The sequence below is a fragment of the Geodermatophilus sp. URMC 60 genome (assembly GCF_053502585.1).
Genome location: NZ_CP199958.1, coordinates 1,081,561 through 1,138,386 on the forward strand (window position 1 = coordinate 1,081,561; position 56,826 = coordinate 1,138,386).

Sequence of the window (56,826 nt, forward strand, 5' to 3'; positions counted from 1 at the left end):
ACCGTGGCGGCGGTCAGCGGCACCAGCCGGTGCGGGCACCGGGCCGGGAAGGCGCTCACCTGGCCGCCCGGCCGCAGCCGGACCAGCACGTAGGCCCGCCCGCCGGCGGCCACCGGCAGCGGCCTGGTCCCGACGTCGGCGGCGCGCGCCACCGGGTACCAGCCCGTCGTCGTCCCCGCGGATGTGGTCATGACCCATTGCAGCGCCGCCGGGTTCCCGCCCGGTTACGGCTGCCCGACAGTTGAGCTACCTCGGGCGTCGACGGGCGGGTTGCGCACAACGAAACGGTCACCGACGACGCATTACGGACAGACTTGTCTCTAGAGTGACCGCGGTCACCGGAACCAGGTGACCAGGACGACAGGGAGAGGCACCGTGACACCACCCGCTGAACGCAGGCTCCTGACGCCGGAGGAGTACCGCGAGGCCCAGGCCTCCCCGGAGTTCGTCGAGCTGAAGCGACGCTTCCGCCGCTTCGCCTTCCCGATGACCGTGGCCTTCCTGACCTGGTACCTGCTCTACGTCCTGCTCTCGACCTACGCGGCGGACTTCATGGCCACGCCGGTGTTCGGCAACATCAACCTCGGCATCCTGCTGGGCCTGGGCCAGTTCATCTCGACGTTCGTGATCACCCACGTCTACGTGGCGCACGCCAACAAGCGCACCGATCCGATCTCCGACGACATGCGTGAGCGGCTGGAGCACCACGAGTACGCGCGCCCCAGTGGTGTCGGTGTCACCCGAGGCGCCGACGAGACCCCCGGAGGAGGGCACTGATGTTCTTCGCTGCCCCCGCCGCTCCGGCGACGACCACCGTCGGGAACCCGGCGGTCAACATCTCGATCTTCGGGGCCTTCGTCCTCGTCACGCTGGCCATCACCTTCAAGGCCAGCCGCAACAACAAGAGCGCGGCCGACTACTACGCCGCCGGCCGCAACATCAGCGGCACCCAGAACGGGCTGGCCATCGCGGGTGACTACCTGTCGGCCGCGTCGTTCCTCGGCATCGCCGGCGCCATCGCCATCTACGGCTACGACGGCTTCCTGTACTCCATCGGCTTCCTCGTCGCCTGGCTGGTCGCCCTCCTGCTCGTCGCCGAGCTCATGCGCAACACGGCGCGGTACACGATGGCCGACGTGCTGGCCTTCCGGATGCGCCAGCGGCCCGTCCGCACCGCGGCGGCGACCTCGACCCTCGTGGTCAGCCTCTTCTACCTGCTCGCCCAGATGGCCGGCGCCGGCGCGCTGGTCACCCTGCTGCTCGGCGTCACCGGGGAGCTGGCGCAGGCGGTCGTCGTGATCCTCGTCGGTGCCCTGATGATGGTCTACGTGCTCGTCGGTGGCATGCGCGGCACGACCTACGTGCAGATCATCAAGGCGACGCTGCTCATCGCCGGCGCCGGCGTCATGACGGTCTGGGTGCTGGGCAAGTACGGCTTCAACCTCTCCGCGCTGCTCGGCGGCGCGGTCGACACCTCCGCGACCCAGGCCACACCGCGCGACGTCCTGTCCCCGGGGGGCCAGTACGGCGCGACCAACATCTCGAGGCTGGACTTCATCTCGCTGGCGCTCGCGCTGGTGTTCGGGACGGCCGGCCTGCCGCACGTGCTGATGCGCTTCTACACCGTCCCCACCGCCAAGGACGCCCGCCGCTCGGTGGTCTGGGCCATCTGGCTGATCGGCATCTTCTACCTGTTCAGCCTGGTGATCGGCTATGGCGCCGGTGCGCTGGTCGGCGCCGACACCATCCTGGCGGCGCCCGGTGCGGTCAACGCGGCAGCGCCGCTGCTGGCCTTCGAGCTCGGCGGCACGATCCTGCTCGGCGTCATCGCCGGCGTCGCGTTCGCGACGATCCTCGCGGTGGTCGCCGGCCTGACGATCACCGCGTCGGCGTCCTTCGCGCACGACATCTACGCCTCGGTCCTCAAGAAGGGTCAGGTGAACCCGAACGCCGAGGTCAAGGTGGCCCGGATCGCCGCGATCGTGATCGGCGCCGTCTCCATCGGGCTGGGGATCCTGGCGCTGCAGGCCGGGCTGAACATCGCCTTCCTGGTGGCCCTGGCGTTCGCCATCGCGGCCTCGGCGAACCTGCCGACGATCATCTACACCCTGTTCTGGCAGCGGTTCACCACGCAGGGCGCGCTCTGGTCGATCTACGGCGGGCTGATCACCTGCGTGACGCTCATCCTGTTCTCGCCAGTGGTGTCCGGTGCGCCGGTCAACCCGGCGACCGGCAAGAGCCCGTCGCTGATCCAGGACGTCGACTTCTCCTGGTTCCCGCTGAACAACCCCGGCCTCGTGTCGATCCCGCTGTCGTTCTTCCTCGGCTGGCTCGGCACGAAGCTGTCCAAGGAACAGCCCGACGAGCTCAAGAACGCCGAGCTCGAGGTTCGGGCGCTCACCGGGATCGGTGCGGAGAAGGCCGTCGCCCACTGAAGAAGGACCACCCTCCCCCACGCCTCGCTCCGCTCGGCGCGGGTCCCTGGAGGGTGGCCGGTTCCAGCACCTCGCCAGGCGCGCGTCCCCGTTCGCGGGGGCGCGCGCCTCGCGCGTTCCCGGACCGTCCCCGACGATCAGCTGAGCTGGTCGTCCCCGGTCCTGGCTCACCTCCGGTCGTGAGCCAGGACCCGCGACGATCAGCTCGGCTGATCGTCGGCAGGCAGCCCAGCAGGGTCAGGCGGCGGCCCTGGCCGGGGCGGTGTCAGGGGCGAGGACGGCGTCCGCGGGCGCGACCGGGACGGCGGCGGCGTGGGCGCGGCGGTGTCGGACGGCCCAGCGGGTGACCAGGCCGGTGAGGACGACGAGCCCGGCGACCAGGTGCTGGCCGGGCGCGGCCACGGCGACGGCGAGGGCCGCGGCGTAGACCACCGTCAGCAGGACGGCGGGGAGTGACAGGTGCACGGTGCTCTCCTCCGGCGGGGGCGGCCCGCCGGCCGGTGGCCGGGGTCTGACGTGACCCGGCCACCGGCGCGGCGACGGCGCAGGGTGGGGCGGGGGTCAGGACCTCACTTGAGCATGTCCTTGGCCTTTTGGAGCAGCGACTGCCCCGGCATCTGCGGCGTGGAGAACAGCCGCGGGTCGCCGGGCGGCAGGATCGGCGCGTCGGCGGTCGCCTCGATCGGGCGGGCGCGGAACTCCGACCGCCCGTCGACCGAGGGGCCCGACGCCCACCGGCCGGCCGAGGCCTCGGGGCCGTCGGAGGCGTCGACGAACGTGTAGCCGAGGTCCCCGACCTCCTCCTCCAGCGGGAAGGCCTCGGGCACCGGGATGCCCTCGATCCCGTCGGACTTGAGCTCCTCGGTCGCGGCCAGCCACTGCTGCTGGTGGTAGTGGTCGCGGGTGATGAGGAACCGGAGCATGTCCTTGACGCCGGGGTCGTCGGTCATGTTGTAGAGCCGGGCCACCTGCAGCCGGCCCTGCATCTCGGCGGTGGCGTTGTACATGAAGTCGGCCATGAGGTTGCCGCTCGCGGTCACGTAGGCGCCGGTCCACGGGTTGCCCATGCTGTCCATGTAGGACGCGCCCTGGCCGTTCTGGATCAGGTGCTGCGGGTTGTGCTGCCCGTAGCCGGCGGCGGCCTCCTTGGTGCGGTCGGCCGAGTCCGGCTTGAGCGGCGCGTGGTCGAGCAGCCGGTCGATCATCGTCACGATCATCTCGACGTGGGCCAGCTCCTCGGTGCCGATCGAGAGGAGGAGGTCCTTGTACTTGCCGGGCAGCCGGCAGTTCCAGCCCTGCAGCAGGTACTGCGTGGCGACGGTCATCTCCCCCCACTGACCGCCGAGGATCTCCTGCATCTTGCGGGCGAAGTCCGGGTCGGGACCGTCGGGCTTGGCCTCGTACTGCAGGGCGTGGGTGTGCGTGAACACGGGGTCTCCCTTGCGTCGTCGCGACCACCGCCGATGCGGTGACACCAGGGATCTGCCCGCGCCGGTTGGCCCACCCGTGCCGAGCGCTGGCCCGACGGTGCCAACTCTGTGATCCGTCGGCCTACCGGCCATGGTCGTGACGACTGGGGCCCGGAGGGTCTCGCGAGGAGCGGCCGAGGGGGTCCAGCGCAGCAGGGGGACGGCACGTGGCCGCGGTGTCGGGTCGAGGAGTGGGGGCCGAAGGCCTCCGCGACGAGGCCCGGGATGGGTTCAGCGCAGCAGGGGGACGGCACGTGGCCGCGGTGTCGGCCGGTAGGCCGACGGTGTCACCGGTGTCATCTGTCGGGGAGCTGCACGGTGAGGGTCAGCGACTCGCCGTCCTCCGCCCACACGATCTGGCCGCCGAGCTCGCCGGTCTGCCGCCGCACCGACCACAGCCCCAGGCCGGTGAGGTCCGGCGGCGGGGAGTCGGTGCGCAGGTGCCCGAGCAACCGCTCCGGGCGGACGACGGCCTGCGTCAGCGCCAGGTCGACCCAGTGGGCGCGACATCGGACGGTCAGCCGGACCGCGGCGCCGTTCCCGTGCCGGTGCGCGTTCTCCAGGAGGTTGGTGAGGATCCGCTGGACGCGGGCGTCGGCGACTGCGACGTCCTCCGCACCCGGGCCGAGGTGCACGGTCAGCTGGGTGCCGGGCAGCCCGGAGGCGGCCACGGACGCGCGGACGACGTCCCCCAGCCGGCGCGTTCCACGCCCCAGCGGCGCGGCTCCGCCCGTGGCCGCCGCCGTCCGCAGCATGGAGGCCAGGTGGGCCGTCTGCGCGCGGGCCAGCTCCAGGACCTCGCCGGGGTCCGGCACCGGGCCGGGGGACGGCCCGGACGGCCGGCCCAGCGTCCCGAGCAGCGCCTCCAGCGAGGCCAGCGGCGAGCGCATGTCGTGGCACAGCGCCCGCACCAGCGCCTCGCTGGGCTCGGGTGCTTCGCCGCCGCCGCCGCCGTCCGGCCGTGCCGGGGCGCGGTGCCGCAGGAAGCGGCGCAGCGCCGGCACCACCCGGCGGGACGAGGAGGACGTCGGGGGGTTGGCGGCCAGGGTCATGGGCACCTCCGGGGTGCGTCCGGTCAGCAGCGCCGACGCAGCTGTCCGTGTGGGGAGAGATGGAGCCGAGCGACGCAGGTGCTGAGCGCCGTCCGCAGGTCGACGTCGTGCTCGTCGACGACCACCCGTTGTTCAGCCGGGGCCTGGCCCTGCTGTTGCCGGGGGTGAGCCAGGGGCAGGTGCGCGTCGTGGCGACGACCGACGACGCCTCCGCGGCCGCGGCGATGGTGCGCCGCCACCACGCCGACGTCGCCGTGGTGGACCTGCACATGCCGCCGCCGGGCGGCACGCGGGCGATCGCCGCGATCCGCCGCGCGGACCCGACGGTCCGCATCGTGGCGCTGTCCGGCCAGGCCGAGGAGGACGCCGTCCTGGAGGCGCTGCGGGCCGGGGCGGCGGGCTACCTGCCCAAGACCGCCGACCCCGACGCGCTGGTGCGCCCGCTGCTGGCGGTCCTCGACGGCTGGTCGGTGATCCCCGAGGACCTCCTGCGCCGGCTGCTCGAGGACTCCGCGCCCTCCGGCGAGCAGGGCCTCGCGCAGCGGCTGACCGCCGACGAGCGCCGGCTGTGGCGGTTGGTGGCCGACGGTACGAGCACCGTGGAGATCGCCACGACGCTGCACGTCTCCGAGCGGACGGCGAAGCGCCTGGTGGCCGCGCTGCTGCGGACCCTGGGCGTCGCGACTCGGGTCGAGGCGGCGGCGCTGGCCGGGCGCGTGCACCTGGGCGGCAACGACAAGCACGGCTGAGCTCCGCACGGGCGCAGCCTCGGAGTCCATCGCCGCCCAGCTACCCGCAACGGTGATCGACACGCGCGGTCCTGGTGGGGCGTGCGGTCTGCCTAGGGGGTCAGCGTCCCCGCCCACGTGCCCGACGACGCCGCCGCGGTGAAGCCGGGCACCTCTCCGGCGGCGATGTCGACCGCGGCGTAGCCCCCGCTGCCGGCGCCCACGCAGGCGACCACGGTGGCCAGTCCGGCCCGCCGCTGCAGCACGCTCTGCCGCACCTGCCAGCCCACGACGGCGCGGCGCTGCAGCACGGCCTGCTCGCGCACCAGCCAGCCGCTGCGCACGCTGAACGACCGCGGCCCGGCGCCGTGCCCGAGCGCCCGGTACCGGCCGATGCCCATGGGCACGCCCAGGACGGTGAGGACGACGCCGATGACCGGCACCCACCACCACCCGTGGGCGACCGCCGCCCAGACCCCCACCGCGGTCACCAGCAGCCCGGTGGCCAGGGCACGCGCCAGCCGGCGGCGCAGGGCGGCGCTCGGGTGGCCGGTCAGCGGGCCGGGGTCCTCGACCAGCCGGCCGAGCAGCCGCAGTGCCTCGGCGCGCGGGCCCAGCGGCAGCAGCTGACCGCGCCGGTTGGCCTGGCCGAGTCCGGTGACCAGGGCGTTCACCCGCGCCGCGCGCACCCAGCGCATGCCGAGTCCCTCGCTGAGCGTGCCGCCCCGGATGCGGTCGACCTCCAGCTCGGTGTGCCGCCGGGTGAGCAGCCCGCGGACGGCGACCAGGGAGCCACCGCGCCGCACGAGCCGGTAGCCCCAGTTCACGACGGCCGCCCCGACCACCGCGGCCAGCGCCAGCAGCGGCACCGCGACCACCAGGCCGGCGACGACGAGGGGCGCCGAGGGATCCGGACCCGCCACGTCCGGGACGAGGGCGTCGGGCAGCTCCTGCACCAGCCGGACCAGCGTGCCGACGGCGGCCAGCGGGACGACGAGGTAGCTGCCGACCAGCGGCGCGTAGAGCAGCCAGCGGGGGTCGAAGCGGGAGAGCTCCTCCTCGGCCGGTGCCTCCGGGGCCGGCGCGCCGTCCGCTGCCGGCGCCCCGACGGGACGGCGGGCCAGCAGACGGGCGCGCAGCCGGTCGCCCTCGGCGCGCGGGACGCCGTCGACGACGAGCTCCTCCTCGTTGGTCCCGACCGAGCCGGCCGCGGCGTCGATGCGGACCCGCACCAGCCCGAGCAGCCGGTGCAGCGGCGGGGCCTCGACCTCCACGCCGCGGATGCGGTCGTTGGGCACGGTGCGCACCGACCGGGCCAGCAGCCCCCGGGTCACCACCACCGCCGTCGGCCCGTCGGCGTAGCCGAACCGCCACCAGCTCAGCGCGGCCGCGGCCAGGGACAGGGCGGTGATCGCCACGGCCATGACGACGACGGTGAGCAGCCCGTCGCCCAGGCCGACCAGTGCCGCGACCGGGATGAGCACCGGCACCAGCTGGCGGGCCTGCCGGAAGGTGGCGGTGTGCACCAGGACCACGCGGGGCGACGTCCGCCGCGGCGGCGCCTCCGTGCCGGTCACGACGTCCGCCGGTCCGTTCCCGCCCGGCGGAGCCGGAGGGAGGGCTGAGCCGCTCACGTCGCCTCGTCGCGGACCAGCTCGGCGCGCCGGGCGAGGTCGTCGGCGACCCGCTGGGCGACGTCGGCCTCGAGGTGCAGCACCCGCACCGTGCCCTGCGAGGACGCCGTCAGCACCGCCACGGTGGCCAGGCCGAACAGCTGCTGCAGCACGCCGCGGGTGACGTCGACGGTCTGGATGCGCGAGATGGGCACCAGCGTCCAGGTCCGGGTCAGCCAGCCGGTGAGGGTGTAGACCGCTTCGCCGGTGACCTCCCAGCGGTGCACCCGGTAGCGGACCCACGGCCGGATGCCGATCGTCACGACGGCGTCGACGGCCACCAGCGCCGGGAGCAGCCAGCGCAGCACCGGCATCGGTCCGCCGTCGGGGACGAAGACGAGGAGGGCCGTGACCAGGGCGGCCCAGACCAGCGTGCCGATCACGCCCTCGGTGACCCACAGCCCGATCGCCGAACGGGACAGCGTCCAGGCGGGGTCGCGGACGGGCGGGGGATCGGCGGTCATCGGCTCCATCCTGTCAGCGTCGCCGACCGTGATCATGGAGTTCGTGCCGACCTCCATGGCGAGCCCGCGCGTGTCGCCTGCGACGACCCCATGATCACCGCAGTGGTGCGCGGCCCGCAGCCGCTCGCCGCGCCGGTGGCACGATGGGGACGTGATGCCGCAGCAGGTCCCGACCGTGCCCGCCAGCGAGGTCCCCGAGGACGCCGTCGTCCTCGACGTCCGTGAGGACGACGAGTGGGTGACCGGGCACATCGACGGTGCCACCCACATCCCGATGGGTGAGGTCCCGGCGCGGCTGGAGGAGCTCCCCGAGGCCGACCCCCTCTACGTCACCTGCCGCGGCGGCGGCCGCTCCGCCCGCGTGGCCGCCTGGCTGAACGCCAACGGCTACGACGCGGTCAACGTGGGTGGCGGCATGGGCGAGTGGGAGGCCGCTGGGCGGCCGATGGTGAGCGAGACCGGCCAGCAGCCCTTCGTGCGCTGACCGCCGCGGGAGCATCGCAGCGAGGGCTGCGAGCGAGGCGCGGACCGTGGCGCGGAAGCGCACCCGAGTGGTCGTGCGCTGAAGGAGGGTCCCCTCCTCCCCGCCCCTCGCGAGCTGGGGGCGGTGCCCTGCAGGGGGCCGTGTCGCCGTGCCGCTTCGCGGGCGGTGGAACGAGGGGGTCCGCCGCTCCTGCGCACGGACCCCCTCGCCCCGCGGTCAGCCCCTGGCGGGGAACTCCGCGAACCGCGCGCGCAGGTCCTTCTTGGAGAACTTGCCGACGCTGGTCTTGGGCACCTCGTCGATGAACTCCACAGCGTCGGGCAGCCACCACTTGGCCACCTGCGGCCGGATGTGGTCGAGGATCTCCTCCTCGGTCGCCGTCTCGCCCTCCCTCAGGACGACGCAGGCCAGCGGACGCTCGTCCCACTTCGGGTGGGGGATCGCGACGACCGCCGCCTCCTTCACCTTCGGGTGGCTCATGATCGCGTTCTCCAGGTCGACCGAGCTGATCCACTCGCCGCCGGACTTGATGAGGTCCTTGGTCCGGTCGGCGATCCGGATCGACCCGAAGGCGTCCATCGCGGCGACGTCGCCGGTGCGCATCCAGCCGTCCTCGGTCGAGAGGACCACACCGGCGTCCGGGTTGTAGTAGTCCTTCGCGCACCACGGCCCGCGCACCTGCAGTTCGCCGGTCGCCTGGTCGTCCCACGGCTGCGGCTCCATCGTCTCGGCGTCGACGATGCGCGCCTCCACGCCGAGGAACGGGATGCCCGCCCGGGCCCGCTGCGCGGCCTTGCCCTCGTCGTCGAGGTCGTCGAAGCGGGGCGGCAGGATGCCGGAGGAGGCGACCGGGTGGGTCTCGGTCATGCCCCAGGCCTGCAGGATCGGCAGGCCCACCTGCTCGCGGTAGGCCTCCGACAGCGCCCTGGGCACCGCGGAGCCGCCGCAGCCGATGTCGCGCAGCCTGTGCCGGCGGCCGGCCAGGTGGGGGAGCACGCCCTGCCAGATGGTGGGTACGCCGGCGGTGAAGGTGACGCCCTCGTCGACGATCAGGTCCGCCAGGGTCTCGGGCTGCATCATCGAGCCCGGCATGACGAGTGAGGCGCCGGCGGCCGGGGCGGCCTGGGCGATGCCCCAGGCATTGGCGTGGAACATCGGCACGACCGGCATCGCGACGTCGCGGACACCCAGCCCGAAGGCGTTGGGCGCCATCACGCCCATGGTGTGCAGCCACGTGGAGCGGTGCGAGTAGACGACGCCCTTCGGGTTGCCGGTGGTGCCGCTCGTGTAGCACATCGAGGCGGCCCGGTACTCGTCGTCGACGTGGAAGTCGACGGGCGAGGCCTCGGCCAGCAGCGCCTCGTAGTCGAGCACCCGCGGGTCGTCAGGGATCTCGTTGTCGCCGCCGTCGTCCATGACCACGACGTGCCGGACGGTCTTCATCGTGTCGATCAGCGGCCACAGCAGCGGCAGCACGGTGCGGTCGGCGAAGACGACCTCGTCCTCGGCGTGGTTGGCGATGTAGGTCAGCTGCTCGGGGAACAGCCGGATGTTGAGCGTGTGCAGCACGCGGCCGGTGCTCGGTGCGGCGAAGTACAGCTCCAGGTGGCGCTGGCTGTTCCAGCCGAACGTGCCGACCCGGCCGTCGGCGCTGATGTCGAGGGTGTCGAGCACGCCGCCGAGCCGGCGGGTGCGCTGGGCCCACTCCGCGTAGGTGACCCGGGTAATCCCGCCGGGGCCGGCAGTGGCGATCGTCCCGTCGCCGTAGTGCTGCTCGACGTGCCGGAAGATCGCGTCGATGGTGAGGGGGTAGTCCTGCATGAGGCCGCGCATGAGCGGAATCGTGCCAGTGACGGCGCTCACGATCCACAGCCGCCCGACGGCGACCCGCCTCGTTGACCTCGCCGTACGGCGGCCGCGGGGGAGGGCGGCGGTCAGCCGGCGCCCACCACGACGGGCAGCGTGGCCAGGCCGCGGATTACGAACTCCGGACGGCGCACCGGCTCCCCGCCGAGCTCCAGCCGCGACGTGCGCTCCAGCAGGGCCCCGAACGACGCCTGCAGCTCCACCCGGGCCAGCGGGGCGCCGATGCAGAAGTGGACGCCGGCCCCGAAGGTGATGTGCGGGTTGTCGCCCCGGCCGACGTCGAGGACGTCCGGGTCGGCGAACACCGCAGGGTCCCGGTTGGCCGCGCCGAGCAGGGCGGCGACCCTCTGTCCCTTGCGCACGGTCACCGCGCCGAGGTCCACGTCTGCCGTCGCCGTCCGCTCGAACAGCTGCAGCGGCGAGTCGAAGCGCATGAGCTCCTCGACCGCCGTCGGCAGCAGCCCGGGGTCCGCGCGCAGGCGCTCCAGCTGGTCGGGGTGCTCGAGCAGCGCCAGCAGGCCGTTGCCGCTGACGTTGACCGTGGCCTCGTGCCCGGCGTTGAGCAGCAGGACGCAGGTGGTGACCAGCTCGTCCTCGGTGAGCCGGTCGCCGTCGGAGTCCCGGACCCCGACCAGGTGCGAGAGCAGGTCCTCGCCGGGGGCGCGGCGCCGTTCGGCGGCCAGCGCGCGCAGGTACGTGACGAACTGGTCCGCCGCACGCTCGGCGGCGTCCTCGACGGCCGCCGTCCGGCCGTACTCGTACATCTTCACGATGGCGTTGGACCAGGGCCGCAGCAGCGGCCGGTCGGCGTCCGGGACGCCGAGCAGCTCGGCGATGACGGCGACCGGCAGCTCCTCGGCCATCCCGGAGAGGACGTCGACCGGCTCGCTGCCGCCGGAGCGCTCGACCAGGCCGTCGGCCAGCTCGCCGGCCAGCCGCTGCACCCAGGGCTGCAGCCGCTCGACGTGCCCGCGGGCGAAGGCGGTGCTGACCAGGCGGCGCAGCCGGGTGTGGTCCGGCGGCTCCATCTCCAGCAGCGCGTTCCGGTGGACCAGGTTGAAGGAGCCGAAGCGCTCGGCCGGCTCGCGGTCACGCCAGATGCGGCCCAGCCGTCGGTCGCGCAGGACGGCGTTGCTCTCGGCGTGGGTGAACGCCAGCCACAGGCCCAGGCCCTCGTGCCACTGCACCGGCGCCTGTGCCCGGGCGCGGGCGAAGGCCGGGTAGGGGTCGACGACGACGGCGGGGTCGGTGAGGTCGATCGGCGGGGCCGCGGGTGTCACGCCGGGGCAGCGTAGAGAAAGGACCCCCTCGCCCCCCGCCACTCGCAGGCTCGCGGCGGGACCCTGCGAGGGGGCCGCCCCCGCCCCCCGCCACTCGCAGGCTCGCGGCGGGACCCTGCGAGGGGGCCGCCCCCGCCCCCCGCCACTTGCAGGCTCGCGGCGGGACCCTGCGAGGGGGCCGCCCCCGCCCCGCACGGCTCGTCGGAGGCCCAGCCCTCCTCACGCCTCGCACGCTCGTGGCGAGCCTCTGGACGGGGCCGGAGCCTCTGGATGGAGCCACCTACGCTCGTCCCCATGGCCCGCTCCGCGACCCGCAAGCGTCCCGCTGCCCCTGCCGCCGCCGCTGGCGTCAACCCCAAGGCGCCCTGTCCGTGCGGCTCGGGCCGCCGGTACAAGCACTGCCACGGCTCGGGCTACGCCCCGCCGGTGTCCAGGCCGTTCGAGGGACTGCCCGGCGAGGAGCACTGGGTCGCGCTGCGCGAGCTGGTCCCGGCGGCGACCGCGCCGCTGCGGACGACGGACGGTCGCGACGTCACCCTCGCCAGCGTGCTTCCCGGCGGCGCCCCGGCCCTGGTCCGCGCCAACGGCGAGATCCTGCTCGGCGTCCAGCTCCAGGGCTCCTCCGACGACGTCAGCCGCGACCTGGGGACGGCGCTGGCCGCCGCGCTGGAGGCCCCGTCGGGTGCGCCCGTCGACCCGGGTCCGCTCGGCGGCGCCGGCTCGGCCGGCCCGCGGCTGCAGGAGCTGGTCGATCCCACGGCGCCGCTCGCGGTGACCGTGCACGAGGACTTCGGCTTCTGGCTCGAGGGTGTCGAGGCCGGCGCGGCGGCCCGTGCCGGGCTCGAGCAGGCCAACGCGGCGATCCTGCCCACCGAGCTGCTGCCAGGGCTCGGCGCCGCCTACTGGGTGCGGCCCGGCGCCGAGCGGGCGCACCTGCGCTGGGTGCGGCCCGAGGCGGAGGAGCAGCTGCTCGACGCGCTGGCCCGGCTGCGCGCCTCGGGCGAGATCCTGCTGGGCGAGGGCACCCGCTACGCCGGCGCCTTCCGGGCGCACGGGCTCCTCGTCCCGGTGTGGGACCTGCCCGCCGACACCCCCGCCGCCGACTGGACCGCCACCGCCACGGCGTTCGAGGAGCGCCTCGAGGGGGCACTGGCCGCGACCGAGCCGCTGACCCCCGACGAGCGCCGCGCCCGCGCCGGCCTGCTCTCGCGCCAGATCACGCTGCGCTGAGGGAGGACCCGTCCTCCTCACCGCGAGGCCCCGTCCTCCCCACCCTTCGCGAGCTCAGGGCGGGGCCCGGGACGGGGCCTCGCGGTGAGCCTCTGGACGGGGCCGCTGGGCTGTGCGCCCCGGCCGTCGACGCGGCGTGGCCGGGGCCTCACCCTTCGGCGACGACCTCTCCCGGGAGGGGCGCTCTGCCAGACGAGCGTTACGAGACCGTGACACCTGCATGGCGAACAGGGGTTGACGGCGATGGGTTGTTAGCGCTCACACTCTTACCGCTCGCGATGGCGGGCCTGCGCCGGGTCGAAGCGCGCAGAGTTCTCGAGGAGGAGATCACGTGAGCAAGAGGCTCGGCTTCGCCGCCATCAGCGCCGGTATGGCGCTGACCCTGGCGGCCTGTGGCGGCGAGGGCGCCGGCGGCAGCGGGGGCGCCGGTGGCGGGGGCGCCGAGGCGGAGGAACTGACGATCGGCGTCTCGATGCCGACCCAGACCTCGGAGCGGTGGATCGCCGACGGCAACAACGTCAAGGAGCAGCTGGAGGGCGAGGGCTACACCGTCGACCTGCAGTACGCCAACGACGACATCCCCACGCAATCGCAGCAGATCGACCAGATGATCACCGAGGGCGCCGACATCCTCGTCGTCGCGGCGATCGACGGCACTGCCCTCTCCGGCCAGCTGGAGAACGCGGCGTCCAACAACATCCCGGTCATCGCCTACGACCGCCTCATCCGCGACAGCGAGAACGTCGACTTCTACGTCACCTTCGACAACTTCGCCGTCGGCCAGGCGCAGGGCAACGCCCTGCTGACCGGCCTGGGCCTGCGCAACGAGGACGGCTCGCCCGGCACCGCGACCGGTCCGTTCAACGTCGAGCTGTTCGCCGGCTCGCTGGACGACAACAACGCCTTCTTCTTCTTCAACGGTGCGATGGACGTCCTGCAGCCGCTGATCGACGAGGGCAAGCTGGTCGTCAAGTCCGGCCAGACCAACATCGAGCAGGCCGCGATCCTGCGCTGGCAGCAGGAGACCGCCCAGCGGCGGATGGAGGACCTGCTGACCTCCACCTACAACGACGGTTCCCGGGTCGACGGCGTCCTCTCGCCCTACGACGGCCTCTCCCGCGGCATCATCACCGCGCTGCAGAACGCCGGCTACGGCCCGACGCTCGACGCCGCCAACCCGATGGCGGTCGTCACCGGCCAGGACGCCGAGATCGCCTCGGTCAAGCTGATCCAGGACGGGGTCCAGAGCTCCACGATCTTCAAGGACACCCGTCTGCTGGCCGAGCAGGCCGTCGCCGCCGCGTCGGCCTTCGCCGAGGGCAACGAGCCCGAGGCCAACGACACCGAGACGTACGACAACGGCGTCAAGGTCGTCCCGTCCTACCTGCTCCCGGTCGAGACGGTCTTCGCGGACGACATCCAGTCCGTGCTGGTCGACTCGGGCTACTGGACGGCCGACGAGGTCGCCAGCGGCCAGGCGGACTGACCTCCTGCCCCTGAGCCCGGCCGGGCCCGGCAGCACCGCTGCCGGGCCCGGCCGGCACCACCCGGGCCCGGCATCCCGCGGCCTGGCCCACCCCGCCGGGGTGGCGCACACTTCTCCCCACCATCCGCGGCGCGCCCTCCACCAGCGACGAGGCGCCGACGACAGGACGACGAGGTCCCATGGACGACCACATCCTGGAGATGCGCGGCATCACCAAGACCTTCCCCGGCGTCAAGGCGCTGGAGGACGTCAACCTGGCGGTCCGCCGAGGCGAGATCCACGCGATCTGCGGCGAGAACGGCGCCGGGAAGTCGACCCTGATGAAGGTCCTCTCCGGCGTCTACCCCGCCGGGAGCTACGACGGCGAGATCGTCTACGACGGCCAGCCGGTCCGCTTCAACGGCATCCGCGACAGCGAGCACGTGGGCATCGTGATCATCCACCAGGAGCTCGCGCTGGTGCCCTACCTGTCCATCGCGGAGAACATGTACCTGGGCAACGAGCGGCGCGGCCGCGGCGGGCTCATCGACTGGAACAAGGCCAACGCCGACGCCGCCCGCCTGCTGGCCGAGGTCGGGCTGGACGAGAACCCGGTGACCCCGGTGGGCCAGCTCGGCGTCGGCAAGCAGCAGCTGGTCGAGATCGCCAAGGCGCTGTCGAAGGACGTGCGGCTGCTGATCCTCGACGAGCCGACGGCCGCGCTCAACGACAACGACTCCGCGCACCTGCTGGACCTGATGCGCCGGCTCCGCGAGCGCGGGATCACCTGCATCATGATCTCGCACAAGCTCGGCGAGATCACCGCGGTCTCGGACAACGTCACGGTCATCCGCGACGGCAAGACGGTGGAGACGCTCAGCCTGCACGCCGGCGAGGTCACCCAGGAGCGGATCATCCGCGGGATGGTCGGCCGCGACCTGGAGAGCTACTACCCCGAGCGTGAGTCGCACCCCGGCGAGGAGGTGCTGCGGGTCGAGGACTGGACCGTCTGGCACCCGAGCCAGGAGCGCAAGGTCGTCGACGGGGCGAGCTTCACCGTCCGGGCCGGGGAGGTCGTCGGGATCGCCGGCCTCATGGGCGCGGGGCGCACCGAGCTGGCCATGAGCGTCTTCGGGCGTGCCTACGGCCGCAACATCACCGGGCGGATGTTCGTGCACGGCAAGGAGATCCGGCCCAAGAACGTCTCCGAGGCGATCGACGCCGGGATCGCCTACGCCACCGAGGACCGCAAGCACTACGGCCTGAACCTCATCGAGGACATCCGGCGCAACGTCTCGGCCGCCGCCCTGAACAAGCTCGCCAGCAGGGGCTTCGTCAACGGCAACGAGGAGATCAAGGTCGCCGAGGGCTACCGCAAGAGCATGAACGTCCGGGCCCCGAGCGTCGCCTCGGTCGTCGGCAAGCTCTCGGGCGGCAACCAGCAGAAGGTCGTGCTGTCCAAGTGGCTGTACACCGACCCCGAGGTGCTCATCCTCGACGAGCCCACCCGTGGCATCGACGTGGGTGCGAAGTACGAGATCTACACGATCATCAACCGGCTGGTCGCGGCCGGTAAGGCGGTGCTGGTCATCTCCTCCGAGCTGCCCGAGCTGCTGGGTATCTGCGACCGCATCTACACCCTGTCCGCGGGCCGGATCACCGGTGAGGTGCCCGTCGGTCAGGCGACCCAGGAGAACCTGATGGAGCTCATGACCAAGGAGAAGGAGCTGGCGGCATGACCAGGACCGTTCCGCCGTCGTCGGAGCCGGAGGCCCAGTCCTCCACGGCACCCAAGGACGTCGCGCCCGCCGTCGCCCTGCACACCGGGACCAGCAACGTCCGTGCCCTGCTGACGAGCAACCTGCGGCAGAGCGGCATCTACGTCGCGTTCGTGGTCATCGTCGCGCTGTTCGCGGTGCTCACGGGGGGCACCTCGCTGTCCCCCGGCAACGTCACGAACATCGTCCTGCAGTACAGCTACATCCTGATCCTGGCCATCGGCATGGTCATCGTGATCATCGCCGGGCACATCGACCTCTCCGTGGGGTCGGTGGTCGCGCTCACCGGGGCCACCTCCGCCGTCCTGGTGATCCAGCAGGGCATGCCGTGGTGGGCGGGCGTGCTCGCCGCACTGGCCGTCGGGCTCGCGATCGGTGCGTGGCAGGGCTTCTGGGTCGCCTACGTCGGCATCCCCGCTTTCATCGTGACCCTCGCCGGCATGCTGCTGTTCCGCGGTCTCACCCTGCAGGTCCTGGACAACATCTCGCTCTCGCCGTTCCCGCAGGAGTACGGCCGGATCGCCAGCGGCTTCCTCAACGGTCTCCTCGGCGGCAACGGGTACGACGCGTTCACCCTGCTCATCGGGGCGATCGCGGTCGCCGGGTACGCGGTCAGCCAGTACCGCAGCCGGATCGCGCGCATCCGCTACCAGCAGCCGGTCGAGTCCTTCCCGCTGTTCGTCGCCAAGATCGTGCTCGTCGGCGCCGTCGTCATGGCCTTCGCCTGGCAGCTGGCGCACGCCCGCGGCCTGCCGATCGTGCTGATCATCCTGGCCGTGCTGATCATCACCTACGGCGTCGTCACGACCCGGACCGTCTTCGGTCGCCAGGTGTACGCGATCGGCGGCAACCTGGCCGCGGCCACGCTGTCGGGTGTGAAGGTCCGGGCGGTCAACTTCTGGATCTTCGTCAACATGGGCTTCCTGGCCGCGGTCGCGGGCGTCGTCTTCTCGTCGCGGTCCAACGGCGCCCAGCCCAGCGCGGGCAACATGTTCGAGCTCGACGCGATCGCCGCGGCGTTCATCGGCGGGGCGGCCGTCACCGGCGGTGTCGGCACCGTGGTCGGCGCCATGGTCGGCGGTCTGATCATGGCCGTCATGAGCAACGGCATGCAGCTCATGGGCGTCGACCAGTCCATCCAGTCGGTGGTCAAGGGCCTGGTGCTGCTGCTCGCCGTGGCGTTCGACGTCTACAACAAGCGGCGCGCAGGCACGTCCCGCTGATGCCCGGGGCGGTCCCGCGGAGCTCCCGCGGGACCGCCCGGCAGGGCCCGACCGAGGCGGCCACGACCGGCCGGCTCCTCGACGGAGAGGGGTGACGGTGGAGCCCGAGGGGGTGAGCCGAGCGCTGGTCATGTCGGACGTCGCGGCTCGCGCCGGCGTCTCGCACCAGACGGTGTCCAGGGTCATCAACGGCCACCGCAACGTCGCACCGCACACCCGTGAGCGGGTCGAGCGGGCCATCCGCGAGCTGGGCTACCGGCCCAACAGCGCCGCCCGGGCCCTGGTCACCGGCTCCACGCGCACCCTCGGGTTCGTCACCGTGAACATCAACCAGTACGGCCCGGCCCAGACCCTCGTCGGCCTGGAGCGGGCAGCGCGGGCGGCCGGGTACTCGCTCAGCGTCACCGTGCTCGACGAGGCCACCGCCGAGGCGATGCGCGACGCCGTCGACCGCTTCATGGCCCATTCGGTGGACGCCGTCCTGGCGCTGGCCACCTACGACGACGCCGTCGAGGCCCTGCACCAGGTGCACAGCCCGCTGCCGCTGGTCACCGTGCAGAGCGGCGGGGCGCTCGAGGAGCCCGCGGTCGGCGTCGACCAGGTCGCCGGCGCCCGGCTGGCCACCCGCCACCTGCTCGACCTCGGCCACCGCACCGTCCACCACGTCACCGGGCCCGCCGACTCCAAGGAGGCCCGGGACCGGATCGAGGGCTGGCGGGCCGAGCTGGCCGCCGTGGGTGCGCCCGTCCCGGTGTGCCTGCACGGCGACTGGACGCCGTCCTCGGGGTACGAGGCCGGCCGCCGGATCGCTGCCCGCAAGCGCGCCGGTGAGGAGGTCACCGCGGTGTTCCTGGCCAACGACCAGATGGCCCTGGGCCTGCTCGCGGCGCTGCACGAGGAGGGCCTGGAGGCGCCGCGGGACGTCAGCGTGGTCGGCTTCGACGACCTGCCCGAGGCGCCGTACCTGACCCCGCCGCTGACCACGGTGCGGCAGGACTTCGCCGAGCTCGGCCACCGGGCGGTGGAGCTCGTGCTCGCCCGGCTGGCCGGACGGGAGCTGCACCTGCAGCCGGTGCCGCCGGTGCTGCTGACCCGCGCCAGCAGCGGCCCGGTCCCGGTCGGGAGGATCCCCGCCCGGGTGTGACGCCCGCCGCTGTTAGCGCTAACATCCCGGCGACGACGCGGCTGCCCGGCCGTCGTCGCGACCGCCGGACGCAGGAGGATCTGATGCCGGACACCGGTGGAACCGCCGACACGCACGTCGTCGGGGTGGACCTCGGCCCGCTGTCGGGCCGGGCGGAGTGGCGAGAGGGTCGCGAGAGATGACGACGGATGTCGGCGAGGAGATCACCGCAGGTCGCACGGCCCTGGGGATCGAGCTGGGATCGACCCGGATCAAGGCAGTGCTCGTCGGCCCGGACCACGCTCCGCTCGCGGTCGGCAGCTCCGACTGGGAGAACCAGTTCGTGGACCGGCGGTGGACCTACTCGCTGGAGGCCGTCTGGGCGGGCGTGCAGCAGAGCGTCGCGGCCCTGGCCGACGACGTGCGACGACGCCACGGGGTGGAGCTGGCCGGAGTGGGCGCCCTCGGCGTCTCGGCGATGATGCACGGCTACCTGGCGTTCGACGCCGACGGTGCGCTGCTCACACCCTTCCGCACGTGGCGCAACACGAACACCGGCCGGGCGACCGAGCGGCTCAGCGCGGAGTTCGGCGTCAACATCCCGCACCGCTGGAGCGTCGCGCACCTCTACCAGGCGATCCTGGACGGCGAGGAGCACCTGGGCCGGCTGGACCACCTGACGACCCTGGCCGGCTACGTGCACTGCCAGCTCACCGGCGAGAAGGTCCTCGGCATCGGCGACGCCAGCGGCATGTTCCCGATCGACGACGAGACCCGCGGCTACTCCGCCCCGATGCTGGCCCGGTTCGACGAGCTGGCCGCCGAGGCCGGGGTGGAGCTGACCCTGGCCGGGCTGCTGCCCAGGATCGCGGTCGCCGGCGAGCCTGCGGGCACCCTCACCGAGGCGGGCGCGGCGCTGCTCGACCCGACCGGGCGGCTGCGCCCCGGCGTCCCGCTCTGCCCGCCCGAGGGCGACGCCGGCACCGGGATGGTCGCCACCAACTCCGTCGCCCCGCGCACCGGCAACGTCTCCGCCGGGACCAGCATCTTCGCCATGGTCGTGCTCGAGAAGGAGCTCGCCGGGGTCCACCGCGAACTGGACCTGGTCACGACGCCGGCCGGGGACCCCGTGGCCATGGTGCACTGCAACAACGGGGCCAGTGAGCTCGACGCCTGGGCCGGGCTGTTCGCCGAGTTCGCCCGGGCGCTGGGTACCGACGTCGACCCCTCGACGGTCTTCGAGGCGCTCTTCACCGCCGCACTGGAGGGCGCGAGCGACTGCGGCGGGATGGTCGCCTACAACTACCTCTCCGGGGAGCCGATCACGGACCTCGAGGAGGGCCGGCCGCTGTTCGTGCGGTCTCCGGACAGCCGGCTCGACCTCGGCACCTTCATGCGGACGCACCTGTTCTCGTCCCTCGCCACGCTGCGGATCGGCATGGACGTCCTGCAGAAGGACGAGGGTGTGCGGCTGGACCGGATGTTCGCGCACGGCGGCCTGTTCCGGACCAAGGGCGTGGCGCAACGCTTCCTGGCCGCCGCGATCGACACCCCGGTGTCGGTCGGGGACGTCGCTGCCGAGGGTGGCGCCTGGGGCATGGCCGTCCTCGCCGCCTTCGCCACCCGGCGCTCGCCGGAGCAGGACCTGGCCGACTACCTGGACACGACGGTCTTCACCGGCACCAGCCTGCAGACCGCGGAGCCCGAGCCGGCCGACGTCGCCGGCTTCACCGCGTTCATGCAGCGGTACGTCGCCGGGCTCCCGGTCGAGCGGGCCGCCGTGACATGCGTGTGAGTGCCTGTCCGTGACCACTGCGGCCACGGGTACGAGGGCTCGCACCCGTACGCCGACGCCGAGACCACGTCCGCCGCACGTCCCGAGGAGCAGCCGACATGACGACCACCGAGGCCCGCACCGAGCGGGGCACCCACCAGGCGCAGCGCGAGCACGTCGCCGCCCTGCACGCCGAGCTGACCCGCAACGGGCTGGTCACCTGGACGTCGGGCAACGTCTCGGAGCGGGTGCCCGGCGAGGACCTGTTCGTCATCAAGGGCAGCGGCGTCCTCTACGACGAGCTGACCTGGGAGGGGATCACCGTCTGCGACCTCGACGGCAACGCCGTCGACGGGGTGAAGAAGCCCTCCAGCGACACCGACGCGCACGCCTACGTCTACCGGCACATGCCGGAGGTGAACGGCCAGGTGCACACGCACAGCCCCTACGCCACGGCGTGGGCGGCGCGCGCCGAGCCGATCCCGTGCGTGCTCACCGCGATGGCCGACGAGTTCGGCGGGCCGATCCCGGTCGGCCCGTTCGCGCTGATCGGCGACGACTCGATCGGTCAGGGGATCGTGGCCACGCTGCGGGAGTCCCGGTCGCCGGCGGTGCTCATGCAGAACCACGGCGTCTTCACCATCGGCCCGTCGGCGAAGGCCGCGGTGAAGGCCGCGGTCATGACCGAGGACGTCGCCCGGACGGTGCACCTGTCCCGCCAGCTCGGCGAGCCGCTGCCCATCGCGCAGTCGGACGTCGACGCGCTGTACGCGCGCTACCAGAACGTCTACGGACAGTGAGGAGAGGTCCCGTCGTGGTCGACCCGTTCGAGGGGCACGAGGTCTGGTTCCTGACCGGCAGCCAGGGGCTGTACGGCGAGGAGACCCTGCAGCAGGTCGCCGAGCAGTCCCAGCGGGTCGCCGCGGCGCTCGACGAGGCCGCCGAGGTGCCGGTCCGGGTGGTGTGGAAGCCGGTGCTCACCGACGCCGCCGCCATCCGGCGTGCGATGGGTGAGGCCAACGAGGACCCGTCCTGCGTCGGCGTCGTCACCTGGATGCACACCTTCTCCCCGGCGAAGATGTGGATCAGCGGGCTGGACGCGCTGCGCAAGCCGCTGCTGCACCTGCACACCCAGGCCGACGCCGCCCTGCCGTGGGCGACGATCGACATGGACTTCATGAACCTCAACCAGGCCGCGCACGGCGACCGCGAGTACGGGTTCGTCCTGACCCGGCTGCGCATGCCGCGGACGACGGTCGCCGGCCACGTGTCCGACCCGCGGGTGCGCTCCCGGGTCGGGTCGTGGGCGCGCGCGGCCACGGCGGCGGCCGCGGCCCGGTCGCTGCGGCTGGCCCGCTTCGGCGACAACATGCGCGACGTCGCCGTGACCGAGGGCGACAAGGTCGAGGCCGAGATCCGCTTCGGCATGTCGGTGAACACCTGGGGCGTCAACGACCTGGTCGCCGTGGTCGACGCCGTCGAGGACAAGGCCGTCGACGCACTCGTCGAGGAGTACGGCGACCTGTACGAGTTCGCCGACGACTGCCGGCCCGGCGCGCCGCGGCACGAGGCGGTGCGCTACCAGGCCCGCATCGAGGCGGCGCTGCGCAGCTTCCTCGAGGACGGCGGCTTCACCGCGTTCACCACGAACTTCGAGGACCTCGGCGGCCTGCGGCAGCTCCCCGGCCTCGCCGTCCAGCGGCTCATGGCCGACGGCTACGGCTTCGGTGGCGAGGGGGACTGGAAGACCGCGGCGCTGCTGCGCACCCTCAAGGTCGCGGCGGCGGGCCTGCCCGGCGGCACCTCCTTCATGGAGGACTACACCTACGACCTCACCGGGACGCCGAGGATCCTCGGGGCGCACATGCTCGAGGTCTGCCCGACCATCGCCGGCGACCGGCCGCGGGTCGAGGTGCACCCGCTGTCGATCGGCGGCCGCGAGGACCCGGCGCGGCTGGTGTTCACCGCGGCGCCGGGCGAGGGTGTCGTCGTCGGCTGGTGCGACCTCGGCGACCGGTTCCGCTGGGTGGCCGACGAGATCGACGTCGTCGAGCCCGACGAGCAGCTGCCCAACCTGCCGGTGGCCCGCGCCGTCTGGCAGCCCCGGCCGGACTTCCAGACGGCGACCGAGGGCTGGCTGACCGCCGGCGGCCCGCACCACACGGTGCTGTCGACGGCGATCGGCGCCGACGAGCTCACCGACCTGGCCGAGGTGTTCGCGACCGAGCTGGTGCTCATCGACGCCGACACCACGCGGCGTTCGCTGGCCAAGGAGCTGCGCTGGGGCGCGGCCTACCACCGCCTCGCCCAGGGCCTCTAGGCCGACGAACCGCCCTGGAGGAGGGCGGCGACCGCCGCCCGGGCCCGGACCCGGGCGCGGCCGTCGCCCTCCACCAGAGCGGACATCACCGTCCCGTCCAGGACGGCGACCAGCCGAGCCGTGTCGGCGCCGGCGTGCCCGCAGCGGTCCAGCGCCTCGGTGAGCAGCGCGTCCACCCGACGCCGGGTCCGCTGGAGGACCGGCCGCAGCGCCGGATGCCGGCCGCCGGCGAGGAACCGCTCGTAGTGGGCCTGGAGGTCGGTGTCCTCGAGCCGGCCGGGGCCGAGGACGACGTCCAGGACGATGCCGGCGACCCGGTCGGCCGACGTGCGGCGCCGGGGGAGCGCGGCGACCAGCTCGGTGACCCGGCCGAGCTCGTCGTCCGCGGCGCGCTCGACGGCGGCCACGAGCAGGTCGTCGAGCGAGCGGAAGTAGTAGGTGGTGGCGGCGAGCGGGACGCCCGCGGCGGCCGCCACCGCGCGGTGCGACGTCCCGTCCGGGCCCTCCGTCGCGACGAGCCCGGCCGCCGCCGCCACGATCGCCTCCCGGCGGGCGGCGCCCTTGGCCGTCGCCGCCCGGGACGCCCCGCCCATCGCGGCCACGGTCAGTGGGCCGACGACGAGGAGAGGTTCAGGCCGACCACCCCGCCGACGATGAGGGCGATCGAGACCAGCCGGAGGGTCGTCACCGGGTCGCGCAGGAAGACCATCCCCACGATCGCCGTCCCGGCCGCGCCGATGCCGGTCCACACCGCGTACGCGCTGCCCACGGGCAGGCTCCGCAGCGCCCACGACAGCAGGCCGAAGCTGACGGCGGCGGAGCTGATGAACGCCAGCGACCAGCCCAGCCGGCTGAACCCCTCCGACAGCTTCAGGGAGACGGCGAAGGCCGTCTCGAACAGTCCCGCCACGATGACCATCGCCCACGCCACTGCAGGCCTCCTCGACTCGATTGAGACGACCGTACCACAATTCTGGTACAGCCGTACCGTTCGAGTGTGGCCCTACAGGGGATCGCGGCGGACGGGGCAGGACATGCACCTCGGCCCGCCGCGGCCGCTGCCGAGCTCGGAGCCCGCGATCGGCACCACCTCGATCCCCGCCGCCTCGAGCGCGGCGTTGGTGACGGTGTTGCGCTCGTAGGCCACCGCCAGCCGCGGGGCCAGCGCGAGGGTGTTGTTGCCGTCGTCCCACTGCTCGCGTTCGGCGGTGACCGGGTCCAGGCCGGTGTCGATGACCCGCAGCCGGTCGATGCCCATGGCCGCGGCCGCGGCCGCGAGGAACGGTGCGGGGCCGCGGACGACGAGGTCGGTGGTGTCGTCGTCGTCCGGCGGGACATCGGCGGTGACGGTCCAGGCCGCCAGCGAGCCGGCGACGGCGGGGTACACGACCATCGCGTCGGCGTCGACCATCGTGGCGACGGTGTCCAGGTGCATGGTCGCCCGCTGCTGGGCGATCGGGACGACGAGCACCGTGTGCGCCAGCCCGCGGGCGAAGACGCGCCGCGCCAGCCGCTCCGCGCCGCCGGGCGTCGTCCGCTCGCCGACGCCGACGGCGACCACCCCGGGCGCCAGCAGCAGCACGTCGCCGCCCTCGAGGTGCTCCAGCGAGGCGTCGTAGAGCTGCTCGGCGCCGGTGAACCGCGGGTGGTGGGCGTACACGGCGGCGGTGATGGTGCTCTCCCGGTGCCGCGCCGGCATGGTCAGCGAGGTCACCGCGACCTGGTCGCCCACCCAGACCGACGAGTCGCGGGTGAACAGCAGGTTGGGCAGCGGGGGGACGACGAAGTCCCCGCGCCCCATCAGCTCCCAGGACAGGCCGCGCGCCCCGGGCAGCTCGTCGTGCGCCACCCCGGCGATCAGCGCGCGGGCGAGGTCCTCGGGGGAGAGGTCGGCCAGGTGCGCGGCCGTGGTGCGCTTCAGCGTGGCGCCCAGCCGCGGGTCGTCGACGGCGGCGGCGACCAGCTCGGTCCGGGCCGCCGGGACGGCGAGGACCTCGGCCAGCAGCCGGTCGAGGTAGAGCACCTCCACGCCGCGGGCGGTGAGCTCCGCGGCGAACGCGTCGTGCTCCTCCTGCGCCCGGCGCACCCACGGCACGCCGTCGAAGAGCAGCTGGTCGTTGTTGCGCGGGGTCAGCCGGCGCAGCTCGGCGCCCGGCCGGTGCAGCAGGACCGTCCGCAGCGGCCCGACCTCGCTGGTGGCGCCCCGGGCGGCAGGTGCGGTCATGGGCCGAGGCTGGCACAGGAGGCGTCCCGGCCGCTGGATACGGTGCTCGGACCGGGGGCCTCCGACGTCCCCACGACGCGGAGGAGACCGCCCGTGCACCTGTTCGACCTCACCGGGAAGGTCGCCGTCGTCACCGGCGGGACCCGCGGCATCGGCCTGATGATGGCCCGCGGGCTGCTGCAGGCGGGCGCGTCGGTCTACATCTCCTCCCGCAAGCCCGAGGCCGGCGAGCAGGCCGCCGCCGAGCTGTCGCAGTTCGGCCGGGTGGAGTCGATCCCCGCCGACGTCTCCACCGAGGCCGAGTGCCTGCGGCTGGCCGAGGAGGTGGGCCGCCGCGAGGAGCGGCTGCACGTGCTGGTCAACAACGCCGGGGCCACCTGGGGCGAGCCGTTCGCGACCTTCCCCGCGTCGGCCTGGGACAAGGTGCTCGACCTGAACCTCAAGGCGCCGTTCTTCCTCACCCGGGCGTTCCTGCCGCTGCTCGAGGCAGCGGGCACCGACGACGACCCCGCCCGCGTGGTCAACGTCGGCAGCATCGACGGGCTGCACGCGCCGTCCCTGCCCACGTACTCGTACTCGGCGAGCAAGGCCGGGGTGCACCACCTCACCCGGGTGCTGGCCAAAGAGCTCGGGCCGAAGCGGATCACCGTCAACGCGGTCGCCCCGGGGCCGTTCGAGTCCAAGATGATGGCCGCCACGCTGGCCGCACGCGGCGACGAGATCGCCGCGTCGTCCCCGCTGGGCCGCATCGGCCGGCCCGACGACATGGCCGGCGTCGCGGTCTACCTGGCCAGCCGGGCCGGTGCCTACGTCACCGGGGCGGTCATCCCGGTCGACGGCGGCCGCGCCACCACCCTCTGACGCGGATGGCCCGGCGGCTGCGCTTCGACGGCTGGATCCTCGGGGCCGGCACCGCGTCGGGCACCCGCGTCGTCGTCGGCCACTGGCCGCGCTCCCCGCTGGGGCCGCTGTCCGACGTCATGGTGCAGCGGGCGGACGGCGTGCGGGTGCTCCTCGCCCCCTCCCGGGCCGCCGCGGACTTCATCGCCGCCACCTACGCCTTCGACGAGGTCCGCCTCGTCCCGGTCGTGGTGCAGCGGCCGGACCCGCGCAGCTGGGCGGTCGACGCCGGCCCCCTGCGGCTGCGGATCACCACCGGGCGCCGTCCGCCGCTGGGGTGGCTGCTGCGCGCCGTCCCGCCGCCGCTGGCCCGCACGCCGGCCTGGGTGCGCCTGCTGGACCGCCCGGCGCGGCTGCTGACCGGCCTGCGCACCACCGGCTCGGCCGGCAACGGCCGCACCGAGTGGTACGGCGTGCAGGACCTGCACGTGGTGACCGCACTCGACGCGACGTGGGACGGCGAGCCGCTGGGCGCGCTGGCCGCGGTGCGCCCGCCGGTCACCTTCGGGTTCGGGTCGGTGCCGCCGCGGCCGAGCCTGGCCCGGGTGACGACGACGGTGCAGCTGGCCTGGCCTTCCCCCGCGGCGCTGGGCGTCAGCTCGCCCGACGATGAGCTCAGCTGATCACCGGGGGTCCTGGCTCACCACTGGTCGTGAGCCAGGACCCGCAGTCGTGATCCCAGCTGATCGTCGCCGGACGGCTCAGTCGGGGAGCAGGACGCCGGGGTTGCAGACGCCGCGGGGGTCGAGCCGCTGCTTGACCGCGCGCAGCACCTCCACGCCCAGCGGGCCCACCTCGCGCTCCAGCCAGGGACGGTGGTCGGCGCCGACGGCGTGGTGGTGGGTCAGGGTGCCGCCGGCGGCCAGCAGCGCGTCGGTCGCCGCGCGCTTGGCCGCGAGCCACTGCTGGATGGGCAGCGCGTCGTCCCGGTCGGCGAGCACGGTGAGGTACAGCGAGGCGCCGGTCGGATAGACGTGCGAGACGTGGCTCATCACCAGCGGCCGCTTCCCGCGCCGGCCCAGCGACGCGCGCAGCGCCCCGCGGACGGCGTCGTACACGGTGGGCAGCGCCGTCCAGGTGGCCGCCGTCTCCAGCGTCTCGACCAGCAGCCCGGCGTCCAGCAGGCTGTCGCGGGTGTAGGGCGCGGCGAACCGGTGCCTGCGCCAGGACTCCCCGACCCGGGTGCCCAGGCGCACCGCCCCCGCACCGCGCAGCACCGGGGCCGCGGCCTGCCGCCGCGCCCGCACCGCGGCCGGCAGCCCCTCCCAGCCGACGACCAGCAGGCAGCCCGCGGCCCGCCCGCGCACCCGCAGCGAGCCGCGCAGCAGCGACGCGCCGCTGCCCGAGGCGTTGACCAGGTTGGCGCGGGTCTCGTCGGGGTCGGACAGCCGGACGACGTCGGGCAGCAGCTCGTGCCGCGCCAGCCGCTGCAGCCCGGCCAGCCCTGCCTCCCAGCTGCGGAACGACCAGCCCTCGTAGTGCCGCGCCCGCGGCTCGGGCCGCACCCGCAGCGTCAGCTCGGTGATGACGCCGAGCGCACCCTCCGAGCCCAGCGCCAGGCCGAGCAGGTCCGGTCCGGCCGCCGACGCCGGCGGGGAGCCCAGCCCGAGCACCCCGGACGGCGTGGCCAGGGTCAGCCCGGCGACCAGGTCGTCGAAGCGGCCGATCCCGGTGGAGGCCTGACCCGCCGAGCGGGTGGCCGCGTAGCCGCCCATGGTGGCGAACTCCCAGCTCTGCGGCAGGTGGCCGAGGGTCAGCCCGTGCCCGCCCAGGTGCTCCTCCAGGGCCGGCCCGCGCATGCCGGGCCCGACCGTGACCAGGGACGACGCCACGTCGAGGGCGTGCACCGACGCCATCCGGCCCAGGTCGACCGAGATCGACGGCCGGTCATCGGCGTCGACGCCCGACAGGCCCCCGACGACGCTCGTGCCGCCGCCGAAGGGCACCACGACCACGCCGAGCTCGCTGCACAGCGCCAGCAGCGCTGCGGTCTCCTCGGTGCTCCCGGGCCGGACGACGGCGTCCGGGGCGTCGGAGGCGTCGCCCTCCCGCCGGCGCAGCAGGTCCAGGTAGCTCTTCCCGCCGGCGTGCCGCAGCCGGGCCTCGCGGTCGGTGCTGACGTGCTCACCGCCGAGCAGCTCGACCAGCCGCAGCCGGCAGTCCTCGGCCAGCCGGGAGGGCGCCAGCCGGATGTCGGCGACCGGCACCGGGAGCGTGCGCCGCGGCGTCCAGCCCAGCTCGCGGGCCAGGTGCCGGCGGGCCGCCTTGGGCAGCACCTCCGTGACGTCGGGGGACGCCGCCGGCTCGGGGGAACCGGGGCCGCCGTCCGCTCGGCGGGTTGCCGTCGCGTCGCGGGGGCCGGTGGCCGGACCCCAGCCCTGGATCGTCAGTTCCGGCTGCTCGGGCACGGCTACAGTCTGCCGGTGCCCGGCCCCGGACCCGCCGCCCTCTCCCCGGCCCGGCGGGCCGCCGACCTCGACGCGGTGGCCGGTGCGGCCGTCGACGTCGTGGTGGTCGGTGGCGGGGTGACCGGCGCGGGCGTGGCCCTCGACGCGGCCACCCGCGGCCTCTCCGTGGTCCTCCTGGAGCGGGCCGACCTCGCGGCCGGCACCAGCCGGTGGTCCTCGAAGCTCGTGCACGGCGGACTGCGCTACCTCGCGCACGGCGAGCTCGGGCTGGCGCGGCAGAGCGCCCGCGAGCGCGCCGTCCTCATGGGGGCGACCGCGCCGCACCTGGTGCGCCCGCTGCCCTTCCTCGTGCCCGACGCCGCGGGCCGCGACGTCACGGCGCTGGCCGAGCTGGGCGGGCGGCTCGGGGACGCCGTCCGCGCCTCGGTGCCCGGCGGCCGCCGCTCGCTGCCGGCGACCCGGCGGGTGGACGCCGCCGAGGTGGCCCGCGCGACGCCCGGTGTGCGGGGCCGCCGCGGCGGGGTCGTCTTCTGGGACGGGCAGCTGACCGACGACGCCCGGCTGGTGGTCGCCCTCGCCCGGACCGCGGCCGCCTGGGGGGCCCGCGTCGTGACCGGGGCGGCCGTGCGCGCGGTGGACGGCGCCGACGTGCACGTCGAGCTCGACGGCGGCCTCGCCGGCGGGGGAACGCTGACCCTGCGGGCGCGGGTGGTGGTCAACGCGACCGGGGTGTGGGCGCAGCGGCTGGCGCCGGGCATCCGCCTGTCGCCGTCCCGCGGGTCGCACCTCGTCGTGCCGGCCGCCCGGCTCGGGTCGCCCTCAGCGGCCCTCACCGTGCCGCTGCCCGGGTCGCGTTCCCGCTACGTCTTCGCGCTGCCACAGCCGGGTGGGCTGGTGCACCTCGGCCTGACCGACGAGCCGGTGCCCGGCCCGGTGCCCGACGACGACCCGGTGCCGTCGGAGGCCGAGGTGCAGCAGCTGCTCGACACGGTCAACCGGGTGCTCGCCGATCCGCTGACCCGCGCGGACGTCGTCGGCAGCTACGCGGGGCTGCGGCCGCTGGTGCTGCCCGCCTCGGCCGGGGCCGGCCCCGGGAACGCCACCGCGGACCTGTCGCGCCGGCACCTGCTGCGGTGGGACGGACCGGTCCTGTCCGTCGTCGGCGGCAAGCTGACCACCTACCGCGCCATGGCGCAGGAGGCCGTCGACGCGGTGCTCACCCGCCTCGGCCGGCACGGGCCGCGGTCGCGCACCGCGCGGCTGCCGCTGGTGGGAGCGGCGCCGCGGGGAGCGCTGGACCGCGTCGCGGCGCCGGCCCGGCTGGTCGCGCGCTACGGCACCGAGTCGCCCGCGGTCGCCGCGCTGGGAGCGGAGCCGGTGGTCGAGGGCCGGCCGGAGACGGTGGGGGAGCTCCGCTTCGCCGTCCGGGCCGAGGGCGCGCGCTCCGTGGCCGACCTGCTCGACCGGCGGGTGCGGATCGGCCTGGTGCCCGCCGACCGCGAGCGCGCCGTCCGGGTGGCCGAGCAGGTGCTGGCCGCCGAGCTGTAGGTCCGGCCGGACTGCCGATCGTCCCCGTGAGGACAGGGAGCGGCGTGCGTCACTAGGCTCCCGGCTGCGGCCGAGCGCGGGGCCCACCCGCCCGCCGCGAGGGGGTGGGACGTGGCACTGGATCCCGGGGTGCTGGCCGAGCTGGAGTCGATCGTCGGGCGCGAGCACGTCCGGCACCGGGAGGGCGAGGTCGCTCCGTACGCCCGGGACGCCACACCGTTGTTCTCCTCCGCGCCGGACGCGGTGGTCTTCCCGGCGCGCACGGAGCAGGTCGCCGCCGTCCTGCGGCTGGCCACCGCCCACCGCGTCCCGGTCGTGCCCCGCGGCGCCGGCTCGAACCTGTGCGCGGCGACCGTGCCGCTGCAGGGCGGCATCCTGCTGGTGCTCACCCGCATGGACCGCGTGCTCGAGGTCAGCACCGACGAGCTGCTGGTCCGCGCCGAGCCCGGCGCCACCACGGCCACCGTCGCCGAGGCCGCCGCCGCCAAGGGGTTGCTGTTCGCGCCCGACCCGGGCAGCCGCACCGTCTCGACCGTGGGCGGCAACGTCGCGACCTGCGCCGGTGGCCTGCGCGGCCTCAAGTACGGCGTCACCCGCAACTACGTGCTGGGTCTCGAGGTCGTGCTGCCCAGTGGCGAGGTGATCCGCACCGGCGGCCGGCTGTGGAAGGACGTCGCCGGTTACGACCTGACCCGCCTCCTCACCGGCTCGGAGGGCACCCTCGGCGTCATCACCGAGGTGACCCTGGCGCTGCTGCCCATGCCGGCGACGGCGAGCACCGGGGTGGCCTACTTCTCGTCGCTGGCCGACGCCGGCCGCGCGGTGACGCAGGTCCTCGCCCACGGCGTGGTGCCGGCGACGCTGGAGTTCCTCGACCGCACCTGCATCGGGGCGGTGGAGGACTACGCCAGGCTGGGGCTGCGCACCGATGCCGGGGCGCTGCTGCTCTTCGGGGACGACGGCGAGCCGGACGCCGTCGAGCGCAACCTGACCCGCATGGGCGAGCTGTGCGCCGACGAGGGGGCCCTCGAGGTCACCGTGGCCAAGGAGGTCGCCCAGTCCGAGGCGCTGCTGGCCGCCCGCCGCTGCTCCCTGCCGGCGCTGTCCCGGCTGAACACGCTCACCGTGCTGGAGGACGTCACCGTGCCCCGCCCGCGGCTGGCCGAGATGGTCGACCGGATCGAGGCCGTCGCCGCCCGGCACGAGCTGCTGATCGGCACCTTCGGCCACGCCGGCGACGGCAACCTGCACCCCACCGCCGTCGTCGACGCCCGCGACCCCGCCGCTGCCGAGCGCACCCACGCCGCCTTCGCCGAGATCTTCGCCGCCGCCCTCGAGCTCGACGGCACCATCACCGGGGAGCACGGCGTGGGCGCCGCCAAGCTGCCCTACCTCCGCGACCGGCTGGGAGACGACCAGATGGCACTGCTCCGGCGGATCAAGACCGCCTTCGACCCGGCCGGCATCCTCAACCCCGGGAAGACGGGATCGTGACCTCACGGATGGACGCAACGGCGCGGCGCGGACGTGCCGACGAGCGCAGCGAGGAGGTCGCGTGAGCGGCGAGGTGTCGGGTGCTACGGACGCCCCGGGGGCCGCAGGCGCGGCGTCGCGGGGCATCTTCCCGCCCGAGCTGCTCGACCGGTGCATCTCCTGCGGGTTCTGCCTGCCCGCCTGCCCGACGTACGCGCTGAGCAAGGACGAGAAGTCCTCGCCACGAGGGCGGATCACGCTGATGCGCGCGCTGGAGACCGGCGCGCTGGAGGACGACGACCCGACGCTGCGGGAGGAGTCCTCGTTCTGCCTGGGCTGCCGGGCGTGCGAGCCGGTCTGCCCGGCCGGCGTGCAGTACGGCGAGCTGCTCGAGCACTGGCGCTCGCACCAGTGGCAGGGCCGGCACCGGCCGCCGCTGGCGCGGGTGCTGACCAACGTCGTCGTCCGCAACTGGCTGGTGCGCCGTCTCGGCACCTTCCGAGGGCACGCGCGCACGGCCACGTCGTCCCCGCAGGGTCCGCACCTGATGCTGGGCTGCTTCGAGCGCGCACTGTTCCCGGCGGTGAGCCGGGCGGCGCGACGGCTGCGCCCGGAGCTGGACGCCCCCGGTGACCAGGGGTGCTGCGGTGCCCTGCACGCGCACAACGGCGACCTGGAGCTGGGCCGCGAGCTGGCGCGGCGGCTCGGCGAGCAGCTGCCCGGCCGGATCGTCACCACCGCGGGTGGCTGCGCGGCGCACCTGGCCGGCGTGCTGGGCCGCGACCGGGTGCAGGAGTTCTCCGAGTACGCGGCCCGCGACGGCTCGGCGGCCTTCGGCGAGCTGCGGGTCGACGGGCGGCGGGCGCGGGTCGCGCTGCAGGACTCCTGCCACCTGCGCAACGGGATGGACGTCTGGCGGGAGCCGCGGGAGCTGATCGCCGCCGTCGCCGACTACGTCGAGCTGCCCGGCGCGGCGCAGTGCTGCGGCTCGGCGGGTACGTACTCGCTGCTGCGGCCGAGGGACAGCCGCCGGGTGCTGGCCCCGAAGCTCGACCAGATCGAGGCCGCCGGCGTCGACTTCGTCGTGGCGGTGAACCCCGGCTGCCAGCGGCAGCTGGTCACCGGCCTGCGCCGCCGTCGGTCGAAGGTGCGTGTGCTCCACCTGACCGAGCTGCTGGCCGCTGCGCAGGACGGCGGGCTGCCCCGCCGCCGGCTCCGGCTCGGAGCACGGCCGGGCCGCCGCGCCGAGGTCCCCGCCGACGAGCCCGCCGGGCTGGCCGCCCACCTGAACGACCGGCCTCTGCCCGACGACCCGGGCGCGGCCGGTGCCGGCCGGCCCGACGCGCTCGACGGGTCCGCCGGCCCCGACGAGGTGCACCGCAGCTGACCTGCCGGCGGCCAGGCGGGCGGTCAGCCGCCGTGGCGGGCGGCGTTGGCCTGGACGGCGGTGCTCACGTACTCCGCCAGGCCGGGTGCGATCTGCTCGTAGTGAGCGGCGAACCGCTCGTCCTCCACGTACATCCGGCCCAGGCAGGCGTGCATCTCGGGCGGGCAGTCGTAGAAGTTCCGGGTGATCTGCTGCCGGTGCTCCTCCGCCACGTCCATCGCCTGCTCGGAGTCGGCCGGGAGGCCGGCCCGCATCGCCTCGGCGAAGCGCCGCTCGACGTCCTCGCCCTCGGCCTTGATCCGGACCCAGTCCTCCTTGGTGTAGCTGCGGGTGCGCCGCTGGGACTGCGCCCACGCGTCGGTGTCGCCCCAGCGCTCCTCGGCCTCCGCCTCGTACTGCGCCGGGTCCTGGTCACCGAACAGCTCGAACCGCTCCTCCGGGGTCAGCGAGATCCCCATGTGCCGTGCCTCCATCTCCTTCTCGACGGCCGCGACCATCGCCCGCGTCCGCTCCATCCGGTCGAGCAGCAGCCGGTGCTGCCGGCGCAGGTGCTCGGCCGGGTCGGCGGCGGGGTCGTCGAGCAGGGCCGCGACCTCCTCGAGGGGGAACCCGAGCTCGCGGTAGACCAGCACCTGGTGCAGCCGGTCCAGGTCCGCCGGCGCGTACCGCCGGTAGCCCGCGGCCGTCCGGCCGGACGGCGACAGCAGCCCGATCCGGTCGTAGTGGTGCAGCGTGCGCACGGTCACCCCGGCCAGCGCCGCGACCTCTCCCACGTTCACGGTGTCCCTCCTCCCTGACGGCGACCAGTGCACAGCCTGACGTCGCGTCAGGGTCAAGCGCGATGCCGGGGTCGTGCGTCAGGCTGGTCGGGTGGATCCCAAGGAGGCACTGCTCGGGTACCTGCGCGTCCGCCGGGCCGACCTGCTGGCCAAGCTCGACGGCCTCGGCGAGTACGACGTCCGCCGGCCGATGACGCCGACCGGTACCAACCTGCTCGGGCTGGTCAAGCACGTCGGCTACGTGCAGCTCGGCTACTTCGGCGAGGTCTTCGGCCGGCCCAGCGGACAGGCCTACCCGTGGGACGACGGCGGCGAGCCGGACGCCGACATGTGGGCGACCGCGGAGGAGTCCCGGGCCGACGTCCTGGAGCTGTACGCGTTCTCGGCCGCGCACGCCGACGCGACGGTCCAGGCGCTGCCGCTGGACGCCGTCGGCGAGGTGCCGTGGTGGCGGGAGGAGCGGCGGCACCCGTCGCTGCACACGATCCTGGTGCACGTGTCCGTGGAGGTGGCCCGGCACGCCGGCCACGCCGACGTCCTCCGCGAGCTCATCGACGGGGCAGCCGGCATGAGCCCGGAGAACAGCAACCTGCCCGACCGCAGCGCCGCCGAGTGGGCGGCGTACCGGGACCGCATCGAGGCCGCCGCGCGGCGGGCCGCCGGATCGACCCCCTCGGGCGGTGCCGGGCCGGGGGATGGGTGAGGATCGCAGGCATGGCCGCCGACGTCTCGCCCGACGACCCGTTCACCCGCCAGCGCGTCCGGGTCGACCGCCGGGCCGACGGCAACCTCCAGATGGCCTACGTCGAAGCCGGGCAGGGCGACCCGATCGTCTTCCTGCACGGCAACCCCACGTCGTCCTACCTGTGGCGCAACGTCATCCCGCACGTGCAGCACCTCGGCCGCTGCCTGGCGCCGGACCTGATCGGCATGGGTGAGTCGGACAAGCTGCCCGACCCCGGCCGCGGCAGCTATTCGTTCTCCGCCCACGCCGGCTTCCTCGAGCGGTTCCTCCAGGAGGTCGGCGCGACCGAGCGGGTCACCTTCGTGCTGCACGACTGGGGCTCGGCGCTGGGGTTCGACTGGGCGCACCGGCACCCCGGCGCGGTCCGCGGCCTGGCGTTCACCGAGGCGCTGGTCGTCCCGCTGACCTGGGCCGACTGGCCGGCCGCGGCGCGCGGGATCTTCCGCACGATGCGCGGACCGGACGGTGAGGCCGCGGTGCTGGAGAAGAACGTCTTCGTGGAGAAGATCCTGCCCGCGTCGGTGGCCCGCGGCCTGAGCCCGGAGGCGCACGCACGCTACCGCGAGCCCTTCGCCGACCCGGCGCACCGCTGGCCGACGCTGGAGTGGCCGCGACAGCTGCCGATCGAGAACGTGCCGCCCAAGGTGCGCGACGTCGTCGCGCGCTACGGCCAGTGGCTGCGCACCAGCGACGTCCCCAAGCTGTTCCTCGACGCCGACCCGGGCTCGATCCTGGTCGGCCGGCAGCGGGCGTTCGTGCGCAAGTGGGCGGCGCTGACCGAGGTGACGGTGCCCGGCTCGCACTTCGTCCCGGAGGACTCACCGCACGAGATCGGCCGGGCGCTGGCCGACTGGATCCCGACGCTGCGGTAGAGACCCCCTGCTGGTCCCCTCGGCGGCCCAGGCATGCCGAGCAGGGGCCGCGAGAGGTGGCGAACGGGCGGGATGTGCCCCAGGAACCTCCACCCCTGCTCCCTCCTGGAAGCAGGGGTGGAGGTTCCTGGGTGGGTCACCGCGTCCCGACGTGGGGACGCAGGTCCTCAGCCGGTCACCGCGTCCTGCGGCCCGCGCGCAGGGCCTCCGCGGTCTTCTCGATGCGGGCGGCGCGGGTCTCGGGCTTCTTGGCCTCCTCGACCCAGCGCACCCACTCCTTGCGGTGCGAGGGCGCCAGGCCGGAGAAGAACGCCGTCGCCTCGTCGTCCAGCGCGGCCGCGAGGTCCTCGGGCAGCGGCGTCTCGCGCGGCGCGGTGTCCAGCTCGACCCGGACGTCGACCTCCTGGCCGGCCCGCACCCCCGCGGCCTCCCGGTGCTCGGCGGCCAGCGGGATCCAGAACGCCCCGCCCATCGGTGCGATCGTCGTCCGGTAGCCGTAGCCGCCCAGGGTGACGGTCACCGGCGGCCGCTTCCCCCCACCCAGGGCCGTGACGACGTCGTCGGGCACCTGCAGCCCCGTCGCCGTCTTGCCGCCGAGCACCACCGTCGTCCGGAACTCCACGGCGCGCAGCGTAGGGCTAGTCGAGGGCCCGGCGGCGGAAGCCGACCAGGCTCGCCACACCGAAGACGACGAGGAAGCCCGCCAGCGCCACCGCGCACAGCCACAGCGGCAGGTGCGGCACGGCCGGCGCCATCTCCGCGCGCAGCGCCTCGCTGACGTAGGTCAGCGGGTTGAGCGCGCATACCACCTGGAACCAGCGCAGCGTGTCCAGCGACTGCCACGGGAACTGGGTGGACCCGGTGAACAGCAGCGGCGTCAGGACGACGGCGAAGACGACGTTGATCCGGTTGGGCTTCACGAACGTCCCGAGCGTCATGCCCATCACCGCGCCGACCAGCGAGCCGAGCACCAGGAACGCGGCCAGCACCGGCAGGTCGCCCCACTCGACCGGCAGCGTGCCGAGCACCCACCAGCTGATCGGGAACATCACCACCGCGGCCACCAGCGCCCGCAGCAGCGCGAACACCACCTTCTCGACGGCGACCAGCGCGGTGGGCAGCGGCGCGAGCAGCCGGTCCTCGATCTCCTTGGTGAAGGAGAAGTCGATGACCAGGGGGAAGGCGGTGTTCTGCAGCGCGGTCAGGAACGCGGTCAGCGCGATGACCCCAGGCAGCAGCACGTCGGAGTACTGGCTGGTGGCGAAGCCGAGCTCGACGAGCACCTTGCCGAAGACGAACAGCAGGAAGACCGGCTGCAGCACGACCTGCAGCAGGAAGGGCACCAGCTCGCGGCCGGTGACGAAGACGTCGCGCCACAGCAGCGCGCGGAACGCGCGGCCGACGTCCGGCCGGCCGGGCGCGGGGCTGCCGACCCCGGCGACCAGCCCCGGTACGGCGGTGTCCGTGCTCATCGCAGCTCCCGTCCGGTGAGGCTGAGGAAGACGTCCTCGAGGCTGGGCTCGCCTATGCGCACGCCGGTCAGCCGGGCACGCCGCGCACCGAGCGCCTCCGACACCGGGCCCACCAGCGCGGCGGCGTCCCCGGAGAGGTAGAGGCGGGCGCGCAGCCCCGCGCCGTCGGCGACCGGCTCGACGCGCTCGGCCAGCGGGCCGAGGGCCGCCAGCACCGCGTCGTCGGTGTCCTCGGGCGCGCGCTCGACGTCGATGTCGAGCGTGGCGCTGCCCGGCAGCGAGCGGGTGAGCGCTGCGGGGGTGTCGAGGGCGAGCAGCCGGCCGTGGTCCATGATCCCGACCCGGTTGGACAGCGTCGCCGCCTCGTCCATGTCGTGCGTGGTGAGGACGACGGTGACCCCGCCGTCGCGCAGCTCCCGCACCCGGTCCCACACGAACAACCGGGCCTGCGGGTCCAGCCCGGTGCTCGGCTCGTCGAGGAAGACCACCTGCGGGGCGTGCATGAGCGCGCGGGCGATGAGCAGCCGCTGCGCCATCCCGCCGGAGTAGTCGTCGACCTTGTCCCCGCCACGCCCGCCCAGGCCCAGCTGCTCGAGGAGCGCGTCGGCCCGGCGGTTGCGCTCGGCCCGGCCGACGCCGTGGTAGGCGGCGTGGAAGACCAGGTTCTGCCGGGCGGTCAGCGCGCGGTCGAGGTTGGGCCGCTGCGGCACCACCGACAGCCGGCTGCGCGCGGTGACCGGATCGGCGGCGACGTCCACCCCGGCGACGCTGGCCGTGCCCGAGGTGGGCAGCACCCGGGTGGTGAGGACGCCGATCGTCGTGGTCTTGCCCGCGCCGTTGGGGCCGAGCAGGCCGAAGACCTCGCCGCGCCGCACCGAGAAGGAGATCCCGTCGACGGCGTTGACCGGCCGGCCGGGGTAGCGCTTGACGAGGTCGGTCACCTGCACGGCGAGGTCGGCCGGTCGCGGCGCTCCACCCGTGTCCATCGGCGGCCATGCTGCCACCGCCGACGGCCGGGGCCGAGCGGGTTACGCGGAGAGCGCAGCAGCCGTCCGCACCGTGGGGACGACGCCGGGGGTGCCGGGATGGGACCGGTTGCTGAACTCCCGCATCTCCGCGTGCCAGCGACGCATCGCAGCACGGTGCGGATGGGTCCGGACGAACGCGTGCACCGCGGCCTCGTCGTCCCACCACGACACGGTGGTGAAGTGGCGGGCCAGCGGCTGGGCGCGCAGGTGCAGCGACCTGGCGCCCGGAGCAGCCATCGTCTGGGCCCGGATGGCCAGCGAGTCGCGGAAGAACGCCGGGACGTCCCGGAGCCGGCGCAGGTGCAGGTGGGTGACCATGACGACGCCCGGGCCGTCGCCGACGTGCTCGGCGGTCCACGGCAGGTCGGGGATGACGGGCACGGGTGACCTCCTCGGTGCCTCCCCCGTGGATCGTCACGCTAGGTCCGTCCTCCGCGGGTGGGCAGTGGCCTTGTGCCCGTTCCGCCGACGGCGCAGCGGGCCTCAGTGCGGCGGCGCCGGCCGGCGGGCGCGCCGGGCCGCCTTCACCTCGTACATCGCGGTGTCGGCGGCGGCCAGTGCCGTGTCGGAGGTGTCGCCGTCACTGCACAGGGCGATGCCGACGCTCACCCCCACGTGGTGCTCGGCACCGGTCGAGGTGCGCAGCGGTGGGGCGAACACCGCGGAGACCCGTCCGGCGACCTCCTGGGCCACCGACGACGTGCCGGTGCCGGGGCAGAGGACGACGAACTCGTCGCCGCCGATCCGGGCCACCGTGTCCCCGGGCCGCACCGCTCCGGACAGCCGGCGGCCGGCCTCGACCAGCACCTCGTCGCCGGCCGCGTGCCCGGCCGTGTCGTTGACCTGTTTGAAGCCGTCCAGGTCGCAGTAGAGGACCGCCAGGCCGGTCCCGGTACGCCGGGCAGCGCCGAGGGCCTGCGCCAGCCGGTCCACCAGCAGCGTGCGGTTGGGCAGCCCGGTGAGCGGGTCGCGCAGGGCCGCCTCGCGCAGCTGGTCCTCCAGGGTCCGCTGTGCGGTGATGTCGGTGACCGCGACGACGGCGCCGAGCACCGTGCCGTCGTCGTCGTGGATCACCTCGGCCGACGACAGGCTGATGCGGCGCGGCCCACCCGGCGCCCCGGCCACCAGCTCGAGGTCGCGCACGGGCTCGCCGCGGAGCACGCGCGCTATGGGCGCGTCGTGCGGGTCGAGCGGGGTCACCCCGTCGGCGAGGTAGAGCTCCTCCAGCAGGTCGCCCGGCGGTAGGTGCTCGCCGTCCCACTGGTGGCCGGCCCAGCCGGCGAGGATCCGGTTGACGTGGGTCACGGTGCCCGTGGTGTCCGAGGCGATCACACCGACGGGGAGGGCGTCGAACAGCGCGCGGTCGAAGGCCCTGGCCTGGCCGAGCTCGGCGTGCGCACGCTCCGCCGTCCGGCGGGCCTCCTCGGCCCGCTCCACCAGGGTGGCCTCGCGCGCGGTCCGGTGCCGGTCGACCAGGGTCAGCGCCACGGAGGTCAGGTCGGACAGCTGCGCGACCTGGTCCGCGGTCAGCTCGTGGGGGCGCTCGTCCCAGACGCAGAGGCCACCGAGGACCGTGCCGTCGTCGGCCCGCAGGGGAGCGCCGGCGTAGAAGCGCACGTCCGGCAGCCGCCCGTCGACCACCGGGTCGACGGGGGAGTCGGGGTCGGCACGCAGGTCGGGGGACCAGGACACCCCGGGGGAGCACGACGCCCGCGCGCAGAGCGCCGCCGGGTGCGGTCCGGCCCGGTGCTCGGCGTCGAGCACCAGCAGGTCCACGGGCCGGTCGCCGTCCACGAGGGACAGCGCCGCCCGTGGCGCCCCGGTCACGGCTCGCGCCAGGCGGAGCACCGCCGTCAGGTCGGCCCGGCCCCGCTCGTCGAGGGCGTCCACGACCGGGCGTGCGGCCTGCTGACCGGCGCCCGGTCCGGTCGACGCCGGTGACACGTCCACGAGCGTAGGCACGGGGTCTCCTCACCGGGCCCGGATGGCCCCCACGGCGTCTTACGGCACCGACCGGTCCGCGCTGGACCCCTGCCCCCCTCCCGGGTGACCGTCAACCGGCGAGCGTGCGCACCGTCTCCACCGCGGCGACGACGGCGAAGACGAGGAAGAGCACCGCGGCGACCCGGCGGATCAGCGCGACCGGCAGCCGGTCGGCCAGCTTCTTCCCGAGGAAGACGGCCAGCCCCGAGACGGTGAGCAGCGCGGCCCAGGCGCCGGCGAAGACCGACACCGGGTCGTCCAGGCGCGCCGCCAGCCCGGCGGTGGCCAGCTGGGACAGGTCGCCCCACTCGGCGGCGAACAGGACGCCGAAGGAGATCGCCGCAGCCCGGAGGAACGACGTGCGCTCCCGGGCGGCGGCGGCCTCCCCGGCGTCCTCCGGCCCGCTGGAGGCGCTGCGCCACAGCAGGACGGCGCCGACCAGGAACAGCAGCGCCACCACGCCGCTGACCAGCGCCTCGGGCAGCAGCGAGAGCAGGCTGCCGGCCGTGACGGCGATCGCCACCTGCAGGCCGAACGCCGTCCCGACGCCGACGAACACCGGCAGCGGCGGGAAGCGGGTGGCCAGGACCAGGCTGGCGAACAGCGTCTTGTCCGGGAGCTCCACCGGCAGGACGAGCACGAAGGCGGTCAGCACGACCGTCAGGGACACGGGGTTCTCACTTCCGTCAGGGCGCTGCCGGACGGATGCGGGCAGCCTCCGACCGGCAGCTGCCGGCGATGGCGACTGCGGTCGAAGGTCTCGCCCACCCACGGCCGAGCGTGGGTCCGCTGACCGGGCGCCCGGGGGCGCCAGCGTGTCGACCAGCGGACGGGGGGCTACTCCCCTTCTCGGCCGGAGAGCCTAGCCCAGCGGTGCCCGGAATCCGGCTGCGGGCCGGGGGGACCCGCGCTACCGTCCGCGCCGTGCCGTTCCGTTGACGCCCGCCCAGGACGACCCTGCCGCCCGCCGCCCGACCGCTCGCGCGCCTGGCGGTGGGCTGGACCGCGCTGTCCGAGCTGGTACCGCTCTACCCGCTCTATGCGCTGCTGTTCCTCGACACCGGGCTCTCGGCCGCCGAGATCTCGCTGCTGTTCGCCGCCTGGTCGGTCACGGCGGTGCTCACCGAGGTGCCGGCCGGGGCGCTGGCCGACCGGTGGTGCCGCCGGGGCGCGCTCGTCGTGGGCGGCGTCCTGGAGGCGGCCGCCTTCGCCGTGTGGACCGTCACGCCGCAGTTCGGGGGCTTCCTCACCGGCTTCGTCGTCTGGGGCGTGGCCGGCGCGCTGGTCTCCGGCACGGTCGAGGCCCTGGTCTACGACGCCCTGGCGGAGGTGGGCGCCGAGGGCTCCTTCGCCCGGGTGAACGGCTGGATGACGTCGGCCGAGCTGCTCGTGCAGATCCCGACGGCGGCCGCGGCCGGCCTGCTGTACGCCGTCGGCGGATACCCACTCGTCGGCTGGGCCAGCGCCGGGGTGTGCCTGGCCTGGGCGGCGCTGGCCCTGCGCTTCCCCGAGCCGCTGCGGGAGCCCGACGGCGACTCGGTGCTCGGCACCCTGCGCCGGGGCGTCGCCGAGGCCCTCCGCGCGCCCGGGCTGCGCCTGACCGTGCTCGCCGCCGCGCTCGTCGGCGGCCTGGACGCCGTGGAGGAGTACTTCCCGGTGCTCGCCGGGGCCCGCGGGGTGCCGGCGGTCGTCGTCCCGGCCGCCGTCCTGGGCATCATGCTGGCCGGCGCGCTCGGCGCGGCGCTGGGCGGGCGGGCCGACCGGCTGCCCGACCGCGCGCTACCGGTGCTCCTGCTCGTCTCGGGCGTGCTGCTGGGGGCGGTGGCCCTCGTCCCCGGCCCGGCGGCGCTGGCGGTGGTGGCGGTCGCCTACGGGCTCTACCTGGCGGTGCTGGTGGTGGCCGAGGCCCGGCTGCAGGAGCGGATCGACAGCGCCCGCCGGGCGACGGTCACCTCGGTGGCGGGCCTGGGCACCGAGCTGGCCGCCCTGCTGGTGTTCGCGGCCTGGGCAGTGGGCGGTGTCGCGGCAGTGGCGGCGCTCGTGGTGGCCGTCGTCCCCGTGGTGGCGGCGGGCCTGCGCCGGCCGCCGGTCAGCTGACGCCGGCCGGGGCGCGGGGGAGGTCCACCGACAGCCGGGGGAGCAGGGCGTGCACCAGCGGGCCGATGGCCAGCGCGTACAGCACGGTCGCGACGCCCAGCGTGCCGCCCAGCAGCCAGCCCGCCGCCACGACGACGACCTCGATCGACGTGCGCACCAGCCGGACCGAGCGGCCGCTGCGGCGCACCAGGCCGGTCATCAGCCCGTCCCGCGGCCCCGGGCCCAGCCGCACGCCGATGTAGGCGGCGGTCGCGACCGCGTTCAGGGCGATGCCGAGGCCCGCGAGCGCGACCCGGAGGGGGAGGGGCGACGGTTCGGGCAGGACGGCGAGCGCGGCGTCCAGCGCCAGGCCGATGACGACGACGTTGCTCACCGTGCCCAGCCCCGGTCGTTCGCGCAGCGGGATCCAGGCCAGGAGCACCAGCGCGCCCACGACCATCGTGACGATGCCCAGCGACCAGCCGAGCTGGCGGGCCAGGCCCTGGTGCAGCACGTCCCACGGCATGACGCCCAACCCCGAGCGCACGAGCAGGGCCATCGACAGCCCGTAGAGCACCAGGCCCGCGTAGAGCTGGACGAGGCGGCGGACCGGCCGGGCGGGCAGGAGGTGGTGCATGCCCCGATCCTCCGTCAAGATTGGCCTGGCAACCACAGGCCAATCCACGAGAGGTGGCATGGAGATGACGTCCGCCCGATCCCTGGCCGCGCTCGTCGGCGACCTCGCCACCGACCGGCCCCCGCGCTACGCGGCGCTGGCCGGGCGCATCCGCCGGCTGGTCGCGGACGGCAGGGTGCCCCTGGGTACGCGCCTCCCGGCGGAGCGGGAGCTGGCGACGGCGCTCGCGGTCAGCCGGGCCACCGTCACCGCGGCCTACACCCGGCTGCGCGAGGACGGGTGGGCCACCGCGCGGCAGGGTGCCGGGACGTTCGCGGCGCTGCCCGCCGGGCCGCACCGGGGTGCGTGGGTGCCCGGGCCGGCCGACGACGGCGCCGTCGACCTCGCGCACGCCGCACCGGCGGCGCCCGCCGCCGTCCCGGCCGCGCTGGCCGCGGCCCTCGAGGAGCTGCCCCGCTTCCTCACCACGCACGGCTACCACCCCGCCGGCCTGCCCGACCTGCGGGCGCGGATCGCCGCGCGCTACACCGCCCGCGGCCTGCCCTCGACACCGGAGCAGGTCCTGGTCACCAACGGCGCGCTGCACGGGGTCTCGGTCGGCTTCTCGGCGCTGCTGCGGCGCGGGCAGCGGGTGCTCGTGGAGCAGCCGAGCTATCCCAACGCCCTGCAGGCCGCCCGGGCCCTCGGCGCCCGCGTCCTCCCCGTCGCGCTCGACCCCGACGAGCCCGCAGCCTGGCTCGACGCCGCTGAGCGGACGCTGTCCGCCGTCCGGCCCGCGGCGGCGTACCTGATGCCGGACTTCCAGAACCCGACCGGGGTCCTGCTCGACGCGGCCGGCCGGGAGCGGCTGGCCGGAGCGCTGCGCCGCAGCGGCGTCCCGGCGGTGGTCGACGAGACGTTCGCCGAGCTGGGGCTCGACGCGACGGCACCGCCGCCGCTGGCCGCCTTCGGCCCCGGGCTGCTCTCGGTGGGGACGCTGAGCAAGGTGTCGTGGGGCGGTCTGCGGGTGGGCTGGGTCCGCGCCGAGGCCGACGTGGTCCGCCGGCTGACCGCGGTCGCCGTCCGGACGTCGATGTCCGGGCCGGTCCTCGAGCAGCTCGCCGCCTGCGCGCTGCTCGACGGTCTGGACGAGTCGCTGGCCGCCTGGCGCGGGCAGCTGCGCGAGCGGCGGTCGGTGCTGACCGCCGAGCTGCGGCAGCGGCTGCCCGACTGGCGGGTCCCCGAGCCCGCGGGTGGCCTGGTGCTCTGGTGCGGGTTGCCCTCGCCGCGCTCGCGCGCGGTGGTCGCGGCCGCCGAGCGGCTGGGGCTGCGGCTGGCCGCCGGTCCGCTGTTCGGCACCGGCCACACCCTCGACGACCGGCTGCGGCTGCCCTACACGCAGCCTCCGGAGGTCCTGCGCCGGGCGGTGGCCCTGCTGGCACGGGCCGACGCCGAGGCGACCGGGGCGCGGCCGCCGGCCCGTCCCGCCGAGGAGCCGCAGCCGGTGGTCTGACCCGACCTCAGCCGGTGTCCTGCGCCGCGCGGGCGTGCCGCAGGTAGGCCGAGGGGGTCGTGCCGGTGACCGCCCGGAAGTCGCGGCTGAAGTGCGCCTGGTCGAACCAGCCGAGGGACGCCGCGAGGCCCGCCAGGTCGTCCGCCTCGCCGGCGTCGATCGCCGCCGCGGCGTCCTGCAGCCGGTACCGCGCGAGCACCGCCTTGGGGCTCAGCCCGACGTAGGCCGCGAACAGGCGCTGCAGCGAGCGGACGCTCATCGCCCCGAGCGCCGCCACCTGCTCGACCCGGACCAGGGCGCGGTCGGCGGCCATCCGCTCGAGCACGGCGAGCAGCTCCCGGTACGCCACGGGCGGTTCCGGGGCCAGCGGGGCGAGGGCCGCATCGAGTGCCGCCGTGCGGGCGTCGTCGTCCTCGACGGCGAGCACCGCGTCGAGCAGCCGGGCGGCGTCGAGGCCCAGCGACCCGCCCAGCGGCGCCACCGAGGCCCGGCCGGGCAGCCGGCCGCCCAGGGCGACCCAGCCGCCCGGCCGGAACTTGGCCGCGGTCACCCGACCCGTCCCGACCAGGTCGATGGTGAAGCGGCGCGGAGTGACCCCGTGCACCAGGACGGCGGGCAGCGCGTGCCCGAACCGCGGCTCGGAGCCGGACTCCACCGACAGGTTCACGCTGGGGTGGCTGAGCACCTCCGAGCGGTACGGCCGCCGACCGGTCCGGTCCCAGCGCACCGACCAGTACCGCTCCACGAACGGCGCCAGCACCGGGTTCACGGGGGCGTCGCGACGCAGACCCGCCTCCCGGGCGGTCTCGGCCGGTCGCAGCAGGCCGCTCGCCGGACCTGTCGCGTTCGTCCAAGACGGCACGGCCGGAGCGTAGGCAGGGTCGGGGGCATGGCGATCACGAACGGCCGCCCCGACGGCTACACCACGCTGACCCCGTTCCTCGTCTGCTCCCCGGCGGCCGAGGCGATCGGTTTCTACGCCGACGTGTTCGGCGCCACCGTCGTCCAGCGCATGGACGGTCCCGACGGCACGGTCGTGCACGCGGAGCTCGACGTCGGCCTCGGCCGGCTCCAGCTGGGCGACCCGAACGACGCCTACGGCCTGACGGTCCCGACCGGGCGGGAGGCGGACCGGGTGAGCAGCTCGACATGCATCTACGTCGAGGACGTCGACGCGGTGTTCGCCCGTGCCGTCGAGCGGGGTGCCACGGTGCGCGAGGAGCCGGCCACCTTCGTGACCGGTGACCGGTTCGCCTCCGTCTACGACCCGTTCGGCCACCGCTGGGCGATCATGACGAAGGTCGAGGACGTCAGCGCCGAGGAACAGGAGCGGCGGCTCGCCGAGTGGGCGGCGTCCGGCGCGCAGTGACCGGCTGTCTCCTCCCGCCGGTGGTCACCTCGCCCGATGATCAGGTGAGCTGATCCCAGCGGGTCCTGGCTCACCACCAGATGTGAGCCAGGACCCGCGACAGCGAGCTCAGCTGATCACCGCCGTGATACCGCCGTGACACCGCCGGGGACACCGCCGGGGGCACCGCCGGGGACGTGGAGGGTCAGCCGCGGCGGTGGCTCCGGCGGGCGATGCGGGCGGCGAAGACCCCGGCGGCGTGGCCGTTGTCGATGTTGCTCACCACGACACCGGGTGAGGCCGCGTTGAGCATCGTCAGCAGCGCGCTGAACCCGCCGAGCGAGCCCGGCTGTCCGGTCGAGGTCGGGACGGCGACGATCGGCAGGTCGGTCAGCACACCGAGCAGGCCGGCCATCGACGCGTCGAGCCCCGCGACGACGACCAGGCAGTCGACGTCCTCGGGCAGCGTGTCGCCCGGCAGCCCGGCGCGGAACCGGCTGCCGCCGACGTCGTCGACCCGCACCACCGCGGTACCGGTGACGCGCGCGGCGAAGGCGGCCTCGGCGGCCACGCCGGGGTCGCCCCCGATCCCGCACAGCACGCCGATGCGGCCGGCGGGCTCGGGCAGCGGGCCGACCGCCGCGGACATCGAGGCGGCGTCGACCGTGGTGTAGGCGTCGTGCTCGCTGGCCAGCGCGACCAGCGTCTCGGCGGGCGCCCGGACGACGACCGCGGGCCGGTCGGGGAACTGCCGGCGCGCCTCGCGGACGAGCGCGAGCACCTGCTCGGTGCTGCGGCCGGGAGCCCAGATGACGTCGGGCTCGGCCGGCCGCCCGCCCGTCGGAGCGGGCGGGGGGAGGGGTGGCTCCGCGTGCAGCGCGGCGGCGGGCGGCGCCGGGGCCAGTGCCGGTTCCGCGGGGCTGCCCAGACCCAGCGGCGGGTCGGCCGGCTCGACGAGCAGGGGTGCGAAACCGGAGCTGACGGCGGTGGGGTCGGTCAGCGGGGAAGGCTGCACGGCAGGGACCCTAGGGGCCGGCGCGACCCGCTCCGGGGAGCCGGCGGCCGTCGTGTCGTCCCGGGAGGACCCGTCCGTCACAGCAGTCCCAGGCTGCTGCGGCGGCGGCCCGGGGAGCGCGTCCGGCGGACCGCCCACGGCCCGGGTCTGGGTCACCGCCGACAGCCGGACGACGCGGTCGCGGCCGGTGCGCTTGGCGTCGTAGAGGACGCCGTCGGCGGCGGCGAAGAGGGTGCGCCGGTCGTCGCCCCGCGTGGCCGAGGCGATGCCGACGCTGATCGTCACCGGCACGGGCAGCCCCAGCGCGGCCCAGTCGGTCTCGGCCACCGCGCGACGGCAGCGCTCGAGCGCGCGCTCGGCCTGCTCGGCGGTGGTGTCGGGGAGCAGGACGACGAACTCGTCACCGGCCCAGCGGCACACGTCGTCGGTGTCGCGGCACCCGGCCACGAGGATCTCGGCGACCCGGCGCAGGACGTCGTCCCCGCCGGCGTGGCCGACGGCGTCGTTGACCTCCTTGAACCGGTCGACGTCCACCACCGCCAGGGCGGGGGCGGCCCCGCTGGTGAGCAGCCCGTCGAGGGTGGCCTCGGCGTAGCGGCGGTTGGGCAGGTGCGTGAGCGGGTCCTCGTAGGCCTGCCGGCGCAGCTGCCCGGCGGCCCGCTCGGTCTCCAGCAGGCTCTTGCGCCGGCCGAACAGCTCCACCCAGCGGGTGCGCCGCTCGTCGACCCGGTCCAGCTCGTCGGCCAGGTAGGCCTGCAGGTAGGGCAGCGCCCGCCCGGCGTCGTCGAGCTCGGCGTGCAGCGTGCACAGCTCGCGCAGCGCCGCCCGGCGCAGCCGCGGCAGGCCGTGCTCGGTCGCCGTGGCGAGGGCCCGGGCCAGCTGCTCGTCGGCGCCCGGGCCGTCGCCCTGCCGGCGCAGCGCGCGGCCCAGGGCCAGCAGCGACGCCGTCTGCAGCGCCCCGTCGCCGGCAGCGGTGGCCCGGACGGCGGCCCGCAGCGGTCCGACGGCGGCGGCGTGCTCGCCGAGGCCCACCAGCGCCCAGCCGTGCACCACCCGCGCGGCCACGATCGCTCCGGCGGACTCCGGCGGCAGCAGGGCCAGCGCCTGCTCGGCGAGCGCGCGGGCCTCGGTGAAGTGCGGGGTGGCCGCCGCAGGGACGCCGTCGTCGAGCAGCGCCTCCCCGAGCTCGGCGCACAGCTCGCCCAGGGAGCTGGCCGCGCGGGCGACGAGGACGTCGGGGTCGCCGTCCTCCGGCCGCAGCGCACCCGGGACGGAGGCCGCGACCACCGCGGTCTCGTGCGCCCGCCGCTGGTAGTCCAGGGCCAGCGGCATCAGCTCCAGGTCGGCGAGCACGCCGGCGAGGGTGGTCAGCGTCTCCACCAGCAGGGCGGACGGCGGCAGCCCGGGGTCGAGCAGGCTGGCCGCCTCCACCGCCTCGTCCATGGCGGCGTCGACGCGACGCGACAGCAGCTCGATGCGGGCGTGCCGGGCCAGGCCGGCGGCCCGCTGCAGCTCGTCCTCGGTGGCGTCGAAGGCGGCCTTGGCCGAGCGCACCAGCGCGATGGCCAGTGCCGCGTGCGACGCCCGCGGTTCGCCGTCCCCGGACGCGGGGACGCCGTCGATGAGCTCGGCCACGCCGGCGTGCAGGTCCAGCGCGACGGCGGCGCCGGTGCCGGGCGCGGGTTCGAGCGGGTCGCCGACGAGGGTGAAGCCGGCCTTCCGCAGCCGGCGCACGAGCAGCTCGGCGCGCAGCGTGTCGGCCCAGGCCCGGCCCAGGTCGGCCGGGCGGGCGGGGTCGCCGTCACGGGGCGCGGGGGCCACGTAGGGGGAGGAGTCGGTGCCGACGTCGGCCAGCAGTTCCTCGGCGTCGTCGAGCTGCCAGTTGGAGAGGGCGGCGGTCACCCGGTGGTGCAGGGCTCCGGGAGGCACGAGCGCACTGTGCCCGCCGCTGTCAATGGAGTCGAGCACCGCACGGGGGGCACGCCGGGAGATGGCGGCACTCCTGTCACAACCGTCCCTCCCGGGCTGCGCCGTCACGGGGCGCCCTCGCTGACGCCCCGGACGCCGTGGGCGCGCACCCGGTTGCGCCCGCCGCGCTTGGCGGTGAACAGGTGCAGGTCGGCGGTGTCGAACAGGGAGCGCCAGCCCAGCGGCTCGTCTGCGGCCGCCGGGGCGGTGGCCACGCCGATGCTCACCGTCACCGGCTGGGGCAGCTGCAGGTCGCCCCAGTCGGCGTCGGCCACCGCGGCGCGCAGCCGGTCGACGGCGGCCAGCGCCTGGGTCTCGGTCGCTGTCGGCAGGACCACGAGGAACTCGTCGCCCGCCCACCGGTACACCTCGTCGCCGGTGCGGCTGTGCTCGCGCAGGAGGCCCGCGACGCGGCGCAGCACCTCGTCGCCGTGCGAGTGGGAGGTGTCGTCGTTGACCGCCTTGAACCGGTCGATGTCGACGACGGCCAGCGACACCGGCTCGTCGCCCACGCGCATGGTGGCCAACCGGCGCTCGGCGCTGCGCCGGTTGCCCAGACCGGTGAGCGGGTCCTCCAGCGCGACCCGGCGCAGGTGCGCGGTCTGCCGTTCGGCCTCGCGCAGCCGGCTGCGCCGCACGAACATCTCCGCCCACAGCTCCCGGCCGCGGGCGTGCGCCCGGCCGCTCTCGCCCCGGTAGGCCTCCAGCCAGTGCAGGGCCTCGGCCGGGCGGCCCATCGCCGCGGTGCTCTGGCCGAGCTCCAGCAGGCACTGCCGGTAACGCCGGCGGTCGCCGGCCGCGGCGAAGGCCCCGGCGGCGTCGACGAGCCGGTCGGTGGCCTCGGCGTCGTGCCCACCGCCGGACTGCGTGCGGGCCAGCCGGGTCAGCAGCCGGGCGAGCACCAGGTCGGCGTAGCCGCGCAGCCACGTCCCGCCGTCCCGGTGCACGCGCTCGTGCGCACGGCGCATCGGGCCGACGGCGTCCTCCACCTCCCCGCGGCCGGCCATCGCCCACGCCTGGACGACGTCGAGCAGGTCCTGCTCGCCCGGCTCGGCCTCCCAGTCCAGGGCGCGGGCGGCCTCGGCGCAGCCGACCGCCGTTCCGGCCAGCTCGCGGGCGCGCTCGGCCTGCCCCCGCCGGTGCAGCGTCTGCGCCAGCTCGGCGTGCTGCTGGGCGCACAGCTGCAGCAGCCGCCAGCGGTCGGGCACGCCCGGCAGCTGGTCCGCCACCCGGGAACCCTGCAGGGCGTGGGCGACGGCGAGCTCCTCGAGGTCGAGGGCGGCCAGGGTCAGCGAGAGCCACAGGTGGGTCTGGTGCAGGGCGCGGGAGGGCCCGTCGGCCGCCGTGGTCTCGGCCAGCAGGCTGGCGTCGATGGCGAGCATCATCGCCGCGTCGACGTGGTCGGCGGCCACCTCGACCCCCGCCAGGTACGCCAGGGTCAGCGCGGTCTGCGCGCTCGGGAGGCACCGGCCCAGGGCGTCGCGGGTGGCGGACACCTCGGCCGCCACCGCCTCGGGGTCGCCGTCGACCAGGCCGCGGCGGGCGGCCAGCGCGTGCCGCCAGGCGATCCAGCGGGGTTCGGTCGCGGCGTCCAGGACCGCGGTGGCACGGTCGTGCTCGGCGATGAAGGCGGCCACGTCGTCCCGGGCGCTCGCGCACAGCAGACGCCAGAGCGCATCATCGAGGTCACCCTCGGTGAGGCGTTCCGGGCCGGGGGTCACGCGCGCCTCCAACGACGGTCTGACCGCTGTGCGGCCACGGGACCGGCGACCCACGTCGCAGCTCCCCGGGCGGGGCATCGGCCCCCACCCGGCCGCTCTACCCTCGTCGGGTGCCTGGGACGCCTCCGACGCGGTACGCATATCTGGGACCCGAGGGTACCTTCGCCGAAGCGGCCCTGATCAGCGCCGTTGCCCCGGACGAGGGCTCCCGGTACCCCGCCGCCGGGGTGCCGGCCGCGCTGGCCGCCGTCCGTGCGGGGGACGCCGACGCCGCGCTCGTCCCGCTGGAGAACTCCGTCGAGGGCTCCGTGCCGGCCACCATGGACGGCCTGGCCGAGGGTGACCCGTTGCTGATCACCCGCGAGGTGTTCCTGGCACCCTCCTTCGTCCTCGCCGGCCGCCCGGGGACGACGTTGGCCGACGTCCGCTCGGTGGCCAGCCACCCGCACGCGCTGGCGCAGACCGCCGGCTCGCTGGCGCGGCTGCTGCCCGGCGTCGTCCCGCTGCCGGCGACCTCCACCGCCGAGGCCGCCCGGCAGGTCGCGGCCGGGGAGCACGACGCCGCGGTCTGCGCGCCGATCGCCGCTGAGCGGTACGGGCTCACCGCGCTCGCCGACGACGTCGCCGACCGGCCCGGCGCCGTCACCCGGTTCGTGCTCGTCGCGCCGCCGGGGCCGCTGCCCGAGCCCACCGGCAACGACAAGACCTCGCTGGTCGCCGTCGTCGGCGACCGCACCGGCGCGCTGCTGGACCTGCTGGGCGAGTTCGCCGGCCGCGGCATCAGCCTGACCCGCATCGAGTCGCGACCGACCCGCGAGCGGCTGGGCGTGTACTCCTTCTCCCTCGACTGCGAGGGACACGTCGTCGACGCCCGGGTGGGGGAGGCGCTGTCGGCGCTGCACCGGGTCTGTGACGAGCTGCGTTTCCTCGGCTCCTACCCGCGCACCGACGGCCGGGAGAACAAGCCGGTGACGCCGGTGTCGACCGACGCGGCGTTCAGCGAGGCCGCCGGCTGGCTTGAGCGGGTGCGGGCCGGCCGCGTCTGAGGAAGGGCACCCCTGCCCCCGGTCCTCCCAGCCCTGCCCGACCCCGCCGTTGATCATGGGGTTGTCGTCGGTCCGCACGGCGGGTCGTCCCGTGTCGCGTGCAACAACCCCATGATCAGCCGGGCCTACGGGGGGAGTGACCGGCGGCGTCCGTCAGACCCGTTCCAGCTCGCGCTCCGGCTCCTCGGGCGTGCGCCGTCGCGCCAGCCGGCTGGGCCACCAGGTGCGGTCGCCGAGCAGCACGACCGCCGACGGCACGACCAGCGTCCGGACGACGAAGGTGTCGAGCAGGACGCCGAAGCCGACCAGGAACCCGAGCTGGATGAGGATGACCAGCGGCAGCACGGTGAGCGCGCCGAAGGTGGCGGCCAGGACCAGCCCCGCGCTGGTGATGACCCCGCCGGTGACGGCCAGCGCTCGGATCGTGCCCTCCCTGGTCCCGTGCCGTCGCGACTCCTCGCGGGCCCGGGTCATGAGGAAGATGTTGTAGTCGATCCCCAGGGCGACGAGGAACACGAAGCCGATCAGCAGCACCTGCGGGTCGCTGCCGGGGAACCGGAAGAGGTGGTCGAAGGCCAGCGCGCCGACGCCCACGGTCGCGGCGGTGCTCAGCGCCACCGTGGCCACCAGGAGCAGCGGTGCGACGATCGCCCGCAGCAGCAGGGCCAGCACTCCGGTGATGACCAGCAGCACCAGCGGGACGATCACCGCCAGGTCGCGCGCCGCGGTCTCCTGGGTGTCCAGGTCGCTCGCCGTGGAGCCGCCGACCAGCGCCTCGGGGTCGACCTCGCGCACCGCCGTCCGCAGGTCCGCGACGGTGGCCTGGGCCGCCTCGCTGTCCGGCGCGTCGGTCAGGGTGGCGTCGAGCCGGACCCGGCCGTCCACCTCGACCGGCTCGCCCCCGCCGGCCCCGGGCGGGCCGGCCTGCTCGCCGGTGTAGGGCGCCACCCCGGCGACGCCGTCGACCCCGGCCGCCGCGTCCGCCACGTCCTCCCAGCCGTCGGCGGGCGTGATGACGGTGGCCGGGCTCGCGCCGCCCGCGTCGAAGTGCCGGGCCAGGGCCTCCTGTCCGGCGGCCGACTCCGACCCGCCGCGGACGGCCTCGGACAGCGGGATCCCGTCGGCGTCGAACGTGGGCAGGAACGCGGCCAGGGCGAACAGGCCGGCCAGTGCCCACACCAGGACCCGGGCGGGACGGCGGCCGACCGCCGTCGCCACGCGCTCCCAGCCCCGACCGCGCGGCTGCTCGTCGCCGTACCGCGGCAGGAACGGCCAGAACGCGGCCCGGCCGAGGAGCACCAGGACCGCCGGCAGGAAGGTGAGTGCGGCGAGCACCGCGAACGCGATCCCGACCGCGGAGATCGGTCCGAGGCCGCGGTTGGAGCCGAGATCGGAGAAGAGCAGGCACAGGACGCCCAGGACCACCGTGGCGCCGCTGGCCACGATCGGCTCCCAGGACTGCCGGAGCGCCGCCCGCATGGCGGTCGACCGGGACTCCGAGTGGCGCAGTTCCTCCCGGTAGCGCGCGACGAGCAGCAGGCCGTAGTCGGTGGCCGCGCCCACGACGAGGATCGACGCGATGCCCTGGCTCTGCCCGTTGACGTCGATCCAGCCCTCGCGGGCCAGGAGGTAGGCCACCGCCAGGGACACCACCAGCGCCAGGCCGGCGGTGCCGATGACCAGCAGCGGCAGCAGCGGGCTGCGGTAGACGACCAGCAGGATGAGCAGGACGACGCCGAACGCCGCGATCAGGAGCAGGCTGTCGATCCCCGAGAAGCCGTCGGCGAAGTCGGAGAAGACCGCTCCCGGTCCGGTGACGTAGGTGGTGGTGCCGTCGACGCCGGGCAGGTCCCGCAGGCCGGTGACCACCTCGCCGAGCCGGTCGCCGAGGTCGGGGCTGAACGGCAGCACCGCCTGCGCGGCCGCGCCGTCCTCGGACGGGATGGGCGGTGAGGGCTCGCCGACGAGCGCGCCGGCGTCCTCGGCCACCGCCACCGCCTGGTCGGTGCGCTCGGCGATCCCGGCCAGCGCCGCCGCGTCCAGCGTGCCGTCGTCGCTCTCCCACAGCAGGATGACCGGAAGGCTCCGTTCGGTCCGGAAGCCGGCCTGCAACTCGGTGACGCGCGTCGACTCCGCGCTGTCGGGCAGGAACGCCGTCGAGTCGTTCTCCTGGACCTCGGTCAGCTTTCCGCTGGTCGGCCCCAGCGAGCCGGCGAGACCGAGCCAGAGGAGGGCGACGACGGCGGGGATGAGCCAGCGGGCGACGGAGCGCATGATGTCCTTCGATGGTCGATCATCTCGATCGTCGAGATAATACGGCGGGCGGTGGTCGTGCGCCAACGGGAGGTGGTGGATGTCCGGGGACGCCGACGGGGTCCGGCAGGAGGTCGCGCTGCTGCTGCGCCGGCTGAACGTGGAGCTCGACGCGGTCGGGCAGCGGTTCGCCTCGATCCACGGGCTGGGACGGACCGACGTCCGCGCGCTGGTCGCGATCATGGACGCCGCACGCCGAGGGGAGGCGTTGACCGCCGGGACGCTGGGGCAGGCCGTCGAGCTGAGCTCGGCGTCGGTGACCGCGCTGGTCGACCGGCTGGAGCGGGTCGGCCACGTCCGGCGGGTGCGCGACGCGGCCGACCGGCGGCGGGTGGCGCTCGAGATGACCGAGAGCGCCATGGCGGCCGGTGGCCAGTTCTTCGGCGGGCTCAACCGCGACCTGCTCGCCGCGATGGCGGACTACTCCGAGGACGAGCTCGCCGTCGTCCGCCGCTTCCTCGAGCAGATGACCGACGTGATCGTGCGCCACGCCCGGGCCGGCGGCTGAGCGCTGCGTGCACCCGTGGTCGGCTCCTAGAGGTAGAGGCCGGTGGACTCCTCGATCCGCTCGGCGGCCACGGCGTGCACGTCCCGCTCGCGCAGGATGACCAGCTCCTCGCCGTGCACCTCGACCTCGTGCTGGTCCTCGGGGGAGAAGAGCACCTGGTCGCCGACCTTCACCTGGCGGACGCTCGACCCCACGCCGCGCGCCTCACCCCAGACCAGCCGCTTGGCCACCTGCGCGGTCGCCGGGATGAGGATGCCGCCGGTGGACCGTCGCTCGCCGTCCTCCCTGCGCAGCGCGACCAGGATGCGGTCGTGCAGCATCTTGATCGGCAGCCCGCTGCCCTTGCCCTCAGCCACGCCTGAGCACGGTACGCGGCGGACTCCCCGGCGCTTTCCGCGGAAACCGCCGCTCAGGCCCAGCCGAGCTCGTGCAGCCGGTCGTCGTCGATGCCGAAGTGGTGCGCGATCTCGTGCACCACGGTGATCGTGACCTCCTCGACGACCTCCTCGGCGGTCGAGCAGATGTCGCAGATGGCCTCGCGGTAGACCATGATCCGGTCCGGCAGCGCGCCGCCGTACTCCCAGCCGCGCTCGGTCAGCGCGTGGCCCTCGTAGAGGCCGAGGAGGTCGGGCTCCTCGGCGTTGCGGTCCTCCACCAGGACGACGACGTTGTCCATCAGCGCCAGCAGCTCCGGCGGCACCTGGTCGAGGGCGTCGGCGACCAGGCCCTCGAAGACCGGGAGGGGGAGCGGCTTCACCAGGACGTCGGCAGCGGGCGGCCCTCCTCGTAGCCGGCCGCGCTCTGCACCCCCACCACCGCGCGCTCGTGGAACTGGTCGACGGTGCGGGCGCCGGCGTAGGTGAACGACGAGCGCACCCCCGCGACGATCTGGTCGACGAGGTCCTCGACGCCCGGGCGGGCGGGGTCCAGGTACATCCGCGACGAGGAGATGCCCTCCTCGAACAGGCCGGCGCGGGCGCGGTCGAAGCCGCTCTGGGTCGCCGTCCGGGCCTTGACCGCGCGGGCCGAGGCCATGCCGAAGGACTCCTTGTACAGCCGGCCCGAGCCGTCGTCGTGGATGTCGCCGGCGCTCTCGTAGGTGCCGGCGAACCAGGAGCCGACCATCACGTTCGCGGCACCGGCCGCCAGGGCCAGGGCGATGTCGCGCGGGTGGCGCACGCCGCCGTCGGCCCAGATGTGCTTCCCGAGCGCCCGGGCGGCGGCCGCGCACTCCTCGACCGCGGAGAACTGCGGCCGGCCGACGCCGGTCATCATCCGCGTGGTGCACATGGCGCCGGGGCCCACGCCGACCTTGACGACGTCCGCCCCGGCCTCGATCAGGTCGCGGGTGCCCTCGGCGGTGACCACGTTGCCGGCGACGACCGGCGCGTCCCGCCCACCCGCGCCGGCCACCGACCGGGCGGCGCGCACCGCCTCGACCGCCTTCTCCTGGTGCCCGTGCGCGGTGTCCACGACCAGGACGTCGACGCCCGCGGCCAGCAGCGCGCCGGCCTTGGCCGCGACGTCGCCGTTGATGCCGACGGCGGCGGAGGTGAGCAGGTGCCCGTCGGCGTTCACCGCGGGCTGGTAGAGCGCCGAGCGCAGCGCGCCCTTGCGGGTGATGACGCCGACGAGCCGGTCGCCCTCGACCACGGGCGCGGCGCTGACCCGCTCCCCGGAGAGGACGTCGAAGATCTTGGGCAGGTCGGTGCCGGCGGGCACGGTGAGCGGGTCCTCGGTCATGACCTGCGACAGCTGGGTGAACCGGTCCACCCCCTGGCACTGGCCGTCGGTGACCACGCCGACGGGGGCGCCGTCCTCGACGACGACCACGATGCCGTGCGCGCGCTTGGTCAGCAGCGACAGCGCGTCGGCCACGGTCGAGGTGGGCGAGAGGGTGATCGGGGTGTCGTAGACCGGGTGGCGGGTCTTGACCCAGGACACCACCTCGGAGACGACGTCGACCGGGATGTCCTGCGGCAGCACGGCCAGGCCGCCGCGGCGGGCCACGGTCTCGGCCATCCGCCGTCCGGAGATCGCGGTCATGTTGGCGACGACGACCGGGATCGTCGTCCCCACGCGGTCCGGGGTGGTCAGGTCGACCTCGAGCCGGGAGCCGACGGTGCTGTGGTTGGGCACCATGAAGACGTCGGCGTAGGTCAGCTCGGTCGCCGGACGGGTGTTACCCAGGAAACGCATGCCCCCAGTGTCCCAGCCGGCTCCGGGGGACGGGGCGGCCCTCAGGCGGGTCGGCGGCGGGCGAGCAGTGCGACGGCGGTCACGGCGACCAGCCCGGTACCGGCGACCGCCCCGAGGACCGTCGCGCCGGCCCCGAGGCTGGACACCAGCGCGCCGAGCAGCGCCCAGCCCGCGGCCAGCACGTAGGCCGGCTGCCCGTGCACCAGCCAGGCGACGACGGCGGCGGTGAGGGCCGCCCCGGCCAGGAGCAGGCCCGGCACGGCCGTGCCGTCGGCGAGCTGCTCGGGCAGGAGCGTCGCCGCGTTCACCCACACGGCGGCGCTGGACCACCCGGCGTAGAGGCCGACGCTGCCGCCGAGGAGCACCCGCGTCCCCCGGTCGGCGGGGGTCCGCACGAGGACCCGCAGGCAGACGAGCAACGCGGCCAGCATCCCGGCGAAGACGGGCAGGGTCAGCGCCGGTGCCTGCGCCGCGGCCACCAGCCAGAGCACGAACCCGACCTGCGCGGCCGACAGCGGCACCTGCACCCGGCGCCACGGGTCGGTCGTGGCCCGCCGCACCGGCAACCCGTACACGGCGGCGGCCGGACAGCCGAGCACGACGGGGCCCCAGATGGCGAAGAAGGGGCCCGGCGGCACCACCACCGGGTCGCTCCCGGACGCCTGCTCGAAGCCGGCGACAGGTGGGCTCGCTGCCTGGGCGAGCGCGGTCCCGAGCAGCAGCCAGCGTCCGCGGCCACCGGGCAGCGGTGCGGTCACGGCGGCCTCCTCGCGGTCGCGTCCTGCCGGCGCTTCACCCGCCGGCATCCACCCGGATGCGGGAGGGTGCTCCGGGATCAGGACACCGCGACGGGATCAGGACACCGCGACCGGCTCGGCCTCCGTGAAGCCGGTGCGCGGCATCGCCGTCCACACCGGGGTGCGGCGCATCAGGGCGGCGACCAGCCCGCGCAGCCGGAACCAGGCGTGCACCTGGCGGTAGCCGAGGTTCTCGAGCAGCCCGGCGAGCAGCAGCACGCCGACCTCCCGGCCACGGGTGTAGCGCGCGTAGGAGAACTCCTCCACCGCGACGGCGGCCGTCGACAGCAGCGTGCCGAGGCCCAGGGCCAGGCCGGCCATGACCAGCGCGGTGGTGGTGTCCAGCGCCCCGAGGACGGCGGCCAGCACGACCGACGCCAGGCCCAGGACCTCCACGACGGGCCCGAGCAGCTCGAAGAGCAGGAAGAACGGCAGGGCCAGGACGCCGACCGGGCCGAAGCGGGGGTTGCCGATCATCCGCCGGTGCTTCCACAGCAGCTGCGCCAGGCCGTGCGACCAGCGG

53 protein-coding genes (2 of these 53 cut by a window edge) are annotated in these 56,826 nt (G+C 75.0%); 24 read left to right on the plus strand and 29 right to left on the minus strand.

Features of this window, described 5'->3' with window-relative positions; genetic code table 11:
- On the minus strand, positions 1-191 hold the start of the coding sequence (locus ACWIX3_RS05230) for a Rieske 2Fe-2S domain-containing protein (RefSeq protein WP_448611019.1). It extends 1,126 nt beyond the left edge of the window; only the first 191 of its 1,317 coding nucleotides appear in the window; the start codon lies at positions 189-191; the stop codon falls past the left edge of the window.
- 184 nt (positions 192-375) lie between these two features.
- On the opposite strand from ACWIX3_RS05230, the gene ACWIX3_RS05235 reads away from it, so the two are divergent.
- Both ACWIX3_RS05235 and ACWIX3_RS05240 read left to right on the plus strand, forming a co-directional pair.
- Positions 376-777 carry a DUF485 domain-containing protein gene (locus tag ACWIX3_RS05235; protein WP_448611020.1) on the plus strand — a complete coding sequence of 134 codons (402 nt, stop codon included), beginning with the start codon at positions 376-378 and terminating at the stop codon, positions 775-777.
- Positions 777-2,435: a solute symporter family protein gene (locus ACWIX3_RS05240; RefSeq protein WP_448611021.1), complete on the plus strand. Its 1,659-nt coding sequence runs from the start codon at positions 777-779 to the stop codon at positions 2,433-2,435. The genes ACWIX3_RS05235 and ACWIX3_RS05240 overlap by 1 nt, the downstream gene beginning before the upstream one ends.
- A gap of 237 nt (positions 2,436-2,672) precedes the next feature.
- On the opposite strand, the gene ACWIX3_RS05245 is transcribed toward ACWIX3_RS05240, so the two are convergent.
- The 3 genes from ACWIX3_RS05245 to ACWIX3_RS05255 form a co-directional block, all read right to left on the minus strand.
- A complete protein-coding gene (locus ACWIX3_RS05245; protein ID WP_448611022.1) occupies positions 2,673-2,900 on the minus strand; it encodes a hypothetical protein in 228 nt (75 codons plus the stop codon).
- Between the two features lie 104 nt (positions 2,901-3,004).
- Positions 3,005-3,865: a manganese catalase family protein gene (locus ACWIX3_RS05250; protein ID WP_091223015.1), complete on the minus strand. Its 861-nt coding sequence runs from the start codon at positions 3,863-3,865 to the stop codon at positions 3,005-3,007.
- 335 nt (positions 3,866-4,200) lie between these two features.
- Positions 4,201-4,956: a sensor histidine kinase gene (locus ACWIX3_RS05255; protein ID WP_448611023.1), complete on the minus strand. Its 756-nt coding sequence runs from the start codon at positions 4,954-4,956 to the stop codon at positions 4,201-4,203.
- Positions 4,957-5,015: 59 nt separating this feature from the next.
- Here ACWIX3_RS05255 and ACWIX3_RS05260 point away from each other — a divergent pair, with 59 nt between their 5' ends.
- On the plus strand, positions 5,016-5,705 hold the full coding sequence (locus tag ACWIX3_RS05260; RefSeq protein ID WP_448611024.1) for a response regulator: 690 nt from the start codon (positions 5,016-5,018) through the stop codon (positions 5,703-5,705).
- A gap of 92 nt (positions 5,706-5,797) precedes the next feature.
- Here ACWIX3_RS05260 and ACWIX3_RS05265 read toward each other — a convergent pair whose 3' ends face one another.
- Positions 5,798-7,261 (minus strand): PH domain-containing protein, encoded by a 1,464-nt coding sequence (locus ACWIX3_RS05265; RefSeq protein ID WP_448611025.1) that lies wholly within the window; start codon positions 7,259-7,261, stop codon positions 5,798-5,800.
- Between the two features lie 53 nt (positions 7,262-7,314).
- Positions 7,315-7,821, minus strand: coding sequence for a PH domain-containing protein (locus ACWIX3_RS05270; protein WP_448611026.1), 507 nt, complete (start codon positions 7,819-7,821; stop codon positions 7,315-7,317).
- A 154-nt stretch (positions 7,822-7,975) separates the two neighbouring features.
- Here ACWIX3_RS05270 and ACWIX3_RS05275 point away from each other — a divergent pair, with 154 nt between their 5' ends.
- Positions 7,976-8,305, plus strand: coding sequence for a rhodanese-like domain-containing protein (locus ACWIX3_RS05275; RefSeq protein ID WP_448612440.1), 330 nt, complete (start codon positions 7,976-7,978; stop codon positions 8,303-8,305).
- A 216-nt stretch (positions 8,306-8,521) separates the two neighbouring features.
- Here ACWIX3_RS05275 and ACWIX3_RS05280 read toward each other — a convergent pair whose 3' ends face one another.
- Together ACWIX3_RS05280 and ACWIX3_RS05285 are read right to left on the minus strand one after the other, a co-directional pair.
- Positions 8,522-10,138: a long-chain fatty acid--CoA ligase gene (locus ACWIX3_RS05280; RefSeq protein WP_448611027.1), complete on the minus strand. Its 1,617-nt coding sequence runs from the start codon at positions 10,136-10,138 to the stop codon at positions 8,522-8,524.
- Between the two features lie 101 nt (positions 10,139-10,239).
- Entirely contained in the window at positions 10,240-11,451 is a 1,212-nt protein-coding gene (locus ACWIX3_RS05285) for a cytochrome P450 (RefSeq protein WP_448611028.1), read from the minus strand.
- Positions 11,452-11,745: 294 nt separating this feature from the next.
- Between ACWIX3_RS05285 and ACWIX3_RS05290 the strand changes: the two genes are divergently transcribed.
- The 8 genes from ACWIX3_RS05290 (at position 11,746) to araA (ending at position 22,364) form a co-directional block, all read left to right on the plus strand.
- Positions 11,746-12,681 carry a DUF5926 family protein gene (locus tag ACWIX3_RS05290; RefSeq protein WP_448611029.1) on the plus strand — a complete coding sequence of 312 codons (936 nt, stop codon included), beginning with the start codon at positions 11,746-11,748 and terminating at the stop codon, positions 12,679-12,681.
- A gap of 331 nt (positions 12,682-13,012) precedes the next feature.
- On the plus strand, positions 13,013-14,167 hold the full coding sequence (gene chvE, locus ACWIX3_RS05295) for a multiple monosaccharide ABC transporter substrate-binding protein (RefSeq protein ID WP_448611030.1): 1,155 nt from the start codon (positions 13,013-13,015) through the stop codon (positions 14,165-14,167).
- Between the two features lie 179 nt (positions 14,168-14,346).
- On the plus strand, positions 14,347-15,885 hold the full coding sequence (gene mmsA / locus ACWIX3_RS05300) for a multiple monosaccharide ABC transporter ATP-binding protein (RefSeq protein WP_448611031.1): 1,539 nt from the start codon (positions 14,347-14,349) through the stop codon (positions 15,883-15,885).
- Positions 15,882-17,147, plus strand: coding sequence for a multiple monosaccharide ABC transporter permease (gene mmsB, locus ACWIX3_RS05305; RefSeq protein ID WP_448611032.1), 1,266 nt, complete (start codon positions 15,882-15,884; stop codon positions 17,145-17,147). The genes mmsA and mmsB overlap by 4 nt, the downstream gene beginning before the upstream one ends.
- Before the next feature lie 112 nt (positions 17,148-17,259).
- Entirely contained in the window at positions 17,260-18,291 is a 1,032-nt protein-coding gene (locus ACWIX3_RS05310; protein ID WP_448611033.1) for a LacI family DNA-binding transcriptional regulator, read from the plus strand.
- 178 nt (positions 18,292-18,469) lie between these two features.
- Complete coding sequence (locus ACWIX3_RS05315; RefSeq protein ID WP_448611034.1) at positions 18,470-20,065, plus strand: xylulokinase; 1,596 nt, start codon at positions 18,470-18,472, stop codon at positions 20,063-20,065.
- A 98-nt stretch (positions 20,066-20,163) separates the two neighbouring features.
- Positions 20,164-20,844 carry an L-ribulose-5-phosphate 4-epimerase gene (locus tag ACWIX3_RS05320; RefSeq protein WP_448611035.1) on the plus strand — a complete coding sequence of 227 codons (681 nt, stop codon included), beginning with the start codon at positions 20,164-20,166 and terminating at the stop codon, positions 20,842-20,844.
- Positions 20,845-20,858: 14 nt separating this feature from the next.
- The gene (gene araA, locus ACWIX3_RS05325; protein WP_448611036.1) at positions 20,859-22,364 is read left to right on the plus strand and encodes an L-arabinose isomerase; all 1,506 of its coding nucleotides are present in this window, start codon (positions 20,859-20,861) and stop codon (positions 22,362-22,364) included.
- On the opposite strand, the gene ACWIX3_RS05330 is transcribed toward araA, so the two are convergent.
- The 3 genes from ACWIX3_RS05330 to ACWIX3_RS05340 all read right to left on the minus strand — a co-directional run bounded on the left by ACWIX3_RS05330 (position 22,361) and on the right by ACWIX3_RS05340 (position 24,588).
- A complete protein-coding gene (locus ACWIX3_RS05330) occupies positions 22,361-22,957 on the minus strand; it encodes a TetR/AcrR family transcriptional regulator (protein ID WP_448611037.1) in 597 nt (198 codons plus the stop codon). The genes araA and ACWIX3_RS05330 overlap by 4 nt on opposite strands.
- Positions 22,958-22,968: 11 nt before the next feature.
- Positions 22,969-23,295, minus strand: coding sequence for a DMT family transporter (locus ACWIX3_RS05335; RefSeq protein WP_448611038.1), 327 nt, complete (start codon positions 23,293-23,295; stop codon positions 22,969-22,971).
- 72 nt (positions 23,296-23,367) lie between these two features.
- On the minus strand, positions 23,368-24,588 hold the full coding sequence (locus tag ACWIX3_RS05340; protein WP_448611039.1) for an arginine deiminase: 1,221 nt from the start codon (positions 24,586-24,588) through the stop codon (positions 23,368-23,370).
- 93 nt (positions 24,589-24,681) lie between these two features.
- On the opposite strand from ACWIX3_RS05340, the gene ACWIX3_RS05345 reads away from it, so the two are divergent.
- Together ACWIX3_RS05345 and ACWIX3_RS05350 are read left to right on the plus strand one after the other, a co-directional pair.
- The gene (locus ACWIX3_RS05345; RefSeq protein WP_448611040.1) at positions 24,682-25,449 is read left to right on the plus strand and encodes an SDR family oxidoreductase; all 768 of its coding nucleotides are present in this window, start codon (positions 24,682-24,684) and stop codon (positions 25,447-25,449) included.
- 5 nt (positions 25,450-25,454) lie between these two features.
- Positions 25,455-26,111 carry a hypothetical protein gene (locus ACWIX3_RS05350; protein WP_448611041.1) on the plus strand — a complete coding sequence of 219 codons (657 nt, stop codon included), beginning with the start codon at positions 25,455-25,457 and terminating at the stop codon, positions 26,109-26,111.
- A gap of 78 nt (positions 26,112-26,189) precedes the next feature.
- Here ACWIX3_RS05350 and ACWIX3_RS05355 read toward each other — a convergent pair whose 3' ends face one another.
- Positions 26,190-27,896 (minus strand): FAD-binding oxidoreductase, encoded by a 1,707-nt coding sequence (locus ACWIX3_RS05355; protein WP_448611042.1) that lies wholly within the window; start codon positions 27,894-27,896, stop codon positions 26,190-26,192.
- 15 nt (positions 27,897-27,911) lie between these two features.
- On the opposite strand from ACWIX3_RS05355, the gene ACWIX3_RS05360 reads away from it, so the two are divergent.
- From ACWIX3_RS05360 to ACWIX3_RS05370, 3 genes are all read left to right on the plus strand, one after another.
- Positions 27,912-29,444: a glycerol-3-phosphate dehydrogenase/oxidase gene (locus ACWIX3_RS05360; protein WP_448611043.1), complete on the plus strand. Its 1,533-nt coding sequence runs from the start codon at positions 27,912-27,914 to the stop codon at positions 29,442-29,444.
- Positions 29,445-29,555: 111 nt separating this feature from the next.
- On the plus strand, positions 29,556-30,938 hold the full coding sequence (locus ACWIX3_RS05365) for an FAD-binding oxidoreductase (protein WP_448611044.1): 1,383 nt from the start codon (positions 29,556-29,558) through the stop codon (positions 30,936-30,938).
- A 61-nt stretch (positions 30,939-30,999) separates the two neighbouring features.
- The gene (locus tag ACWIX3_RS05370; RefSeq protein WP_448611045.1) at positions 31,000-32,304 is read left to right on the plus strand and encodes a (Fe-S)-binding protein; all 1,305 of its coding nucleotides are present in this window, start codon (positions 31,000-31,002) and stop codon (positions 32,302-32,304) included.
- Positions 32,305-32,327: 23 nt separating this feature from the next.
- Here the strand turns inward: ACWIX3_RS05370 and ACWIX3_RS05375 are convergent, their stop codons facing one another.
- Positions 32,328-33,083, minus strand: a complete 756-nt coding sequence (locus ACWIX3_RS05375) for a MerR family transcriptional regulator (protein ID WP_448611046.1) — start codon at positions 33,081-33,083, stop codon at positions 32,328-32,330.
- A gap of 91 nt (positions 33,084-33,174) precedes the next feature.
- On the opposite strand from ACWIX3_RS05375, the gene ACWIX3_RS05380 reads away from it, so the two are divergent.
- Entirely contained in the window at positions 33,175-33,786 is a 612-nt protein-coding gene (locus tag ACWIX3_RS05380; protein WP_448611047.1) for a DinB family protein, read from the plus strand.
- An 11-nt stretch (positions 33,787-33,797) separates the two neighbouring features.
- Entirely contained in the window at positions 33,798-34,700 is a 903-nt protein-coding gene (locus ACWIX3_RS05385) for a haloalkane dehalogenase (RefSeq protein WP_448611048.1), read from the plus strand.
- Between the two features lie 175 nt (positions 34,701-34,875).
- On the opposite strand, the gene ACWIX3_RS05390 is transcribed toward ACWIX3_RS05385, so the two are convergent.
- From ACWIX3_RS05390 to ACWIX3_RS05415, 6 genes are all read right to left on the minus strand, one after another.
- Entirely contained in the window at positions 34,876-35,322 is a 447-nt protein-coding gene (locus tag ACWIX3_RS05390; protein ID WP_448611049.1) for a DUF1905 domain-containing protein, read from the minus strand.
- 16 nt (positions 35,323-35,338) lie between these two features.
- Positions 35,339-36,172, minus strand: coding sequence for an ABC transporter permease (locus tag ACWIX3_RS05395; protein ID WP_448611050.1), 834 nt, complete (start codon positions 36,170-36,172; stop codon positions 35,339-35,341).
- Positions 36,169-37,158 carry an ABC transporter ATP-binding protein gene (locus tag ACWIX3_RS05400; protein WP_448611051.1) on the minus strand — a complete coding sequence of 330 codons (990 nt, stop codon included), beginning with the start codon at positions 37,156-37,158 and terminating at the stop codon, positions 36,169-36,171. The genes ACWIX3_RS05395 and ACWIX3_RS05400 overlap by 4 nt, the downstream gene beginning before the upstream one ends.
- Before the next feature lie 42 nt (positions 37,159-37,200).
- Positions 37,201-37,581: an antibiotic biosynthesis monooxygenase gene (locus ACWIX3_RS05405; RefSeq protein ID WP_448611052.1), complete on the minus strand. Its 381-nt coding sequence runs from the start codon at positions 37,579-37,581 to the stop codon at positions 37,201-37,203.
- A gap of 102 nt (positions 37,582-37,683) precedes the next feature.
- Positions 37,684-39,162 (minus strand): diguanylate cyclase domain-containing protein, encoded by a 1,479-nt coding sequence (locus ACWIX3_RS05410; RefSeq protein WP_448611053.1) that lies wholly within the window; start codon positions 39,160-39,162, stop codon positions 37,684-37,686.
- A gap of 91 nt (positions 39,163-39,253) precedes the next feature.
- Positions 39,254-39,853 (minus strand): TMEM165/GDT1 family protein, encoded by a 600-nt coding sequence (locus tag ACWIX3_RS05415; protein WP_448611054.1) that lies wholly within the window; start codon positions 39,851-39,853, stop codon positions 39,254-39,256.
- A 323-nt stretch (positions 39,854-40,176) separates the two neighbouring features.
- Between ACWIX3_RS05415 and ACWIX3_RS05420 the strand changes: the two genes are divergently transcribed.
- The gene (locus tag ACWIX3_RS05420) at positions 40,177-41,280 is read left to right on the plus strand and encodes an MFS transporter (RefSeq protein ID WP_448611055.1); all 1,104 of its coding nucleotides are present in this window, start codon (positions 40,177-40,179) and stop codon (positions 41,278-41,280) included.
- Here ACWIX3_RS05420 and yczE read toward each other — a convergent pair.
- A complete protein-coding gene (gene yczE, locus ACWIX3_RS05425) occupies positions 41,273-41,896 on the minus strand; it encodes a membrane protein YczE (RefSeq protein ID WP_448611056.1) in 624 nt (207 codons plus the stop codon). The two genes, ACWIX3_RS05420 and yczE, sit on opposite strands and share 8 nt — an antisense overlap.
- Positions 41,897-41,960: 64 nt before the next feature.
- On the opposite strand from yczE, the gene yczR reads away from it, so the two are divergent.
- Positions 41,961-43,388, plus strand: coding sequence for a MocR-like transcription factor YczR (gene yczR, locus ACWIX3_RS05430; protein WP_448611057.1), 1,428 nt, complete (start codon positions 41,961-41,963; stop codon positions 43,386-43,388).
- Positions 43,389-43,395: 7 nt separating this feature from the next.
- On the opposite strand, the gene ACWIX3_RS05435 is transcribed toward yczR, so the two are convergent.
- Positions 43,396-44,250 (minus strand): helix-turn-helix domain-containing protein, encoded by an 855-nt coding sequence (locus ACWIX3_RS05435; protein WP_448611058.1) that lies wholly within the window; start codon positions 44,248-44,250, stop codon positions 43,396-43,398.
- Positions 44,251-44,277: 27 nt separating this feature from the next.
- Between ACWIX3_RS05435 and ACWIX3_RS05440 the strand changes: the two genes are divergently transcribed.
- Entirely contained in the window at positions 44,278-44,757 is a 480-nt protein-coding gene (locus ACWIX3_RS05440; RefSeq protein WP_448611059.1) for a VOC family protein, read from the plus strand.
- Positions 44,758-44,941: 184 nt separating this feature from the next.
- Here ACWIX3_RS05440 and ACWIX3_RS05445 read toward each other — a convergent pair whose 3' ends face one another.
- Both ACWIX3_RS05445 and ACWIX3_RS05450 read right to left on the minus strand, forming a co-directional pair.
- The gene (locus ACWIX3_RS05445; protein ID WP_448611060.1) at positions 44,942-47,680 is read right to left on the minus strand and encodes a diguanylate cyclase domain-containing protein; all 2,739 of its coding nucleotides are present in this window, start codon (positions 47,678-47,680) and stop codon (positions 44,942-44,944) included.
- Positions 47,681-47,784: 104 nt separating this feature from the next.
- Positions 47,785-49,440, minus strand: coding sequence for a diguanylate cyclase (locus ACWIX3_RS05450; RefSeq protein WP_448611061.1), 1,656 nt, complete (start codon positions 49,438-49,440; stop codon positions 47,785-47,787).
- 110 nt (positions 49,441-49,550) lie between these two features.
- On the opposite strand from ACWIX3_RS05450, the gene pheA reads away from it, so the two are divergent.
- Positions 49,551-50,486, plus strand: a complete 936-nt coding sequence (gene pheA / locus ACWIX3_RS05455) for a prephenate dehydratase (protein ID WP_448611062.1) — start codon at positions 49,551-49,553, stop codon at positions 50,484-50,486.
- A 153-nt stretch (positions 50,487-50,639) separates the two neighbouring features.
- On the opposite strand, the gene ACWIX3_RS05460 is transcribed toward pheA, so the two are convergent.
- A complete protein-coding gene (locus tag ACWIX3_RS05460; protein ID WP_448611063.1) occupies positions 50,640-52,760 on the minus strand; it encodes an MMPL family transporter in 2,121 nt (706 codons plus the stop codon).
- 79 nt (positions 52,761-52,839) lie between these two features.
- Here ACWIX3_RS05460 and ACWIX3_RS05465 point away from each other — a divergent pair, with 79 nt between their 5' ends.
- Positions 52,840-53,307, plus strand: coding sequence for a MarR family winged helix-turn-helix transcriptional regulator (locus ACWIX3_RS05465; protein ID WP_448611064.1), 468 nt, complete (start codon positions 52,840-52,842; stop codon positions 53,305-53,307).
- Positions 53,308-53,333: 26 nt separating this feature from the next.
- On the opposite strand, the gene ACWIX3_RS05470 is transcribed toward ACWIX3_RS05465, so the two are convergent.
- The 5 genes from ACWIX3_RS05470 to ACWIX3_RS05490 form a co-directional block, all read right to left on the minus strand.
- Positions 53,334-53,663: a GroES family chaperonin gene (locus ACWIX3_RS05470; protein WP_255363279.1), complete on the minus strand. Its 330-nt coding sequence runs from the start codon at positions 53,661-53,663 to the stop codon at positions 53,334-53,336.
- A 53-nt stretch (positions 53,664-53,716) separates the two neighbouring features.
- A complete protein-coding gene (locus ACWIX3_RS05475; protein ID WP_448611065.1) occupies positions 53,717-54,064 on the minus strand; it encodes a metallopeptidase family protein in 348 nt (115 codons plus the stop codon).
- On the minus strand, positions 54,061-55,506 hold the full coding sequence (locus ACWIX3_RS05480; protein WP_448611066.1) for a GuaB1 family IMP dehydrogenase-related protein: 1,446 nt from the start codon (positions 55,504-55,506) through the stop codon (positions 54,061-54,063). The genes ACWIX3_RS05475 and ACWIX3_RS05480 overlap by 4 nt, the downstream gene beginning before the upstream one ends.
- A gap of 41 nt (positions 55,507-55,547) precedes the next feature.
- Complete coding sequence (locus ACWIX3_RS05485) at positions 55,548-56,264, minus strand: hypothetical protein (protein WP_448611067.1); 717 nt, start codon at positions 56,262-56,264, stop codon at positions 55,548-55,550.
- Positions 56,265-56,360: 96 nt separating this feature from the next.
- Positions 56,361-56,826 carry the final stretch of a glycosyltransferase family 2 protein gene (locus ACWIX3_RS05490; RefSeq protein WP_448611068.1) on the minus strand. 974 nt of this gene lie beyond the right edge of the window, so only the last 466 of its 1,440 coding nucleotides appear in the window; its start codon lies off the right edge, out of view; its stop codon occupies positions 56,361-56,363.

Bases quoted from the DNA above. Each gene is read 5' to 3' on its own strand.
- ACWIX3_RS05240 (WP_448611021.1), top strand. From the start codon at position 777: ATGTTCTTCGCTGCCCCCGCCGCTCCGGCGACGACCACCGTCGGGAAC.
- ACWIX3_RS05255 (WP_448611023.1), bottom strand. From the start codon at position 4,956: ATGACCCTGGCCGCCAACCCCCCGACGTCCTCCTCGTCCCGCCGGGTG.
- ACWIX3_RS05260 (WP_448611024.1), top strand. From the start codon at position 5,016: ATGGAGCCGAGCGACGCAGGTGCTGAGCGCCGTCCGCAGGTCGACGTC.
- ACWIX3_RS05270 (WP_448611026.1), bottom strand. From the start codon at position 7,821: ATGACCGCCGATCCCCCGCCCGTCCGCGACCCCGCCTGGACGCTGTCC.
- ACWIX3_RS05275 (WP_448612440.1), top strand. From the start codon at position 7,976: ATGCCGCAGCAGGTCCCGACCGTGCCCGCCAGCGAGGTCCCCGAGGAC.
- ACWIX3_RS05280 (WP_448611027.1), bottom strand. From the start codon at position 10,138: ATGCGCGGCCTCATGCAGGACTACCCCCTCACCATCGACGCGATCTTC.
- ACWIX3_RS05290 (WP_448611029.1), top strand. From the start codon at position 11,746: ATGGCCCGCTCCGCGACCCGCAAGCGTCCCGCTGCCCCTGCCGCCGCC.
- mmsA (WP_448611031.1), top strand. From the start codon at position 14,347: ATGGACGACCACATCCTGGAGATGCGCGGCATCACCAAGACCTTCCCC.
- mmsB (WP_448611032.1), top strand. From the start codon at position 15,882: ATGACCAGGACCGTTCCGCCGTCGTCGGAGCCGGAGGCCCAGTCCTCC.
- ACWIX3_RS05315 (WP_448611034.1), top strand. From the start codon at position 18,470: ATGACGACGGATGTCGGCGAGGAGATCACCGCAGGTCGCACGGCCCTG.
- ACWIX3_RS05320 (WP_448611035.1), top strand. From the start codon at position 20,164: ATGACGACCACCGAGGCCCGCACCGAGCGGGGCACCCACCAGGCGCAG.
- ACWIX3_RS05330 (WP_448611037.1), bottom strand. From the start codon at position 22,957: ATGGGCGGGGCGTCCCGGGCGGCGACGGCCAAGGGCGCCGCCCGCCGG.
- ACWIX3_RS05340 (WP_448611039.1), bottom strand. From the start codon at position 24,588: ATGACCGCACCTGCCGCCCGGGGCGCCACCAGCGAGGTCGGGCCGCTG.
- ACWIX3_RS05350 (WP_448611041.1), top strand. From the start codon at position 25,455: ATGGCCCGGCGGCTGCGCTTCGACGGCTGGATCCTCGGGGCCGGCACC.
- ACWIX3_RS05385 (WP_448611048.1), top strand. From the start codon at position 33,798: ATGGCCGCCGACGTCTCGCCCGACGACCCGTTCACCCGCCAGCGCGTC.
- ACWIX3_RS05395 (WP_448611050.1), bottom strand. From the start codon at position 36,172: ATGAGCACGGACACCGCCGTACCGGGGCTGGTCGCCGGGGTCGGCAGC.
- ACWIX3_RS05400 (WP_448611051.1), bottom strand. From the start codon at position 37,158: ATGGACACGGGTGGAGCGCCGCGACCGGCCGACCTCGCCGTGCAGGTG.
- yczE (WP_448611056.1), bottom strand. From the start codon at position 41,896: ATGCACCACCTCCTGCCCGCCCGGCCGGTCCGCCGCCTCGTCCAGCTC.
- yczR (WP_448611057.1), top strand. From the start codon at position 41,961: ATGACGTCCGCCCGATCCCTGGCCGCGCTCGTCGGCGACCTCGCCACC.
- ACWIX3_RS05440 (WP_448611059.1), top strand. From the start codon at position 44,278: ATGGCGATCACGAACGGCCGCCCCGACGGCTACACCACGCTGACCCCG.
- ACWIX3_RS05460 (WP_448611063.1), bottom strand. From the start codon at position 52,760: ATGCGCTCCGTCGCCCGCTGGCTCATCCCCGCCGTCGTCGCCCTCCTC.
- ACWIX3_RS05465 (WP_448611064.1), top strand. From the start codon at position 52,840: ATGTCCGGGGACGCCGACGGGGTCCGGCAGGAGGTCGCGCTGCTGCTG.
- ACWIX3_RS05480 (WP_448611066.1), bottom strand. From the start codon at position 55,506: ATGCGTTTCCTGGGTAACACCCGTCCGGCGACCGAGCTGACCTACGCC.